Here is a 57,671-nt window from a genome sequence, read left to right on the forward strand (position 1 = left end):
AACTTCTGTCCTTTTTTCGCCATAAAAAATCACCCCTTAATTCAATATTGCCAAACTGTGGGTTTTTCAACATCTACTTTAAGGGGTGCAGTCTAAATAATGACGGCTTTTTAGTACAGACACTGTCTATCTTTATGAGATAAAAAAGTTTAAGTTAATTAAAGTATTAACGTGTTAAAGTTGGCTACAGAAGGTAGCAGGCATTCGCCTAGCTACTATCCTGAAACACAGAAAGAACAAAAAAGCAGATCAGGAAAAAAGAGTTGTTTTCCTGATCTGCTTTATTTTTAGGGACTTATCGGACAGCCCTTTATTTACAGGATAAAGTCATCCAAAAATATTTTTATATTCTCCATAACCCTCTTTTTCTAGATCATCCTTGTGAATAAATCTTAACGATGCAGAGTTAATACAATAACGCAGACCACTTGGACCAGGTCCATCATTAAAAACATGACCCAAATGGGAATCTGCGCTCTTGCTTCTTACTTCTGTCCTGGTCATTCCATGGGAAGTATCAAGTTTTTCCTTAACCTCCTCCTCCTTTAAAGGTTTGGTAAAGCTTGGCCAACCGCATGCTGAATCAAATTTTTCCTTTGAGCTAAACAAAGGTTCACCTGAGACAACGTCTACATACAATCCTTCTTCATTGTGATTCCAGTACTCATTTTGAAATGGCGGCTCAGTCGCATCATTTTGAGTAACTTCATACTGCATTTTTGTTAATTTTTTCTTAAGCTCGTCTTTGTTAACCATTTCTATCCCCCCAATGCTTTTCAATAAATCCAGCTCTCCCTGATCCAACTTTATATCGATTATAGTGAAGCGGATTTTTCTTATAGTAATCTTGATGATATTCTTCTGCTTGATAGAAGGGTTTAGCAGGTACTATACTTGTTGCGATTGGATTGTTAAACCTTCCGCTTTGCTCTAGCTCTTGTTTAGATCTTTCAGCTAATTCTTTTTGAGATTCATCGTGATAAAAAATTGCTGTGCGATAGGATTCTCCTCGATCACCAAATTGTCCCCCGCTATCTGTTGGATCAATTTGCTGCCAAAAAAGATCTAATAACTTTTTGTAAGGAAACACATCTGGGTTAAATGTGATCTGAACAGCTTCTACGTGACCAGTCTTATTAGAACAAACTTGCTCATAAGTAGGATTTTCAAGTTCTCCTCCTGTATATCCAGAGATTACTTGAATGATACCTGGCTGTTCATCAAAAGGCTTAACCATGCACCAAAAACATCCTCCGGCAAAAGTAGCAACCTCAATATTTTCATTTGTCACTTTAGAGCCCTCCTTTCAATTCCTTTTTATTATATCATTCACTCTATACACTCAAAGTAATCTGCCTCTTAGATAAATATGGTTTTTATTAGTCAAACAATATTGTTAAGTATTTTCCTAACTTACCTCCTTATTTTAATCCAGCTTGACAACTATAGCATTACAAGCTAGTTTTAATAATAGTTAACAAAGTGGAGGTTCTTGGCAGGGGGTTAGTTATAATGGATAAAAGAGAAGAGACAATGTATGAAATGGAGAGCCTTTTACGGAACGTCTTTAAACAACTTCGGAATGAAATGAACGGTATTCTCGGTAAAGAAATGTCGAGAAATGAATTCCTTGTGTTGAAAATTTTAAAAACGGAGGGCCCAAAAAAATCAAATGAACTAGCGAAAGAATTGGATGTGTCTGCAAGTCATATTACAGCTGTTACAGATTCTTTAGTTTTAAAAGAATTAATAGAACGAATACGTTCTGAAGAAGACCGTAGAATGATCGAACTTCACCTTACAAACACAGGTAAAGAAAAATTATTATTAACCGAGAAAAAGAAAACAGAATTTCTCTTTAAAAGGTTTGACAATTATTCAAACCAAGAATTAAGAGAATTATTACGTCTATTTAAGAAAATGTACTTAAATTAAACAATGATGACCGCTGGCTCAATATGTCAAGCGGTCTATTTTCATACAAAAAGAAGCATATGGGCTTATAAAAATATTTATTAAAACAAGATAGCAGTGTCCACTTCAGCGTTAAGCCATATTCCTCAGATCATTAGCCAATCTGTTAAAAATAAAAGAATTGCTTTTCTGCTGGTCGTCCTAAGCTTTTCTTACATATTGTGGATGAATAAGTGAAAGAATAATGGAAAGAAGATGAAGGAGGGAAAATTATGGCGTCCCCATACTTGTGTCCAAATTGCAAAAGTAACCGAACAAGATTCAATCTTATTGAGCAAAATCCGAAATCAGTTAAATTAGACCCTCAAACAGGGATGGTCGTTCAAGAGTATGATCAATCATCTTTAGAGCCCTTTCATATCTCTTATAAAGGCCCTCAAATAAAAGTGCAATGCGGAGCTTGCGGATTAATTGAAGATGAAGTTGTTTTCGTCAAAAGAGCGGAGCTGGGGAGATAGCAGTACAAGTAATACTAAATGCCAGACACATTGGAAACAGATGGTCTGGCATTTGAATGATTTTATGATTAACTTTATTCTTCAGGTTTAGGCGCTACCGATGTTTCAATGAAATGATACATCACATCGATAAGTCGATCAGGCTCCTCTAACATCCCCATATGTCCGGAGTTTTCTAACAGAACTTCCGTAACATGTGAACCTTCGGTTGTAAATGTTTTTTCTTTCGGAATAACTTGATCCTCTTTCCCTGCAACCAGTAAAATCGGGAGATCTAGATTTTGTAAAACTACTCGTCGATCTTTCCTGTTTTTCATTGCATTTAGTGCACTAATGGCACCAGTAGAAGGCGTTTTATTGCCAATTTGTTTGGCAAATGAGATTTCAGAAGCAATTTTTTCATCTTTCTTTTGACGAAAGAGTTTTGGGATAAGATCGTCAATAAAAGGTTCTATCCCAACTTCCTTAATTTTCTTTATACCTTTCACCCTATTCTCCTTTGCCTCTTCACTATCAGGAAAAGCTGTTGAATGAATAAGACCTAATCCGCTTATTTTATCAGGGTATTTTTCAGCAAAAGCTAATGAAACATACCCACCTAAAGAATGCCCGAAAAGAATGGCTTTTTGAACTTCTAAACTTTTTAAGATCCCTGCAATGTCATCTGCCATTTCATTTATATCATATTCATTCATTACTGTGCTCGACTCTCCATGACCTCTTAAATCTATGGCAAGTACTCTATGTCTTTTTGAAAGTTCAGGAATAAGATATTTAAAATATTCATGACTTCCACAAAATCCATGAAGCAAGACAATGCAATCACCGACACCTTTATCTATGTAAGAAATTGAAATATCCTCAGAGATGTTTTGTTTATAAAGCTCCATCTTAACGCCTCCTTTTCTTATACAAACATACCCTTAAATAGTTGTCAGCAAACATTTTTTCTTGCAATAAAAATTCCCTCTGTTTTTCCCAAGTTTATCATTGAACTTGAGTTGGGTTTGTAAAGAATTATTTGTTTTTTATTAAAATTGTTAAGAAAGTTTATAAAATCAGTAAATTCAGTATGATTATTGTAGATTTCCATTATTATGAATGTAGACTAGGTGGTCAATCCAAAGATGTATAAATGTTTCTAACAGGGGAGGAATTTTAATGCAAAAAAGCTTCTTGCTTAAAGTTGGCGCATCTCTTTTAGCTGTATTTTTATTAGGTGCTTGTAACAACGCTGAGGACCCTGAAACAGAGGACACAAACACAGAAGAAACCGAAGAAGAAACTTCTGAAGAAGAAGACGGAGAATAAGTAATAACATAAAGTGAATCTTCCATCAGTGGGGGTTTCTTTTATCCCTCACTACTGATATTAGTTGAGACCCACAGAATGTGGGTCTCACAGACGTTTCCACAGGAAGCGGCAACGTCTGTGTTCCTTTTTTTGGACCTTTTCGGGCAGTTATCCCCCATCTATCTTTTTGACTTTCTCAAAATCTTGAGATACGAGGTTTTACTGCCCGTTAAGAGTGGGATAAAGTTAAAAATAAAGAAAGGATGCTTTGTGCCCTCTCCTATATACTAGTTATTCGTTTTTTGTTCATTTAAGTGCAATGTATATATTGCTCCGCTTAAAAACAGTGCGCAATATCCAACATTTAAGTATACTTTATCCATATTCTCATCAATAAAGCTCAAATAGGCTACTCCTGCAAAATACACAGAAATTAATATTGCTATCGCAAAAAAGATTATGTATATATTTTTCATCTTTTTCACCCCTTATTCAATTTTCAGCCAATCTCAGTATTACTTATTTTCTTTAGCCTTCATTTTGATGTCATCGATCTTCGCTTGTTCATTTTCAAAGATTACTTTATAGGTTATATCATAATTTTTCTTGATTCTGTTTCCTTTCTCGACTTCTTCCGTTTGCAAAGAAGCTTTTGCTAAAATATGATCTTCTTTTTTTTCTGAAGACAGTTCTTCAATTTTCAAGCTGGCTATAGATATATAACGGTTGCGGAATGATTCATAGTCAGTATTTGATTGCAATGTACTGCTTAATAAAGAATAGGCCGTTACATAATCTTGGTGATCGATACTTTCCATAAAGTAACTTATGAGATAATCAGCTGTTTCTGACATTTTATTTTCATCTATTTTTTCAAATTCGTCAAGAGCTGATATATTGGGTAAGGATTTCATTGGAGTGTCTGACCATTTTTTTACTAATGGATATACGTTTTTAATAGAAAGACTAAAACCTATCGTTCCTTCTTCCATCCTTGCTGAATTAATTCCAATTACTTTACCAGTTTTCCGATCAAGTAAAGGGCCCCCGCTGTTCCCGGGAGCTATTGGAGCTGATATTTGGTATGCATCTTCATAATGATATGGTGCAAGATCAAATTCCCTTCCAGTCCCGCTAATAATTCCTGTGGTTACAGTATTTTGAAGCCCTAGTGGACTTCCAAGTGCCACAACTTCGTCACCCAATTCAAACGTATGGTTCAAATCTAACTTAAGTGGCTCTTGTCCTGCAAGACCGTCTACTCTTACTAAAGCAACATCGGTATTTAGACTAATTCCAATAACTTCCCCGTCAAAACCTTTAGCATCAGTCGTTCTTACTTTAACTTTTTTTGCACCTTGAACAACATGAGCATTTGTGATGATATCTCCTTTATCGTTAAACAAAAAACCAGAACCAACCGAGCCATCACTTAACTCAACCATAACAACTCTTTTTTTTGTGTCATGTAAGATATCCTTCAAGTCTTTATTAGGATTATTTTCATTTTCAATAACATTCAATACCATCGGCGCTTCATAGAGGCGCTTCTCAACATCCTTTTTCAATAAAACAAAAATAGTAATTCCAACAATCCAAATGAGAGCTGTTACTGTTATACTAATTACCCACTTTTTATTCATCAGGAGACCCTTCTTTTTCACTCAAATACCAGTTCATATTCCTTATTTCCATTTTGATATCTTTTTTTACCCCGTAAACGATATGTTTTAACTTTCCAGTTTCATTTGGATGCAATGTATTCGGAAAGATATTGGTTTTTCCTTTCTCAATTTCTTTACCTTGCTTATCCTTGATAATAAACTCAACGACAACTGAATTTATATCTCTTGTTCCATTATTAATTACTTCTCCTTCTATATATGCATCTCCAAAATCATCTAGCTTCACATTTAACTTCTTTACTTCTACTGCCTTGTTCTTATTCTTTTCTTCTTCTTTCTTTGCTGCTGAGATGGCCTTTTCGATTCTTACCCTTTCAGCTACTAAGAAAGATTCTCTTTCTTGTTCTATTTTTTCTTTTAATGAAATTAACTTTTCATTATTCACTGCATATTGCAGGGCTTCTTCGATTATGTATGAAGCTTCATTAAAATGATTTCTTGATAGCTTGTCTTCTGCTTGTTTAGTACTAAGTTCAACCATTCTAGTAACAATTTGATTTTCAACCTTTGCAGCCTCCACATTATCTAAATAGGCAATGGATTTTAATTTATCTGATAATAAATCAATTGAATTAAGGGTATTTATTTCTTTTTTTATTTCGCCAACAGTCACATTTGTAGAAGATTCTTGAAAATTGGCTTTTAAAGGGGATAATAACACTGTGTTTTCTCCTTGCAACTGTTTAGAAATGGTTTTGATTTGAGTACGGGCTTCTTCGAATTCAGTATTTTTTATATGATCGTTTACGTCGTTAATTTGCTCGGATATATCTTGTGCAAATTCAATATGATCCATCTCTTTTTTTAAAACTGAATAGTCGGTACGGTCTTTTTTTGCAGCCTCGAGCAGACTCAATGCTTCCTCATACCTGCCTGATAGAGCCAATTCTTCTGCTTTTCTTTGTTGATCGACAACCTGCGCATTCACATTTTCTTCGTGTTTATAGCCTAGTACGACTAAAAAAGTTACAATAACAAAACTTGCGACGGGAAGTGAAATGTATTTAATTAGATGCTTTCTATTAATCTCATTTTTTAGCCTCGTCCCACAAAACGGACAAAAGCGAGCACCTTCATGTATATTTGTCGAACCGCAATTGTGGCAACTCACCAGAGTGTCCTCCTTATCTCAGCCTATTCATTTTCGACCTATTATTCTATTAGTATACATGGTTCACCAAATTTCTTCCAGTTGACACTCCAAACGTCTAAAGACGCGGGATTTTCAGTGCTAAAAACCGAATGCATTTCTAGTTAGGGTAATAAGTGATACTAGCTTCATGCATGACAGCTTAAATTTCGAAATTCCATTGACTATTCAAGCCAAGGAACTAGACTAAGATTTAGAAATTGTAATAATTCATCAATCAAAAAAGGCTAAACAAGGGATTGTCTAACCTTTTAAAGATTTTCTAATGGAAAAAACAATTTGAAAGTAATATTATCATTTTCCAAATCAAAGCTTTCTGCTTTTGGCCTCAATTTATTTTTCAACTGAATTTCATCCAAATGAACATCAACATATTGTTTATTGGAATCAATATGAACAAAAGGTGGCAACTCATAATGATCTCTTATATATTTCATTACATAAGGTACCGGAAGCTGTAATCTGCCTAGTGATAATTCTTCTACAGCTAATCTCATATTGCCGTCTTCTTTCACAATTGGATTAAAAGCTAAGGTAACGTCTATATTATTTCCAAACGCTTGGATTTGACCCAGAAGATAGACTTTGTCATCTAATAGAATTTTATAGTTTAATTCGTCTGCATTTGCCTCTTTTACTAAATAATGATTGATCAGCTTATTTAAAGATTCTTTCGAAGAGCTTACTGAAAAATCAACTGTCTCCCCGCCTTTATTGTTATGGTTAATAAAGCTTTGTGGAGATGAGGAGGGAAAATAAACTAAAATCCCAGCTGCTGCTATTACTAGCACATTTACACTTAATAACAGTACAAAAGCTAGTTTCCATTTTTCAATTTTATTCATTAAAAATACCACCTATCTTGCTGCATTTCTTATTTCTGCTTGTTCAATGGACTCTAGAACTCTTCCTCCCATAAGTTTATACCCATCTGAATTAGGATGAAACTTATCTTCAGAAAGGAGATTCGTATTTGTTTCATCAGCAAACAAGTCATCAATCTTTACAAACCTAGCATTCTCATCCTCTAACAAAATGCGGTTAGATGCTTCATTCCAATTATCCACAACTGCGTCAATGGCTGAAAGCTCAGGTAAAACGAATTTAAATGGATTGTAAATTCCTAAATAAACGATAGTTGCATCATCATTTTGCTTCCGAATGTCTTGTATAATTTTCGAAAATCGCTCTGAAAAGTTTGTTCTTTCCTTCTCAAAAGGTTCATAGGTTAAATCAAATATATTATTTTTTACTACTTGCATCATATCGTTTCCGCCAATTGTTAGAAAGATTAGATCAGCGTTTTGGACTTCTTGTTTTACATCCGCTTGCTTTAACCGATTTAGTAGATTTGTAGTTTTATGCCCTGCCACAGCATAATTTCTTAGCCTAATATCTTTATAGTCTTCATTTAATTCTAATTGTTCTACAACATCGCTGACATAGCCGCCATTTTTATCGGCATCACCTACACCTGCTGTTAGAGAGTCTCCCAGAGCCACTATATTTAAGTCTCCTGGTATAAATTCTTCGGGAGGTATTGACTTTTTTGGCACTGTGACCGTTTTACTCGTCGGCTCTGATGGCTTAGGTTTAAATACTATATTTGAACAGCCTGCAATGATAAACAAAACAAGCATTAGAACAAAGCTTTTTTTGATCATTTTCATCACCCTACTCACATACTATTAAATTAACATTATAACATTGAATGAAAATTTCAAAATGCTTAAGATTCTGTTAAATTTTCCTTAAGACAAACACTAAAAAACTTTCACAGGTTAGATGTCAAAGGTGAAAATCACTGAAAAAGCCAATTTTCTTTCACACTTATAATATAAATTGAACTGAACAAAAAAAAGAAGCCTATGGATTCATGGCTTCTATTGCAGTTTTTTTATATCTTCGATAATTTCTTCATATGGAACATCTTTAAAACCATTGTAATCGCTGACAAGTTCACCATTTTGGTTCATTAAGTAAAAGCTTGTCCCGTGAATAACCTGCTCTTCTCCTTCGGGTTTTTTCACCAATACCTGAAAATTTTTTTTTGCAAAAGCTTCAATTTCTTCCTGAGTATAACCTGTAAGAAAATCCCACTTCTTAAGGTTTAAAGGGTAATTTTCAGCAAACTCAGTCAGTTTTTCAGGGGTATCTACTTCAGGATCGACGCTAAATGAAACAAAATGAACATCCGTTCCTGCCTGTTCAGCTCTCTTTTGAAGCTCGGTCATATGAGCTGTCATTGGCGGACACACTGTTTCACAGCTTGTAAAAACAAAATCCGCAACCCATATTTTCCCTTTCAATTCCTTTAAACCAACCTTTTCATTATTTTGATTGACAAAAGTGAAATCAGATATAGATTCTCCGCTTCCTGAACATGCAGTGATGATACATAGAACAAGTGTAAATACAATTAATCGTAATTTTCTTCTCATTTTTTTCACCTTTCATAGCCGATAAAGATAGCTTATCAAATTACTTGCAAGGTGAAAAGCTTCCATCCCTCATTATGGAGATTTCACGAGGTTGTCACAGAATCAAATGGAATATAAAAACTATATTAAGGTAACATCCTTTTTGCTACATAGAAGATTATTTTTCATTAATTAGTATAGTACATAAACCCTATTGCACCTTTCCCTGTATGCGTAGATATAACAGGAGTTGTAAATGAAATATCAACATCTAGTTCTGGCATCATTTCATAAAGCGATTTTTTCAAATTATCCGCCAGTTCTAAAGCATCTGCATGAGCAATCCCGACTGCCTTGACTGTCTTTCCTTTTACATCTTCTGCAAATTGTTCACATAAAAATTTTACTACTTGTGAATGGCTCCTTACTTTGGCAACAGGCGTATATACACCATCTTGTAAACTTGCAATCGGCTTTAGCTTCAACAAGGAACCTAACAATGCTTTCCCTTTCCCGATTCTTCCACCCTTAACTAAGTTTTCAAGAGTGTCAACTGCCACAAATAAAAAGGTACTATCCCGAATATCAATAATCTTTTTTATTACACTTTCTTTTGATTCTCCTGATTTCACCAGCCTAGCTGCTTCAACAACCTGGAAGCTTAAGGCTTTTGAAATGAACCGGGAATCAAAAACTGTTATATCTCCCTCTACCATTTTTGCTGCACATTCGGCAGATTGGCAAGTTCCGCTCATTCCTCCAGTCATATGAATAGATATCACTTTGTAGCCTTGCTTAATTAATTTTTCATATAACTCAACAAATTTACCAACAGGAGGTTGAGAACTTTTTGGCAAATCGTTTGTTTTTTCCATTTTCTCAATAAACTCATCTGGTTCGATTTCAACACGATCTAAATATGTTTCACCTTCGATTACAATTGATAAAGGAACCACTTCAATATCATATTTTTCTATAATCTCAATTGGCAGATCAGCTGTTGAATCGGTTACAATTTTAATTTTGTCCATCAATACACATCCTGACGTTACTACCTATTTTGTACTATTCCTTGTCCTTCTCATGATTCAGCAAAAAAAGAGACCACGTTAAGTGGTCCACATTAAGCATTGTGCTTTAAAATTGTTGATTGAAAAATCGCCTCATAATCAGGCCATTTTAGAAGCTTTTTTAAGTATTCTCGAAACGAATAAACTTGTTGCGGTGTTTTTAAAGAATGAAGCTTTGTTAAAAAAGATTGCAGACGAATCTGAATCAAAAAATAATAGTGATTATCTTCCTCCAATACAGGAATCTCTACAATTTTTACCTTCTGTCCATCCAACCGTTTGAACTCTAGGCTTTTCAATAACAAAATATCAATCCTCTTTTTTTACCCGTTTGCTTTATTATACATCAACTTATTCTCGAAGTCTGTCTAAATATGTACTGGTCTTATTTTATTTTTCATTTGGTGAATAAATCCTTCAATTTTTCACAAAAGTTACCTGAATTCTTTTTTAAATTAATAATTTCATTTTTATCTCTCCATACTTCTGAGCATCATTTGGATGCTCAATTAAGTACTATTTAAAATCTAAGTGGGTTTTAATATTCTCATTAATTTACTTGAAAAATATGAATGTTGGAAGTCTATTTTCCAATCCCTTCGGAAAGTATCTTAATAATCCCATTCGCGCCTTTCTTCAGTGACAGTATTGAAGAATTGCTTAAGCAAGTATGATTAGATGGTAAATTTCTTAAAGAGATAGGGGGCTCAATTAAAGTGAAAACGTTGATGTATCAACGATGTAAAAAACATGCATAAACGATAAAAATAAGAATGCTATTACTGGAAAAGCGAATCCCATTAGTACCAAGGGATTCGCTTTTTTACTCCTTTAAATAGACTTAAATTCTAAACAAGCTGTATTTTTTATCAAACTTTATTTAGTTGAAAGTTCGCTTTCTGTTACCCATTTATGATTTAGAGTATTACCTTTTTTACATATTTTAATGTAAGGATAATATTTGAATAATTGTTTTCATTACAGCATCTTCTTCATTCGAACGGGTAATAAAATTTGCAGCATCTTTTATTTCTTGAACTGCGTTTCGGACAGCAAAGCTATATGTCGCACTGGCCATTAATTCTAAATCGTTATAACCATCTCCAAACGACATTGTTTCTTCAGGAGTCACATTCAACAAACGTTGTAAGTGTTCAACAGTAGTACCCTTGTGAACATTAGCATTAGCTATATCTATCCATGCATGTTCCGAAGCAACGATATAAGCCGACTCAAAAAAAGAAGATAGTTTTTCTCTGGTTTCCATACATCCTAATAATGGGTCGTGAATAGTAATTTTAACAAAATCATCTTTAATTTCATTAAAGTCAGAGACTTGTCTTACTTGCGCATAGGACCTTCTGACAATGGCCGCCTCTTCAAGAGATAAGTTATCCTTTATTACTGCACCGTTTCTTGTACACGCAATAATTGTATGTTCTAGACTTATTTCCTCCAGTAAACGGATAATTTTAATTCCTAATTCATTTGGTAGTAGTGATTCATAAACAAATTTCCCGTTATGCTTTATTCGAGTTGCGCTATCACCTAAAATCCATAAATCATCTGAGTCATCACCAAATAGCTCTTCTACACGTTCACATTGCTTGCCAGTAACAGGAGCAAAAACCACTCCCTTTTCTCTCATTATCTTTTTTACATCCTTATACAGTTCCCTGTTAAAGTCACCGTTATTATTTAAGAACGTTCCATCCATATCAGATAACACTAATTTAATCATAAGATTTCCCCTTAAACCTCTACTTTTTGAAAAAACTTTGGTAAATGATCTTTATGTGCTTCTAGCATTTCATCCAAGATGGCCTTACCAATTTTATCTGAAGGAACAAGTGGATTAATTGTCATAGCAAGCAAAGCTGTATCATAGTTGCCTGTTACAGCCGCATCAGCACCCACCCGTTCAAATGATTTGATTTGTTGCACGAGTCCTCGAACTGCAACTGGAAGATCTCCATTAATAATTGGCTTTGGACCTTCTTTTGTAATCACACAACTTACTTCAACAGCAGAGTCATACGGAATACTTGCAATAGCTCCGTTATTAATGGTATTAACCGGCTGAATATCACGCTCATCGTTATAGATAGATGAAATGAGACGAACTGCTGCATCACTGTAGTATGCTCCGCCCCGTTGCTCTAATTGAGGTGGCTTAATTGCTAGATTAGGATCTTTGTATAGTTCAAATAGTTCCTCTTCAAGCTTCTTAACCACTTCGGCTCTTGTTGTGCCCTCTTCAAAGTTTTTCAATTCTTTTTGTAACATTTCATCACTCTTATAATAGTACAAGTGATATGGACAAGTTAAAGCATTTAGTGCTCGAATAAATTCTGGCTCCCACCCTTGTCCTTCTATGTTTTTAACAAAGCTGCTGTTCTCTGGATTTGATAACAAATCAATCACTTTATCTTTTACACTAACTCCGTCTACATACACATCTAGTCCATATACCATATGGTTTAGACCAGCAAAATCAATACGGATACGAGAATGGTCGATATCTAAGAGCTTTGCAATCCCCATCTCAATTCCAATAGGAACATTACATAAGCCAACGATATTCTTATGGTCAGTGTAACGAAGAACAGCCTCCGTCACCATGCCAGCAGGATTTGTAAAATTAACCAGCCAAGCATTTGGACATAGTTCTTTAATATCTTTTACAATATCCAAAATAACTGGAATGGTACGCAAACCCTTAAATAATCCACCTGGACCATTTGTTTCTTGCCCTAATACCCCATGGCTTAAAGGAATTTTTTCATCTTTTGCACGAGCATCTAGTAACCCTACACGAAATTGAGTAGTAACAAAATCAGCGTCCTTTAAAGCTGCTCTTCTATCCAGTGTGAGGTGAACCTCGATTGGAAGATCTGCTTTTTCAATCATTCTTTTTGCAAGGTTTCCAACTATCTCTAATTTTTCTTTTCCTTCTTCAATATCTACTAACCATAATTCCCTTACTGGTAATTTATCATATCGTTTAATAAAGCCTTCTAATAATTCAGGTGTATAGCTGGATCCTCCACCAATCGTTACAATTTTAATACCTTTTGTCATAATCCTTAGCACCTCCATGTAATATAACCATATCCTTTTGGTCTTACCTCTGAATAAAAAGATGAAAAATGTTAAAAAAGGTATTCGCTTAATCTGATGTCTTTTACTTTTCTCTGTTTATAAAGGGGTAGAAAAAGATTGAACTTTATAAGCTGATTCTATCTACATTGAGTAAAGTGGTAAATACGTGAAAGCCATTTAGGTTTTTATAACACAAGAAGGAATTTGTTACATCAATGTAACGTCTTGTTTCGTTAATTAGACATAGTAACATATCTAAAAAGGAGTAAAATAAAAGAAGGCAATATCTTTTTTAATATAGAAGGAGAGTTATACATGTTTACAGCCGAAATGATTGCTTCATTAAATGAATTAGAAACATCTTTATATAATTATATTTGTAAAAATGAAGATAAAGTAGCTTATATGAGAATTCGTGAACTTGCGGATGAAACCCATGTATCTACTTCTACAATTTTGCGTTTTTGTCGGAAGCTGAATTGTGAGGGGTTTTCAGAATTTAAAACGAAGATTAAATTACATTTGGAAGAAACTAAAAAGACAAATATCAAAAATATTGAACATTCTGTGTTGGAATTTTTCGAAAGAATATCACAAGGAAACATAGAAGAAAATATTAAGAAGGCTGCCCGCTTAGTATCAGAATCAAATAATGTCATTTTTATTGGAATAGGAAGCTCAGGTATTATGGCTGAATATGGAGCACGGTATTTTTCAAGCGTAGGTAAATTTTCAATGTACATAAAGGATCCTTACTTTCCTATTCACGCCAAATTTCTTTCCAACAGTGTAGCTATAGCTTTATCCGTATCTGGAGAAACTCCACCTATCATTACTCATATTAATCAATTGAAAGAGCAGGAGATTAAAGTCATTAGTATTACAAATAGTAAATATTCAACCATATCTAAAATATCTGATACAAATATTCCATATTATGTAACAGAGGAGAGATTTGAAACTTCAATCGGCAATAATCTAAATCATGTAAATGAAAATGAACTTAAATATTCCGATATAACTACACAAGTACCGGTTGTCTATATTTTGGAATCGATAGCTCGCGAAATATATAAGTTAAACATATGAAAACCGGAGTACAGCTGTTTGAAAACTACGCTAAATTAGAATGTAAAGTTTTGATAGATGCCTCATATTGGAGATGGAGAACCTTTGGCTATAACTCCATCCCAAAATAAATTCAAAAAGCCACTCAATCGAATCTGAGCGGCTTTTGAATAGATTATTTTAGTGTCCTTTTTTTGAAAAAGGATTAAATTAATAAATGAAAGAGATTGCTGTCCTTATTGACTTCTCTATAATGAAATCCTTTCTTATTCATTCTGTCAATTAATGGTTCATAGTCTTCCCTTTTTTTAAGTTCAATGCCTACAAGGGCAGGACCATTGTCTTTATTATTTTTTTTCGTGTATTCAAATCTTGTAATATCATCCGTCTTTCCTAATACCTCATCAAGAAACTCTCTTAAAGCACCTGCTCTTTGCGGAAAGCTGACAATAAAATAATGCTGAAGTCCCTCATAGATCATAGATCTTTCTTTAATTTCTTGCATTCTTCCAATATCATTGTTCCCTCCACTAATTACACATACAACATTTTTACCTTTAATTTGATCTTTATATAAATCTAAAGCAGCGATTGGCAAAGCACCTGCAGGCTCGGCAACAATAGCATTTTCATTGTAAAGTTCCAGAATTGTCGTACACACTTTTCCTTCAGGTACTAAAACGGTATCTGATACCAGCTCTGTTAATATGTTGAACGTTTTATCGCCAATTTTCCTAACGGCTGCACCGTCAACAAATTTATCAATCTTATCTAACGTAATTACCTTTTGAGCAGATTTAGATTTCGCAAATGCCGGTGCACCTTCAGGTTCAACAGCTATCAGCTTTGTTAATGGGGACACTGTTTGAAAGTAAGTACCGAGACCAGATAATAATCCCCCTCCACCTACACTTGCAAACAAAAAGTCAAAGTCAATCTCTGCATCATTTAAAATTTCAACCGCGACGGTTCCTTGACCTGCAATTACTTTCTCATCATTAAAGGGATGAATGAATGCACGATTTTCTTTATTACAGCATTCCATTGCTTGTGAAAAAGCGTCATCAAAAGTATCCCCGACCAGAATAATATCTACAAAATCTTTTCCAAACAACTCCACTTGTGAAACCTTCTGCCGGGGAGTTGTTGAAGGCATAAAAATTTTACCGTGAATTTTTAGTTGCTTGCAAGCGTACGCTACTCCCTGTGCATGGTTGCCTGCACTTGCACAGACAATTCCGTTTTCTGTTTGCTTAGTATCTAAGCTTTTAATTTTATAGTAAGCACCTCTCAGCTTAAATGAACGGACAATTTGCTGATCTTCTCTTTTTAAATAGACATTGCAATGATATCTTTCGGACAATCTTTCATTTTTTTGTAATGGAGTGTGGATCACAATATCTTTTAAAGAATGGTGCGCTTTTAAAATATCTTCTACATAAACTGTCTCTTCAAGCTCTTGCTCTTCTTTCACTAGTGGGTTCATAGTAAAATCCTTTCCTTTATTCTCTCTTTATAATTGGTCATTATATCATGAATATTCTAAATATAAAGTGAATATTTCAAGGTTTTACACAAAATTTAAGAATTATTAATAGTAAAACGCTTTCATTCAACATTTACAGTTGTCTTAGTAAATAATGTCATTTTATTTATAAACAAAAAAGTGAAAATTAATTAGACTTTTTTTAAAATTTTTTCAAAGATTTTCGGCATTATTGGTTCCAATTAGTTTTAATTGGGTGTTATAATAAACCCAAATCACTCTTGGAGGAAATCTTTTGATCATACATAATCTTGACTTTTTACCAAAATATAATTTTGAGGATATTATTGGCGACCATCCCCTTATTATTGAAGCCAAGCATATCGCTAAAAAACTGGCAGCATCTGATTTCCCTGTCTTGATTGAAGGAGAAACAGGTGCAGGAAAAGAACTTTTCGCCCATGCAATGCATTATAGCTCGCAAAGAAGTAACGGCCCTTTTCTTCCTGTCAATTGCTGTGCAATGTCTGAATCCATGCTCGAAAAGGAACTTTTTGGATTTGAAGGAGAAGCAGGATTATTTGAAGCAGCTGATGGCGGAACCATTTTTTTAGATGAAATCGGAGATATCAATGAACAATTGCAAGCTCGTTTCAATCGATTACTTCAAGAGAAAATGTTCCGAAGAATTGGTGGCTCTGAATGTATTCCACTCAATGTCCGTATCATTTCAGCTACAAACAGTAACCTGTTAGAAAAAGTACAGAACGGAGCTTTTCGGGCTGATTTATTTTATCGATTGAATGTTCTTTCAATCCAAATCCCGTTACTTAAAGAGAGAAAATCTGATATACCACTGCTTACTTCCTACTTTATCAAACAAAGCGGTAAAAAGATCAGAATCGATCAAGCAGTTATTGATTTTCTAATGGAATATGATTGGCATGGTAATGTGCGAGAGTTAAAAAATACGATTGATTACATGCTAACAGTATGTGATGGGCGATCCATTCAAATACATGACATTCCCAAGCAAAGTGTTTTGAGTAAAAATAAACCGAAAAAAGAGCCTGAGAAAACTGATTTACAACTGACATTGATGGATAAAAGAGAATATTTATTTATTTTAAACACGATTAAAGATTTCAATGACCAAGGAGAACCTGCCAGCAGAAGGATGATTGCCGATTTGAGTAAAACAGCTGAGCAAACATTAACAACACAACAAGTTCGTCACCGCCTGGATTTTCTCGAAAAACACCGTTATATTACCAAAGGCCGTGGAAGAGCCGGAACAAAAATTACATTAGAGGGTACAGATTTTTTAAATTCTTTAAATGAAAACCTGGTGAAAGATTAGAAAGGAGCTTCTTTATGGAATTCACGATTAAAGAAGAAATAGCAAATGCAATTACACATGGAATAGGAGTATTACTTAGTATACCAGCCCTTGTGATGCTGATCATCTTCGCTGTAAAATACGGAGATGCTTGGGATATTGTTAGTTTTTCCATTTTTGGGTCTTCAATGATATTATTATATCTTTGTTCGACTCTTCTTCACAGCATCCAGCATGAAAAAACGAAGGATATATTCGAAATATTAGACCATTCTGCGATTTATGTATTGATTGCAGGAACCTATACACCATTTTTACTTGGTCCGTTAAGAGGAAGTTTTGGCTGGACACTATTAGGAATCATTTGGGGACTCGCAATAATTGGGATAATCTTCAAAATTTTTTATGTGAAAAAATTCATCATCTTATCGACTGTTTTATATGTTTTAATGGGCTGGTTAGTGCTTGTTGCTGTTAAACCGCTTTATGAGCACTTAAGCTTTGATGGATTTTTCCTACTATTTATCGGAGGATTATTTTATACGATTGGCTCCATCTTTTATGTTTGGCGGAAAATCCCTTACCATCATGCGATTTGGCATGGTTTCGTTCTAGCAGGCAGTGCTTTTATGTTCTTCTGTATACTGTTTTATGTAGTAGAAGTTCCATTTATCTAATTAATCCCCCACACGGTATAGGTGTGGGGGATTTATATAGAAAAGTTATTGGGTGTTTCACAAATTTTTTATTACTTTTCACAAGCAAAGTGTATCATATCAAGGGTTGTAACTCCACAAAGTGAGACAAGGAGCAATCGGCGGTTCACTGGCTACCATTATTTAAATGTTCCTTAATAATTGCTGAACAGTCTATCAGTAGAGCTAAATTATGTTTGTGTGTGTCTTTCATAAACAACAAATTCATGCTCGTAAGGATTATTCTCATCTTTTTTACCAGCATGTTGAGATACTATTCTCCAATCTTGATTGATTTCTGGAAAATATGTGTCTCCATCAAAGGTTTCGTGTATGAGTGTTATATATAGCCTATCAGCATAAGGAAGGGTCCCTTCAAATAGCTTGGCTCCCCCAATAATAAAGGTTTCCTCCTGTTTTAATCTAGATATATAATCCATCAGTTCTTGGATAGAGTGGACAACTTTACAACCAGGCTGATTATAGCTTTGATTGGTAGTAACAATAATGTTCTCTCTTCCAGGAAGGGGCTTACCAATTGATTCAAACGTCTTTCTCCCCATTACAATAGGATGTCCCATAGTTGTTTTTTTAAAATAGGCTAAATCAGCAGGCAGATGCCATGGCAGATCATTGTCTTTGCCAATTACACGATTTTCATCCATTGCTAACATAAAAGAGATCATACACTTACCACTCCTTTGATGTGGGGATGAGGATCATAGCCTTCTAAGACAAAATCCTCGTATTTAAAATCAAAGATTGACTCAACCTTACGATTTATTTTCAAAACAGGTAAAGCTCTAGGCTCTCTTGCCAGCTGCAAATTAACTTGTTCTAGATGGTTTTTATATATATGAACATCCCCAAAGGTATGTACAAATTCTCCTGGTTCTAACCCTGTTACATGCGCCATCATAGTCGTTAACAAGGCATAAGATGAAATATTAAAGGGCACCCCTAAGAAAACATCTGCAGAACGTTGGTAAAGCTGACAAGATAACTTTCCATCTGCTACATAAAACTGAAAGAAACAATGACACGGCGGAAGGGCCATTTTATCCACTTCTGCAACATTCCAAGCACTTACAATTAATCTTCTAGAATTCGGATTTTCTTTAATCTGCTTAACAATCTGCTCAATTTGATCAACTGTCTCACCATCCGCTCCACGCCAGGAACGCCATTGAGAGCCATAAACCGGGCCCAATTCTCCGTTTTCATCTGCCCATTCATTCCAAATTCGCACCCCATTATCTTGAAGGTACTTCACATTAGTGTCTCCCTTTAAAAACCAGAGGAGCTCATGAATGATTGATTTTAAATGAAGCTTTTTAGTTGTTATTAGTGGAAAGCCTTCTTGTAAATCGAATCTCATTTGATAGCCAAACGTACTAATCGTTCCCGTTCCAGTCCGGTCACCTTTATCTGATCCATTTTTCAAGACATGATCACATAATTGTAAATATTGCTTCACCAAGCTCACATCCTTCCCTATAGTCTCATCTATTTTATCTGATTGATTCCCCTTAAGAAAGAGGAATTTCATATTTGTTTGTTTGGGCAGCGTGTTGTTCAAGCTGGATAATATAATTATATGTTAAGGGGGCAGTCACTTCCAGCTTAGTTCTGCTTTCTTTATTAAAGTAATACATTGCAAATGCTTCAGCAAAATATTCCTCAGGAAACCGGACATAGTAATTTTTCCCTTCAAATAGAATAGCTGCTTCCTTTTTCCATATATTCAAAAAGACAGGATCCTTTCTTACCCCTTTAAAAAGATATCGATCAATAGCATGACCAAATTCATGAAGTTCAAGAGCGATTGAACCATGGCCAGATCCATATTCACTATGGCCTATTTTGGCAAAGACCTTATTACCCTCAGCTATTCCGGGCACCGCGTCCCAGCTCGGCCCACTTTCTGGATATCCCCTTGGTATAACTCCTTTTAGATCTTGGAATTGATTTTGATCAGTAAGTAATCCAGTAAACAAGATCACTTTTATATTTTGTTTGACTGCTAGCTGAAGAATATTAGCATCGACTTGATCCAAATGACGAATCATCTCAATTGCATCCTTTTCTGAAAACTTCACTTCCGGTAAAAAAACGAGTTGTTTTATGGCTGGATTCGTTACTTTAAGTTTCTCTTTTTGAAATTGATAATTTCCTAGAGAAATTGAAGTTGGGGATGCTTTAACTAATTGATAAACACTTACAAGTAAGGATGTAAAAATAAATGATATGATTATTGCTTTTTTCATCAGGCAATTTCTCCTTGATGGTAGTTAAATAAAACTTCCTTAAGATAGGTTTTTTGTTTTACCGTACTAAAAATAAGCTGCTATTAAAAAAACATACTATTCTACTACTATCGTAACATATGAATCTCATTTTCTGTGATAAAAGATAGAAAAAGTAAATGGGAAATAGAAACGAGGTTTGCGAAGAGGAAAGAGGTAATAAAAATTTAGCAACATGAGTATTTAAAACAGTTTAGTTTGCTTTGAAGAATTGAAGAGACTGACTTCCAGCTCCTTGTTCCTATACTTAACAAAGCATACACTACAATTTCGGAAAGGTTGCAGGGTATATTGCTTGAGTCTGTGTCAGTCTCTTTAAACAACTTTCAGCTAGTCACTACGCTTTCTTCTTGATCTTCCAAGTCTTTTGCTCTATGAGCCATTCTGCTGGCTGCTGCGGCAGCTAGTGCTGCTACAATATCATCCATGAAGGTATGAACATGATTTCCTTGGTGTTCATCCAATTCTTTAATGATTCCGTATTTTTCTTTATCCAAAAAGCCAAAATTCGTCAGCCCTATTGAACCATACACATTTACGATAGATAATGGAATAATTTCATCGATTCCAAATAACGGCTCATCTGTTTCGACTAAGGACTGCAGTGGTTCAGGAAGTAATTTTTGTTCAGCTAATTGATCCAATGCCAAGCCTGTTAATACTGCGTGGACAATTTCTCGTTTATTTAGCACTTTTTCAACATTTATTTCGCACTCTTCTATTGTTAGATTAGGAATATATTTGTTTTGCAATTGATATACAATTTCAGCAATATCTTTTATTTGGACTCCTCTTGAAACAAGAAGATCTTTTGTTGTTTCTGTCATTTCTTTCATCGTATATTTGCTCATTTGTCTCTCCTTTACTGTATCCAGTTCGGCGGTGTATTTTTATCCCAGTATATACTTCCTAAATCATGATGCTTTTGAAAGGAGTCATGATAGGTATGATAATGAAAATTAAACCAATAGCCTTGTTGAGGGGGATGATCTCTGCGCACATGAAATCTTATAACATCTTCCCCAGTATTTTTATTGTATATATGAAAAATTTTCTCTGATTTTCCTCCTGAAGGAGTTTTGGAAATGACCAGGTGCTGAAAGGACTTATCATTTCCGTTGACATATTCTCTAATAACCAATTCCATTTTAGGAAAGATAATATCTCTAAATTCATCTTCAATTACTGGCCCAATTTTCTGACCAAATTTTGTTAATGACCTTTCCTCGGCCTTACTAATAAAACTGGTTATGTATTGATCATAAGGGTCAGGCACTTGCTCCTGCAAATCATGCTCTTGATAGGTGACCTTCGTTTGGTCTGCTTCTGTCGAAGATTCACTTGAAGGCTCGTCTATCATTAGAGCAGACGGCGGTGCAACTAAACCAAATGTTGCAAGTGTAAAAAGAATAACGAGTGACTTACGCAGCCATTTATTCATATGATCTAGTCCTTTCCAAGTTCATACTATTATTCTAGCACATTATGAAAAAATTATTATTAAATTTACTTAAAAAAATAAGGGTTATAAATAAAAGAGAATACGTTTACAATAAAGAGGATAGGGAAAGTTTACTTAAATAGAAAATTGTTAGTGGAGGAAGATAAAATGTATGAAACATTATTTGTTGTACTTGGATTTTTCACACTGGCTTACATGATTTTTATGGAAGTAACAGATTAACTAAAAGGGGATGCGCATTGTACATAATAGTACAGAGCATCTGCCAGGCCATCCAAATAAAGACCCTACGGGAAAAATCAGCTTGTGTCCTACCAATATGTATCTGGAATTATGGTAATGCAAAAAAATGGCTGCCTTAAATACTCTTGGTTATAAAGAAAGGTATTTGATGGCAGCACTTCTTGTTTATATGTCTTTATTTTTTCTTCTTTTTTCGGGCTGAGCTCCTCGAGATCCCTGTTTCCTGACTGGTTGTTCCCTGACCTTGTACATCTGGAGAACCTAAAGATGCAGTTGAAGGATCCTTTTTTCTCTTACTCATAATCACACCTCCATTTTGTTACTTTTTCCTTGTTTGCTAAGTTCTATAACGCCAAAGTGAAATTTAGCAGTTTTTCTTTTTAATACATCAAAACCAAATTTGCTGAATTTTTTGCTTTGCCAATGATCTTTAAGGACAATTCTTTTTCTGGCTACTCTGAGTGCTTCTGTAATCGCTTCTTCTGTTAGCTCATCAAATACGGCTAAATTTCTGAGTGGTGCGATTCCATTTGAAGTTAAGATCCCTTTTTCAAACATCGGATCAAAATAAACAATGTCAGCCGTGTTCGTCCCCATTCCTTTTAATACGCTTAGATGATTATTCGTTACAACCTTTATTCTTTTCATTGCGTAATTAAAATGATCATCTTCGGTTTTCCATGTGCAAAGTCCTTTCTTCACTATGTATGCCAGCAAACTGTTTCCTTCCACACCAATAACTTGGCCATCCTTACCTGCTATGAAGCTTGCAATGATAGCATCTGATCCTAACCCAAGCGTACAATCAACTAGTGTGTCTCCTTTCATTAATTTACAGGCGTTTAAAAATGGATCAGACTCCCCTTTTATTAGTCGCTTATATCTAAAAGATGCGGAGTTCGGATGAAAGAATAAAGGGTGTTCACTATTTTGCAAATGTAATTCCATTCTATTTTTTCCCACCACTAAAATATCTTGATTTAATTCTTTAATTAGTTCGCAAACTGTTCGCTTTTTCCGATCTATGTAAATACTTTGAAGGTCTTTTGATATCTTATAGGCTTCTTCAATCAACAATTGGTTGGTTCTTCCTGCAGTGGTCACAATCATAGAAAACTCCTCTTGTAAATATTTTGAACTGAATTTCTCGTTTGCGTACCAGGTTTCATTTTGGTTTCCAGTTTTCCAATTATATTGTTCGGTTTCCATGAAAAATGAGTCAGAGCTGAATGGTTGAAACCGAGTTTTGTTATGAGAGGTTCTATATGTTTCAAATAAACGTTTTACAAGCGAAGTTAAGCTTTTGTGGCAGTCATTATCCATTGAAATTTTCAAGATCTACGCCCTAGAAAAAAGGATGCCTCAAAGGGACATCCTTAACAATGTTTTTCAAATGCTGATGTTAGATTTTGCATGATTTCTTCGATTGTGCTGCCTTCTATATGTTCTCTTGGTATAAAATGGACAACTTCTTTTCCCTTTAGTAAGGCCATAGAAGGAGAGGAAGGTTCCAATCCAGAAAAATATCTTCTCATTTGTCCAGTTGCTTCTTTATCTTGTCCTGCGAAAACAGTTATTAAGTGATCAGGAGCTTTTTCACTTTGCAAAACGGCTTGAGTAGCAGCAGGTCTAGCAAGACCAGCAGCACAGCCGCAAACTGAATTGACAACCACAAGAGTTGACCCTTTTACATTATAAAAAAACTCCTCAACTTCTTCCGCTGTCGTTAACTCTTCAAACCCAGCAGCTGTTAATTCTTTTCTCATCGGTATGACCATTTGACGCATATATTCTTCATAAGCCATAGACATGGACAATTCCTCCTTCACGCTTTACATGTAGTTCAAGAATACTACAGAAGAAATTTTCACGCAATTTTTATGGATAAACTACAAGGTGTCACTAGGATTTCATTTGATAAATAAAAATTGCATTCATTAAAAAAGTCCCCACAAAATTAGTATGGGGACTAACAAAGTTATTTATGAAAGTCGCGGATCATTTAATAAATGATCCATTTCTTCCATATGATGCGTCTCATCGGCAATAAGATCTTCCAATTTAACGACAAGCTCAGTCATATTTAAATCTTCGGCTTGTTTTTTTCGTTTTTCATATCTCTCAATTGTTTCTTTTTCTGCATTACGGGCTTGTTCAAGCATTTCTCTAACATTGGTTAATTGTTTCACTTCAGCAGGCTGTGTAGTCGGTGTGCCTCCTAATGTACTAATCTTTTCGGATAAGTATAGAGCATGTCCTTGTTCATCGCCAATTTCACTTTGAAAAAAAGGCTTTAACACTTGGCGATACATGCCTGAAACAACAGCAGCATTGTATGTGTACATGATTACAGCTGCATACTCGTTTGCTAAATCCTCATTTAGTCCATCAATTAATTCTTTCAACTGTTGATCCATTCTTCATCACCCTTTTTAAAATTTGATTCCAAAGATATATTACCCGTTTCATGCAAAGTTAAACCTTTATAAATAATTTTCTACCATCTCTAGTCTCAACATTCAGATTCCTTTAAACAGATAATGAATTTTACATACTACTTTTAATGCTTTTCTAAAAAATGGTTGCCTGTAAATCGTTTATTTATCAATTGTATTATTAGGGATTTCCCCCACACTCATGGGCTAACTCTATATGAAGATGAACTTTTCTAGATCCATGAAAAAAAGTACCAGAATTATCTTCAGGTTCAGTTTTTTCAAAAGGACTGAACGCAGGAAAAGTTAATTCTGGCACTAAACAGTTTTAATAAGAATTATTTTGTTTTTGCTGGCTCTCGTTTTTCTTCAAATAAATCAGTTACTGCTCCGATGGATGAACAGGAAACAAGTCGGGCGTATTTTCCTAAGACTCCTTTTTTCATTAATTCTGGAGCTTTCCACTCTTTTCTTCTTTCCTCTAATACTTCATCAGAAACATGTACAGATAATTCTCTTTTATCACTATCGACTGTGATAAGATCGCCGTTTTTAACAAGAGCGATTGGTCCGCCTTCTTGAGCTTCTGGGGCTATATGTCCAACTACCAGCCCATGTGTTCCTCCTGAAAAGCGGCCGTCTGTTAATAATGCAACACTTTCACCTAGGCCTTTTCCTACAAGAATCGCTGAAATTGAAAGCATCTCAGGCATTCCCGGCCCTCCTTTTGGACCCTCGTACCGAATAATCAAAACGTCTCCCGGCTGAATTTGACCATTCAATACAGCTTCAGTTGCCGCTTCCTCTGTATCAAAAACTTTTGCTGGACCAGTTAAGTTAGTTACTTTTAAGCCAGATACCTTGGCAACTGCTCCGCTTGGTGCTAAATTTCCTTTTAAAACAACTAAAGGTCCGTCCTGTCTTAGTGGTTGTTTCGTATTAACAATGACTTTTTGACCTTCTTTTAATGGTTCACACTCTGCAAGATTCTCAGCTACCGTTTTACCAGTAACAGTTAAACAATCGCCATGCAGGTAACCTTGTTCCAATAAGAGCTTCATCACAGCAGAAACTCCGCCAGCCTCATGCAAATCCTGCATTACATATTTTCCGCTTGGCTTAAGGTCTGCGATATGCGGTACTTGCTTTTGGAGCCTTTCAAAGTCTTCTAACTTCAAATCCACATCAATTGCATGGGCGATAGCAAGCAAATGAAGGATTGCGTTAGTAGAACCACCTAAAGCCATGACTACCGTTATCGCATTTTCAAACGCTTCCTTCGTCATAATGTCTTTAGGATAAATTCCTGCTTCTAACAATTTATAGACAGCAAGACCTGCATCATAGCAATCTTTTTTCTTCAACTCGGTTTCTGCAGGGTTTGAAGAACTTCCCGGCAGACTCATTCCCATTGCTTCAATAGCAGATGCCATCGTATTTGCTGTATACATTCCACCGCAAGAACCTGCACCAGGACAAGCATGACATTCAATTTGATTCAATTCCTTATTGTCAATATCTCCATTGTTAAATTTCCCGACTCCTTCAAAGGCAGAAACAATATCGATATCTTCACCATTTAATTTGCCCGGCTTTATTGTTCCCCCATAAACAAATAAAGCAGGAACCTCGGATCTGGCAATTGCAATCATACATCCCGGCATATTTTTGTCACATCCGCCAATAGCAACAAACCCATCAAGATTTTCTCCACCAACAACAGTCTCAATAGAATCTGCAATCACTTCTCTGCTCGGCAGGGAATAGCGCATGCCAGCCGTACCCATAGAAATCCCGTCAGAAACGGTAATTGTATTAAAAATTAGCGGAGCTCCGCCTGCGTCCTTTGCACCTTGTTTAGCATTTCGAGCTAATTCGTCTATATGTATGTTACAAGGGGTTACCTCGCTCCATGTACTTGCTACACCAATCATCGGCTTTTTAAAGTCTTCATCCTTAAAGCCTACTGCACGAAGCATTGCTCTGTTTGGTGTTCTTACTGGATCTTCACTAAGTTGTTTGCTTCGAATTCTTAAATCTTTATTCATTTTGTTTAGCCTCCCAAACTAATTATATTGTTTTCTACTATAGTTTGAAAATTAACTTTTTTCAACAAAATTCTAATAATTTCACTAATTAATTTTTGGTATCAACGCGTTAATTGACAAAATTTTTTCCTGTGAGTTAATATTTTTTAAATACTACTCGTAATTCTTATCCATTAAAGCTTACTTAATATTTGGCCTATTCTTTAATTGGAAAGTGCAGGATGTAAAAAGAGCCAGCTTTTCCTCATAATAGTCTTTCACATTTGCTTATAAAAAATTCTAGATTTCTGGTTCCTATTATGGGAAGTTTTTATGCTTTTGAAAATTGCATAAATTTAAAAAGTTGACCCATAAACAGATCAACTTGTTGAACAATTAATTATTCCTATTTTCAGTCATCTGCTTCCAAACTGAACCTTTTGCTTCCTCTCCGCCTTCAATGCGTTCAACAGCCATTTTTATTTGCAGGCTAACTTCAAATTCAGGATCATTTTCTGCATCTTTTAATGCAGGTAAAGCCGTATCATCCCCTACTTCATATAAAAACATAGCTGCCCGCCAGCGAACCAGCTTGTTTGGATCCTTCAAAGACTCTTTCATTACAGGTATTGCTTTCGGGTTACCTAAATCTGAGAGGCAGTCACCCGCAGTTCGCCTTACGGTAACCGATTTATCTTCAAGGGCTTTGTACAAATATGGGAGCACAGAATCTGTTTCAATCATACCCAAATAAACAGTTGCAAGACGTCTGATAGAAGCCTTTGAATCCTCTAAAGCCTTTTCCAGAACAGGAATATCCTTTTCAGAAGGGTTCATTTGCTCCAAATGAGCATACCGATTTTTCCATTCGGGGTCCTGCATCATATCTAATGTAACTTCATAAGGAGAACGAGGAGTGACTTTTTCCCCTTTTTCTTTTGTTGAAGCATTCTTAACTAATTTAGTTAATCGGTCTTCATGATAAGCTGCTTCTATTTCTTCAACAACTTCTCGTCCAACATCATCATAGTCACCATAACGGACACCTTGCTCCTTCCAATGCCTGTCCAGTACTACATTTTCAGCATTCTTTTGGAGCTCCATAATCGACTTTTGAAACCGTTCCGATAATCCGTATCTTTTTTCTGTCTCTTGATCTGTAAGTTTTACCTGCATTGGAATTCCATTGAACATTTGTATAAAAACTTTAATTTCCCCAAATCCCTCTCTAGGATGGTCAGACCTATCACCTTCACCTGTTTCTTCACCAAAAACAGCTCTGACCTTAGGTAAAATTTCCTTCCAATCAAATTTAGCATTTCGTTCAACTGCAAGAAAATCCGCTACATGATAGACTCCCTTTACACCTTCAATCAAAAGGACATTCTTGATGAGCTCAGGCGCTTGATCTGAATCAGATTTTTTATAGTTATTGCTTTTTCCTGCAGGTAATTCCTGATTTAAAATAACTTTCATTGTATTCGGACTTGGAGTTGGTTCAATTGAATTTATTTTCACGAATTTTCACCTCTGAATTTAAACTGCTTTTATCATTTTAACATAGAGGTTTTTTCCTTGCTAATCCTATAGTTCAAGCAGCCCAATTTTCAGGAAAGATGTCGTACTCAACAGGAGAAATAGGTGTCGAATACCCTATTTGGAGTCAAATATTCCATTCATTATGAAATTGTTGTAAAAACCTTTTCATGTACTCATCCCTTTGTTCTGCCATTTTTTTGGCAGTTTCAGTATTCATCCATTTTTTTAATTTAAGTAATTTCTCATAAAAATGATTTATTGCCGTAGAAGGTCCATTCCGATATTCGTTATAGGTCATTTCTTCACGTATTTTTATGTTAGGGTCATAAATTAAGTGCCCCCTAGAGCCGGCATATGTGAAGGTTCTAGCTATTCCAATCGCTCCAATCGCATCTAATCTGTCTGCATCTTGGACGACTTGCCCTTCTGTTGAGAGAGGCAAGGAAGATCTAGTACTAAATGAGATCGATGTAATAATGGAGACTACTTCTTGAATTGTTCGTACATCCACATCCAGATTATTGAGAAATGATTTTAATTGACTTAATTCTATTCTTGTTTTTTCTTCAATTTTCTCATCGATTACATCATGGAGCAGTGCAGAAAGCTCGACTAGAAAAAGGTTACACTGCTCTTTTTCTCCGATTTCAATTGCCAGCTTTCTTACTCTTGCAATATGCCACCAGTCATGCCCTGATCTCTCCTGTTCAAGCTTTTCCTTAACAAATTTCTCCACATTCGAAATGACCTTATTTTCCACTTACCTTCACCCCTCTATAAATCGGTATTATAAGAAGATCTGTTCAATTATTTTGAACGAAAAGTGCAATTCGCTAGTCCTTCGGCAACAAGCATTCGGGCGATCCGGCTGGAAGGTTGTTTTATAACCTTCTCCGGCGGATTCGCTTATGACCTAAGAGCCGAGGGCGCCTGGACAATAACCTTCTTTAGCATGTTAATGCTTTAATTAACTTAAATTTACTTAACTGAACAAAAAAAGAAGAAGCCAAAATCAGGCTTCATTTAGCAAATTTTCAATATCTGCTTCTAATTCTAATGGATTTGTATTTGGTGAGAATCTTTCTTTCACTAGGCCATTTTTATCGATTAAAAATTTTGTAAAATTCCATTTAACTGCTTTTGTTCCAAGAACTCCAGATGCCTCGTTTGTTAAATATTTAAAAAGTGGGTGAGCATTTTCTCCATTCACGTCAACCTTTGCAAACATCGGAAAAGAAACACCGTAATTCACAGAACAAAATGACTCGATTTCTTCATCAGTTCCAGGTTCTTGGTTCATAAATTGATTACAAGGAAACCCTAATATTTCAAATCCTTGATCTTTAAATGTTTCATAAAGCTCCTGTAATTGTTTGTATTGAGGTGTAAACCCGCATTTACTTGCTGTATTGACGATGAGAAGAACTTTGTCCTTAAACTCTCTGATGCTAATTTCCTCACCATTTATCTTATTAACGCGGTATTCATATACACTCATTTTTTAAATCCTCCTAATGATTAGTAATTTTTAATCGTTAATAGGCAGTTTTTGTAATGTTAAAACGACATGTTCAACAAGGTTCTCGATATCGAAGCTATTTGATTCAGTTATCTTTCTCTGAAAATCAATTTGATAATGATGGTCATGCAAATGACTATTTGACACAACTGTCACAGAATGCCTGACATCTGCAGCATCCACCCACATATTTCTTAATGTCTCAATTATTTTAGTGTTTGAGTCAATACTTTTTTCTTTTACAAAAAAAGTTATAAGTATTATACATCCTGGTGTTTGGTTACTCCTTAATAATTCACCTGCTAATTGTTCCAATTCCATGCGTAAATCCAATTGGACAACTATCTTTTTATCAAATGGTAAGCAAAAATTAATTTGATAATGCCGGGACATTGAAGCCAAGTCTACTAAGTCTCTCCTGTTGATAACTTGAATCACCTTATGAAGATCCAGGTCATATACGGCCCCTTCCAGGATTACCTTTAGATTATCATAAGCAGTAGGATCAAACATTTACAAATACCCCCTCTGCAGGCCTTTTAAAACAATAGGTTTCTAGAAGTACATACATTAACATTGTTCCGAGAAAAAAGCTGAAAAGGTTTCTGTTACGAAATATTTATAGCAAGGGATACAGCCACGCCAGTTCTACTCTCAATTCATCAATCAAATATCATTTTACCATAAGAAAAATTGAAAAATTTTTTAATTGTTCCTATAATAAAGAATAATTTGCAACTATTTTATGGAGGTGCTCATGTGCCAATTAATATACCAGTGAATTTGCCTGCCAAGGAAATTCTAGAAAATGAAAATATTTTTGTGATGGATGAAAAGCGTGCTTATAGTCAGGACATTAGACCGTTAAAGATAATGATATTAAATTTAATGCCTGAAAAAGAAAAAACAGAAACGCAGCTTCTGCGTTTACTTGGCAATTCTCCGTTACAGGTTAATATATCATTTCTAAGAATGAAAACTCATGAGTCAAAGACAACTAAGAAAGAACATTTAGAAGAATTTTATACAACCTTTGATTTAATTAAAGACAAAAAATATGATGGAATGATTATTACAGGAGCTCCATTGGAACATCTAGAGTTTGAAGAAGTTACCTATTGGAAAGAATTGCAGCAAATTTTTGAATGGACAAAAGAGAATGTGACCTCCACCTTGCATATTTGCTGGGGTGCACAAGCAGGACTTTTCCATCATTACGGCGTAAATAAATATCAATTGCCAAAAAAATGTTTCGGTATTTTCCCCCATATTGTTCAACATCCAACAGATAAATTAGTTCAAGGTTTCGATGAACTATACTATGTCCCTCATTCTCGGCATAGTGATGTAAAGGGGGAAGAAATAAGCGAGATCAAAGAACTTCAATTATTGTCCTTTTCGGAAGAGGCAGGGGTCTGTTTAGTTTCATCTAAAGACAGAAAACATGTGTTTTTAACAGGTCACCCTGAATATGACACCACATCATTGAAGGAAGAATATGAAAGGGATATTAATAAAGGGCTGCAATTAGATTTGCCTATCGGCTACTTTCCAAAAAATAATCCTGCTAATCGTCCGATCAATTATTGGAAATCTCATGCAAACTTATTATTTGTTAATTGGCTGAACTATTATGTTTACCAAGAAACACCATATGAATGGACATAATAAGCAGCTGTTTTCGAAAAATTTTCACTCTTTCGGTCGTAAGGGGTGGAATGAGAGAATTGAAGAAATTTGCGATAGACCAATTGCCTTAATTCGACTATATTTTTCGCTTCAAAAACATAGCTTTATGGAAAGGTTTCAAAAAGAAAAAGAAGATAAATAGAAATTTTTCACAAAAAGGGTTGTGTATTTTTACACTTTTTTTTACAATGTACATGATGATTGTGGTAAGTTGCTTAACAATTGTAAAAAAATACAACAACATTTAATACTGTCTTCATAATTAGAAAATATTTGTATGGTATGTTTATACAAACTAAACATCTAAAGGGTTCATAGATTTGTTGTTGATAAAACTGAGGTGAAAATTTTGAAGGTTTTAATTTTGACTGCTAAATATGGTAATGGACACATTCAAGTGGCAAAAACTCTGCAACAACAATGTTTCAAGCTAGGTGCAAGTGAAGTCGTTGTATCTGATCTATATTATGAGTCCCATCCAATATTTTCTGAAATTACACAATACCTTTATTTAAAAAGCTTTTCATTCGGAAAACAGTTCTATCGTTTGTTTTACTATGGTGTTGATAAAATCTATAACAAAAGAATGATGAACTTATATTTTAAGATGGGGAATAAACGATTAGATGAGCTAATAAAAAGCATACAGCCTGATATTATTATCAATACTTTTCCAATGATTGTTGTGCCTGAATATAGAAGGAGAACTGGGAAAATTATTCCTACTTTTAATGTTTTAACTGATTTTTGTCTCCACAAAATATGGATCCATGAAAATATTGACAGATACTACGTGGCTAATTCAATAGTAAAGAAAAAGATTATGAAACTAGGCATCCATCCAGACCGTGTTGTTGTTACAGGCATTCCGATTCGCGAACAATTTGAGGAGCAGCATGAACATTCCTCTTTGTTCAAAAAATACGGCATTGATTCTACAAAAAAAGTTTTATTAATAATGGCAGGGGCACATGGTGTTCTTAAAGGTGTGAAAGAGCTTTGCCAATCTTTTATTTCAAATAAAAATATTCAGGTTGTTGTTGTTTGTGGAAATAATAAACAGCTTAAAGAGGTTTTACGTCCGCTTGAACAACAATACCCATCCCAATTAAAAGCACTTGGATATGTCGAGAAGGTTGATGAATTATTCAGGATATCAGATTGCATGATTACTAAGCCTGGAGGCATCACTCTTACTGAAGCAACGGCATTAGGTGTTCCAGTAGTTCTCTTCAAACCAGTACCAGGCCAAGAAAAAGAGAATGCTATATTCTTTGAGCAAAACGGTGCTGCTGTGATTGTCAACCGGCCTGAAGAAATTCAAGGTGCAGTTACTCAATTAATGAGCGATGAAAATAGATTGGAAAAAATGAAGAAAAACATTCATTCACTCTATCACCCAAGTTCGGCAAGAGTGATTTTAGAAGACATGTTTAAAGAAGCACAGTTAATCAAAGAGAGAAAACAGCAAAAGGCTTTATAGACAGAAACTAGGATGAGTGGTTTTACACTGTTTTTTCTGGAGGATTTTTATGGATACAAGTACTCATGTCATGATGGGGATTGGTTTAGCAGGTCTAGCCCATCTGGATCCATCTATTGCAGCCAGTAAAGAGGCTTCTCAAGTAATTCTAGCTGCCACTATACTTGGTTCAAATGCACCTGACTTTGATTACTTTATAAAGATCTTAAAGGGTAATGGGGCTTATATAGAACATCACAGAGGGTTATCTCATTCCGTTCCGATGTTATTCGTATGGTGTTTATTATTTTCATGGCCAATTTATTTCATTAATCAAGAAATTCCTTTCATGAATCTATTTTTGTGGACACTCTTGGCAATCGTTATTCATGTTGTAATGGATCTTTTTAATGCTTATGGGACCCAAGCTGGACGTCCATTAACAAAAAGGTGGCTGTCATTAAATACCATCCCTCTTTTTGATCCATTTATATTTGGATTGCACCTGATTGGAATTGGTTATTGGCTGTTCAGCGAAAATCCCGGCATAGGCTTTTTATTCATTTATTTAGGAATTATTTTCTATTTATTGATACGTTTTTATTATTCTACAAGAATAATAAATCAAGTAAAAAAATATCTCCATGAAAATGGTAAATTAACTGTAATCCCTACTCTTTCTTTTAATAAATGGAATTTTGTGTGGGAATCAAAGTCTCTTTTTAAAGTTGGGCATGTTAATTCAAAAAAAATTACTTTGGTTCATGAATTTGAAAAACGTTCAGCCGGAGAACCTATCATTGCTAAATCTTTAATTGACCAGAATGTCAAACATTTTTTCAACAATTCTGCCCATCAGCATGTGTTTGTTCTTCCCACATTAAATGGCTATGAAGTAAGGTGGATCGATTTAAGATTTCGAACGAAGAATCATTACCCATACATGGCAATAGTAAAAATGAATGAATCCTACGAAATTCAATCATCCTACACAGGCTGGATCCATCAATCCACTTTGATTGATCAAAAGCTGCAACAAGTAAAATCGGTTTCACCACCAGAGAAAAATAGTACTCATCTTTCTGAAAGTTAAAGGTCGAAGAGGAATTAGTTTCGAAAAAAGCACAATACTATTTTATATCAAACCTAAATCCTTTAAGGTACTTGAATAACAAAAAAAGGAAGCAATAACTTTAAGAATAAAAAGTTATTGCTTCCTTTTTTGTCAGGCAAGAAAGTTTAAGTTAAATAAAGTATTAACGTAATAAAGAAGGTTATCGTAGTCCAGCTGCAGCGCCCGGCTCGCCTGAGGTCACAAGTCAATCTTCAAAAAAAGGAAAAAACACCTTTCTTTGAAGATCGCCAGAGTGCTTTTCGGGGCTGAGCAAGGCGCTTTCGCTTTTCCTTGTTGTCCAGAGCAGGCGGACAGGACGTCCTAGTGCCATCGGCCATTAGGTCTCAGGGTCAATCGCCTAAGAAGGTTATGCCGGCTCGCCTTGTGCTTGTCGCCGAAAGACTCGCGCTCTGCGCTTTTCGTTCTTTAAGCAGGAAAAACCACCCAAGCAGGAATTTTAAAATTTAAAATTCACGATTGACTGCTTTGTGAATAGTAAACCTCTTCGTATGGCTGAACGACAACAAATCCATTCCCAGAAAATTTCATTTGGACAGACTCTCCGCTGCCTCTTCCTAAAAAAGTTTTAAGCGAAACATCAGTAACGAACTCGGGCTCCAGGTTTCCAGACCATGCGACTGTAGCATTCGGATCAGTGTATACAGGATTGCTTTCTGATACAAGCAAGGTCAAAGGCTCGTAATGAGAAGTAATCGCCACCATCCCACTTCCCTCCAGCTTTATATTAAAAAGACCTCCTGAAAGCATTCCAGCTACCCTTCTCATCAACTTAATATCCCACGAAATCGAAGGTTCAAATGCAAGAAGATCATTTCCATTTACAAAAATAGAGTCACCGGTTAATTGGAGAATAGAAATTTTCTTTCCTTGATCTGCAAGGTACAGCTTTCCATCTCCCACTGCCTTCATAAGTGAAGTTCCTTCTCCTGATAACGCTTTTTTAAATAGCTTACCGAGTCCATGATCGAGAATTCCTTCTCTTTCAAATTTAATTTGCCCGCGGTAGGATACCATTGCTCCTGCTTTAGCCCATACCTGTGATTGTAAATTCACTTCTAACATGCGGGGAGTTTCAAGTTCGAATAATCCTTCCCCTTTGTCTTCTTGTTTTGTTTTTTCAATAAATTCATTAATTGAGTACCGATTCATATGTATGGTTCCTCCTTTTCGTTCTCAAGCATAAACAACCATAAAAATGATATAGCTTGCTTCAATTCAGGCTGAGATCTGGCTTGAAATAGTTGGTCAACTCTACTATTATAAACACCTTGGCCTTCGAGGATGCACCAACCATTTTCCGTGGCTAATCTTTCAAATTCCCAAGGCAGTATCGAATTGCAATTTACCGGCTTCTGATAAAGCCGATCAAAACTATAGGCTCTTGGCCCGGCAGTTGGCAAAATACAGCGATACATAGCTTTCCGCCTGGTTTTAATATACTTTTAAGTTCTAAAAGAACTTCAAAAGGATTTTCTGTCAGTATAACTACCCTTTAAATTATTTCGATAAAGATTAAGGAAAACCTGCTGTGATGAATAAAATTATGTTTTCTGACAACATTATGAAAGACTGTATGTAACAATATCTTCAGGAGGCAGAACAATGACAAAAAAATACAATAAAGGCAGCGAAAATAATAACCGCCCTCAAAAGGAGGATCACCAGCTCGAGTTTGCGAAGGAAATGATAGCTGGTGATAATAGTAAGGGGAATAAACGGAATAAAGACCAGAAAGATAAATCAGCGAAGAAATAATATTTCTATAAGAGAGGCTACGCGCACAGGCGAAGTCTTAAGTTTGATGCTTTAAAGATAAAAGCACGCTAATCAGATTAATTTGCACGATTACCTAAATAAATACTAATAATCTGAATCAATGCCTGCAATAGAACAAAAAGTAAGACGCCAGTCTATCAGCCTCAAGGATAAGATAACCCGGAAAGAAAAGAAGATTTTTTCTTTATCCGGATTGGCATATAACCTTGAGGCAAACGGCGCCTATGCTAGAATCGATCACTTTTTTTAATTTAAATTAATTTAAATTTCTGAAAACTACAAATAAAAAAAGTTCGCTCTTCCTCTATTACTTTATTAACTATTCCGCTAATCCTTCTGTTTTCATAACACGCTCTACTGCTTGGATAGCTTCATCGGCATCACTGCCTTCTGCGGAAATTTTGACTGTTGTTCCCTTTGATACTCCAAGTGACATTACACCCATAATTGATTTTAAATTTACTGTGCGGCCGTTTGCTTCTAGATTCACTTCAGCAATAAAAGAATTAACCGTATTCACTAATGCTGTAGCTGGTCTTGCATGTAAACCAGAATCATTTGTAATAATAAACGTTTGATCTGCCATGAATAAAACCCCTTTCTTAAAACAAAAAATGGTTAGTGATAACGCTTTTTTCCAAGAGACCTATACGTATATTAGTGACATATAAATAAAACCAGTAATTGATTCTGGTCTCTTCTCAGGTGATTACTTTAACACCATAAAATGAGAACCTTTTTAGCAGTTTGCAGCAATGTTTGTGAAAACAACCCGATAATTTAAATATAACGATTTTTTTCTTGTTCTTCTAGTGAAAGTTTCATAAAAGGATAATAAATTCCAAGCACTTGATATGTAGTTGTCTGTGAAATGACTTTCTCAAGTGTAATACTAAAATTTTCACACTCTAAAAGGAATTGATTTCCTCTTGATTTAGTAAACAAGGGATCTCCAAATTTTAAAATGAGATGACACGCTTTTTCAAAGTCCTCTTCCGTTATCTTTTTACTTGGTACAATAATGATCTCTCTTCCACAGAAGTTTGTCCTTATCATTTTGCTTGCCCTTTCATATTAATTTTGTACAGTATATGCGACCTGGACTGTTCTCTATGTATTAATATCTGAAAGTTCACAAATAACTCATTGCAAACCTTGACTCACTAATGACAATAGTGTATATTATAACCATCATTTAGCAGCATTTTATTGAATTAGAATGATGCATGTGATTAAAATTTTTTTTAGCACTTGCTTGTGCTACAGTTATTAGGAGGATTAAGTTATATGCAAAACGGCAAAGTAAAATGGTTCAACAACGAAAAGGGCTTTGGGTTTATTGAAGTTGAAGGCGGCGAAGATGTATTCGTACATTTCACAGCTATTCAAGGCGAAGGTTTCAAATCATTAGAAGAAGGCCAAGAAGTTTCTTTTGAAATTGTTGAAGGAAACCGCGGACCTCAAGCTTCTAACGTAGTTAAAATTTAATTTCTAAAATAAACACTATTCATATACAACAAAGAGGCTGCCTTTAGCCTCTTTTCTTTATGGTCATATTTTTTGGCGCCATTTGCAATCCAAGCTTGCTCGCAGGCGAACGACCAGTGTCTGACGCTATTTACTCAATCTCTTTTGGATATCATCATATACTCAAGGGCTTTTACATTTTGTTTTATTTTTTTTTCGATGCGCTTTATTTCAACATGATTAAAAACACTTGCATTGTTTGCTATGTAGATTAATTTATCAAGGTCTTGATAAATTTCAGAAAAAGCCAATTTTATATTTGAGTCTAACTTCTCTCTGCTCATCTAACTCCTTCTCCTTTCCTCAACAACATAAATAGTCATAAAGTTACATAAACAATCTAATATCTTACAATATTTCTGTCTTACTATGCCTATTCCCTTTTTTTATAGGAAAAATGTATTGCTTTTTAATTCAAAATATTCAGTTTCCTATTTTTTGAATAATATTTAGCTTGGAATCAAAGGATAAATGAAGGAGGTGACCTGATTTGGATCAAATTAAGCATTCGGGTTTAGTTAGTGGGTTTAATGGTTTACAGCAATATGAACTAGCGGTTAAAGCTGCTCAAAAAATGACTGGTTATGCAACAATGAGTATGGATCCAGAGTCCATTGAGCATGCTTATCAGGCCATTAAGGATGCAAATACTCTTTATCAACAAATGGGGTTGGATCAAACAGGTGTGGATCAAGAATTTTTATCAGCGCAGCATCAATTATTAAATCAATGTTCTCATCAATTAGAAGAGGCAGAAAAATAGAAATAAAAAAGCTCATACTTCGTTTAAAGATTGGATTGTGTCTTTAATAATCAGGTAGGAGCTTGGTAACAATTACTTATATAATATGTTTAAAATACGATTAAACTTTCTTATCCAGTAAAAAATCCGCCTAATTAAGCGGATTTTTTTAGTTCGGTAATCGATTAACATATTACCCCTCGAGGTCACAAGGCTTTCCGTCAAAAAGGTTAAAGAACACCTTGCTGCCTACTTGTCTTTTGCTTGTTGCCTTGGACCTTGCGCTCTGCGCTTCTCATTTAGAATTAAAAGGGAACGAAGTAGTGCTTCGTTAAGCTACGCTCCCCTTATCTTTAAGTTAATTTTTCCCCAACCTTTTTTATCTTCTGTCCGACAGTACATTTTTTGATACAAAAAGAATGGGCATAATTTTTTCCATATTCTTTCCGAAAATGTTGTTTTAATAAACAATCTACACAGTATGTGTCTAATAATTCCCCAACTTCGTGGAAAGCATTTCTTTTGCTCACAATCCTTCACCTCAGGTTGTCTACTCTATCTTTATTTGACTTTTTATTTCAATATTTTGGATGGCTTGTTTAGAAAGCTTGTCAGCTTCACTATTATCATTTCGAAGGATTGGATGATAAATTGGATAGATGTTTAGAGCTTTTATCCTTGCTTCAATTTTATCCAGCCATTTGATAAACACTTCTTCGTAACATGGCCATTCCCCTTCAAGTTGTTTTAAAACGACTTGCGAATCTCCCTTGAAAGTGACCGTTTGAGATTGTACCTTCATTTCAGCAAGCTGTTCCATTACCAACGAGAAGGCTGCATATTCTGCTTCATTATTAGATGTTAATTCATGCACTTTTACATTTGCTCTAATTCTGTATTCATCCTTGTTTAATTGATAATAAATCACAATCCCTAAACCCGCTTCTCCAGTATCTTTATTGTAGCTTCCGTCAAAATAAGCAATGATATTTGACGGTTCTTTTTCAATATGTTTTGTTAACTTTTTCAGCTCTTTTGTATTCCAGGCTCTGTCTTGCTCATCAATAAAAGTAATTTGCTGCAATCTTCCAGTCCTTTCAAGGTCTTCTGCCAATAGAAGAGCTTGATCTAATGAGAGATATTCAGCAGAACGAAATGTGACGGCTTTGGATTTTTTTTGAGAATACACCCATTCAATCTGTACGTTCAAAGGGTTCACTCCAACTATAAAAATTAACTATATTTCCTATGTTATGCTACTCTTCCTCTGCAAGCATTATTCCTCAAAATTGGCCACACTCAGAACAGGGTTTATTATAAAACAGGTTAGTTTTTACCTTCACTTGGGATGATTCCTTATACCTTCTAATGTAAACAATATGCTATAATCATATTCGGTTTATCATTATTCAGAATGAAAGGAAGCAACTTAAATGTTTAATGAACTTTTATGGTTTGGTTTTGCGTTTATTAATTTTATCATGGTTCTTTTATTTTATAAACTTTTTGGAAAAAACGGATTGATTGTTTGGATTGGATTCTCTACTGTCATAGCAAACCTGCAAGTAATTAAAACAATTGAACTGTTTGGTTTGACCGCGACAATGGGCAATATTATGTACGGAACTGCTTTTTTCGTAACAGATGTTATAAATGAAAAATACGGGGAAAAGGAAGCAAAAAAAGCAGTATGGTTAGGGTTTGCAACTCTTTTGTCGATGACTTTCATTATGCAGGCAGTTCTTCTGTTTGAGCCTCATGAAATTGATTTTGCCCAAGAGTCACTGGCGACTATATTTGGTCTATTACCGAGAATCGCACTTGGAAGTTTACTCGCCTATATTATAAGTCAATATATTGATGTTAAAATTTACTCAAGCCTAAGAGATAAATTTCCAAATCAACTTTGGATTAGAAATAACGGAAGTACAATGCTAAGTCAATTTCTTGATACATTGGTTTTTACTTCAATTGCATTTCTTGGTGTTTATCCCTTCTCAGAGTGGATCCAGATCTTCATAACGACATATCTCATTAAGTTCCTTGTTGCTTTACTTGATACTCCTTTTGCTTATATGGTAAAAAGAATGAATGTGAAAGAAACTCTGGTAAGTAAGAATAACCTGTTTTAAATGACTATCATGATATGGTTTATAATAACAGCCAAATAAAATAATAAAGGGAGAGGTTAAAGCATTGGTTGAAGTATATATTGATGGTGCAAGCAGAGGTGACCCCGGCCAGTCAGGGGCAGGAATCTTTATAAAAACAAATGGAAGCGCGGAATCATTTCTCTTTCCTCTTGGGAATATGAATAACCACGAAGCTGAATATCATGCCCTTATTCACGGATTAAAGCTTTGTTTAGAAAGAAATATAAAAACAGCCTCTTTTCGTACAGATTCTCAGCTAGTTGAAAGAGCTGTCGAAAAACGCTTTGTAAAAAACGAAAAATTTCGTCCTTTACTTGATGAAATTTTACTATTAATTGATCAATTTGATCTTTTTTTTATTAAATGGATCCCAAGCAAGCAAAATCAAACAGCTGATCAATTGGCACGACAAGCAATTCACTTAAATGGATAAAAGGTGAAAAGGTTATGTGAATCTTCCATCTGTGGGAGGTTCTTAATTGTTTCTTCATCCCCAACCACTGACGAGCAGCCCGATACCAGAAGGATGTGGGCTGCTGTTTCTTTTTTTCTCGGACACTTTCGAACATTTATCCCCACCCTTCCCTTATTGCCCCCGCTAAGGCCTGAGCCATAAGGTTTTAATGTCCCGTTAAGGAGAGGGATAAACTTTAAAAAATCACATCTTAGCTAAGCTGGAGAATTTTTATTGTTTAGTTATTTAACGCTTGAAGCTCATAATCTCGGTCCTCAAGTTTTCTGTTTATTGTTTCTAGCATTGCTTTAATATCGTCAGGTTGACTTTCTTCTACACGAAGTACCGTTTCTTCAATTCGAGTTAGATGTTCTTTGTTTTCTTTCTTGAAATCATCAAAATTGTTTTTGAATTCACTCAAAGCTTTTAAAATCATTTCTAATTGTTGATCACTCATTCTTTCGCCTTCTCTTATATACATTTAATTTATGTATAAACTAATCCTCAAGCTTAAACGTTGACTAATAACTTGTTCTAAAGGTTGTTTTGTGCCTTCCCATAATCACATCAAGCCCTCTGAGTTCTACGGGGTTCTATGTTTAAATTAATTGCAGCTGAATCGCTTTGTTTAAAGCTTTTTTCCTTGTGGTATTTTCTTCCTCCATAAGCGTTTCTAATAATGCAAGATAAAATGATCCATCAAATTCTTTTTGAGCTTTAAGTGTAATTTCAATCGACGCATTGACTACTTCATCATTAGCACCAGTGTAATGTTTTCCAAATTCAATGAAAGATACTACATCTTCTCCTAGTATAAACCCTTTTCCTTTTAACTGAGTGATGTATTCTTGGACAGAAGCTTGCAATCAGACATCATCCTTATTGTTAGTATCAGTTCAAATATTAAGTGAATTATCCTATTTATTACCACTCTCATTTTCTTAAAAGCAGCTAACACTATAGTTGGAGGTGGAAATCCATGAGTAAAAATAAAGGTAATAATCGCAGCCAGGCAGCCCCTAGTGTAAATCCACAAGGGTATGCTCCGAACTCTGAATATAAAGCAGATCCTAAAAGCTCGTTAGAAAACGCAGCAAAGAAGAAGAATACAAAATAGTCGGAGAGGTCTAAATGGCCTCTCCTCTTCTTACAATGTGATTTATAATTCCTTTTATGTCTAATTCTGTAATCTTCATTAATACTTTTTCATGCTCATAGGTAAATATAGCTTTTTCAATTTCACATTCAACAGGGGCTTCACAGTGAATAGCTGCCAGTTTTTTTGAAAGATGCAGCATTTCCAGTTCAGCTTCAATTTTTGCTCTTTGGCCTTTTGTCAGTTCTTCAAGTTTTTCTAGCATCCGTTCTATTGATTGATATTTAGCAATAAGCTTGTAGGCAGTTTTCTCTCCAATCCCTTTCACTCCTGGATAATTATCACTTGTATCCCCCATCAACCCTTTTACATCTATAAGTCCTATTGGAGATATTCCATATTCTTCAGTAAAGGTTTGATCATTATAAACTTTATAATTTCCAATTCCTTTTTGAAGAAGAACAACCTCAATATTCGGCTTTAAGAGCTGAAGCAGGTCACGATCACCTGTAAGGATAGATACTTTCATGTCCCGATGAAATTTTTCAGCTAATGTTCCTATGCAGTCATCTGCTTCATAGCCTTCAATGCCTATGTTTCGGATATTTAAAGTGGATACTGCTTGTTTTGCAAGTTCAAATTGAGGAATTAGCTCGAGCGGCGGCTCGTTCCGATTAGATTTATAAGAGGCGAACATTTCATTTCTAAACGTCTTGCTGCCCATATCCCAGCAACAAATAACATGTGATGGGGAAAAAGTATCAATTGCTGACAGTAAATGCTTTAACATGCCGCTTACCCCATTAGTCGGAATGCCTTTACTATTCACCATATAATTTCTATGGACCGCTGTCGCAAAAAACGCCCTAAATAAGAGAGCCATCCCATCCACTAATAATAAATGCTTCGGTTCACGCATAAAAATCTCCTTTTCAACAAATATGCTAAAATTATAACATATTTTACCGACAATTGGTGTTTTGTTGGGTAGTTCGCTGAAGTTTATTGACCAAGCAAACCTTTAAAAATAGAACGTTAAGTTGTTTATAAGCTAAAAAGCGGATTTTCTTTAAAGCGAAAAGAAATCAGCTTTTTTTGTCTAAAGAATACCTATAGGAGATTAACTTGCTTAGAAATCTCCATTTTTCTTCGTGTTCACCATCCGTTCATTACCTCTTTTAAAATTTCCCGTTGCCTTTGCCAATAACAATTGGACTGCTTTTTCATCTTCAGCCATTTTAATTTTCTCTAAAAATTTTTCAGCCTCATTGCCTTTTAATATTTTCACTTGTTTCCCATTAAAATCAAGAAAAACTGTATTATATTTAGAGACTCGGTAACTAAAAGGAGCTTCGTCTAATCGATTTCTTTTATCAATATTGTCCACTTAAAAACCTCCATATTAGATCACTTTTTCTATTGAGGTAATTATCCCTTTTTGTTGTCAACGTTATGATCAACATGTGCTAAAACAATTGAGAATCGTTTGACACAGAAATTTACTTTGAACAGCGAAGGGCCGCATTTTCTCTATGAAAAATGCGGCTCTTTAAAAAATAATTACTTACCTGTGACATAATTCCAACAATCAAACCCAAATCTTTTTATTATATGGTATTTAATTTGAAGGATATACCTTTTATTTTGCATTATCGGTAGTTGTTATGATTCGGATTAAACAGGTCTTCTTGAGCAATTCTAACATCAGAAAAATGATCGACATTGTAATGACCATCAAGTAGTTCATTATGATGATTAATTATCTGTTCGGCAGATAAGGTTGAGGAATCAGTCGTTGAATGCCCATCACCAACTAGAGTTACATCAAAATAATTAATTGTTGCGGTTCTAACTGCTGTGTCAATACAATGTTCTGTTTTACACCCCATGATGACGAGATGTTCGACCTGGTTATCCTGTAAAAATCCCAATAATGGTGTTCCATAAAACGAATTTGTAGCTTCTTTGTCAAAGATTTTTGAAGCTGGTGGTATTTTAATATCCTGGTGTATTTGAAATCCTTTTCCTTCACCATCAGCCACATCTTTATCTCTCATAAAAACTACTAAAGCATTTGATTCTAATGCTTTTTTTACAACTGAATTTATATTATCCAACAATTTTTCTTTATTAAATACACTTTTCTCATTTTTATTCCCATCAATTAATTCTTGCTGGGCATCAATGACTAGCAAAGCTTGTTTCAAAATTTAGACTCCTTTTCATATCATTTATAAATCTGTACCTGCCTCATGCCGTTCTTCTATTTTTATGTTCATAAAAACCTCCTTCTTTTTGATTTGATCTTAGAACAATATCATTTACATTTTGTTCAATTCCTAGTTCGTCATCAATTCGGTAAAATCCTCTTTTTACCTTTCTACAGGTAATTAATAAAGAGTTAAAATACCTCCAAAAACAAAAAGCTTATGAAGAAGAAATATCCTCATAAGCTTTAATCGAGTATTATTTTTTTTTCTTGCTGCTGTTTAATTTACTTGCTTCATGTTCTGCGTAAGAAGCAAATTCAGTATTAAAGTCATTTTTTCTCTTTTTATTGTTATTACGCTGTGCATTTGCATTACCTAGTTTAGTTCTGCCCATCATAATCCCCCTTTAAAAGATGAAATGACATGATTAGTTTATGTCTTCTCAGACTTCCTAAGCATGGAGGTTGATTCCTAAATAGGAATGTATTACCTATTGGGGCAGCTTATTTTTTTGATACATATTCCTTAACCATTTCCTCTGTAACAAATTTTCGTTGGGGAATAATTCCCTTCTTTGCTAAATCATTAATTTCTTTTGTGACTTGATTTATTTTCAACACCGAAAATTTTTGTCCTGTTCGGCAATGCGTAACAACTTCATCAATGGCTGCTTCTCTTATTGCATCAAGTTTCAGGAAATCATTCACAATTCTGTTTTGGTTTTTTGAGTGCTCTGATAGTTGTTTGTGTAGACTAGTCAAGATGTATTCCCCTTTTTTTCATTAATTTTAGCACTTGCTCCTTTGGAGTCCAGCACTTGAAAGAATAGTTTGGCTTCGTTTCGTACCCAAGCCTGCTGCAAAAGTAACTCCGCTTTTTTTCAACCATAAAATAGATACAAGTTGCACATACTTGGTACGTTTTTTTATTCAAAGAATCTCCCCCGTTCATGAAATCCATTCCGACAAGGAATTCTTAGCATGTAAGAGTCCGGCAATATCCTGTTCTTTCTCCAAAGAAAATAACATGCTTTCGTACATTTGATTGATCTCATGTTCAAATTTAGCAACAAGCTCATCCATTTTTTTTGTCAGTAAGCTTGTATAAGAAATAATGAAATTTTCTTCATTAAGTGCTAATTGTTTTTCAATCAGCTCTTCGATTTTCTGCCATACCGCCTCACTCATCATTTGTTTTTGATTTTGTTCAAAAAAGGATTTAGTGCCTTTAAATAACTTCAATTCATCTTTGAAGAAGCTTGATTTTAATTCATTTATTGTTACATGAAGCGTCGGTATACTAAAATCAGTTAATGAAGGCTGAGATAAGATCATCTCACTGTTCAATATTATTACATCTTCTTTCTTCTCTTTTATCCAATTCGTTAATAATGACTTTAGATATTGTTCACTTCGAATGATCAAAGCAGAAAGCTCTTGGTCTATTTCAAAATGAATGGATTGAATTAATTCTGTTACAGACTTATCAAGTGCAATGGTGGGTTTTTGATCTCTAAATACGCCAGGGTGAAATGCTTCTTTAAAAAAATTAGGATACTGAAAGCCGATACGTTGCTTAATATAGTGAACCTGTTCTGCCAATTCACTTTTAATTTGTTTTTCTAAAATTTCCGGGCTGTTTTTGTGTATCGTTTGTAATAAAAGCTGCTGCTCGTTCCTTAAATGGAAAATCTCGTTTTCTTTTTCAGACTGTTTTTTTTGGCTCGATTCAATAATTTTGTTTAGATAATTAGAAACTTTTGCAATTTCATTTTCAGCAGACAGCAATGTTGCTTCCATTAAATCATGCTTGATAAATCGAGTAAAATCCTTGCGAAAAACTTTGAAATCATCCTCGTTTTTGTTTTTTTGATTGAATAATTCGTTTAAGCTTGACACACCGTAGATTCTTGCCTGGCGAATATCCTGGCGGGTTAATTGACCGTCAATATAATTTTTCACATCGAGAATCTCTTCCTCATTCGATGCAAGGTCAATTGCATTTATAATAAAAAACATTTTGTCTAAAGAGAAGGCATCTTTTACCCGGCCCAGCTGTTTTAAAAACCTTTGGTCACCCTTTGAAAAAGGATGATTGTAGTAGGTTAGAAATAAAATGGCATCAGCATTTTTAATATAGCTGAATGCTACTTCAGTATGTCTTTTATGAAGAGAATCCGCACCTGGAGTATCAACAAGTGTAATGCCCTGTCTGGTTAGCTTGCAATCATAATAAATGATGACTTCTTTTACATAGCAAGCTTTATCTTCTTCAGCTACAAATGTAGAAAATTCTGAAAGAGTAGAGCTGACAAATTTACTAGGATAGCTTTTATATTCAGTGATTGCTTGAAGATATACTTTATACCGTTCTTCAAGTTGGTTTTTATTAACCAGCTTTTCGATTTTTTTAAAAGCTTCCTCTAAGGATTTTGCTTCCGTACTTACATCCAGTATCATCCCATTTAAATCCGCTAAAAATTCCTCTTCATTTTTCAAATAAATAGAAACTGTCCCATGAGGATAATCAGATGAAACAGGGGCAATTTTATTGATTGTTGCAGTAGTCGGTGTAGGCGATGATGGCAAAACTTTCTCTCCTATCAATGCGTTAGCGAAAGAAGATTTACCTGCACTAAAAGCTCCAAACAAAGCAACAGTAAAAGTTTTTTGCTCGATCGAAGATAACCTATCCATTAAGGAGTCAGATAAAAATTGAAAGTCTTCCAACGGCTGAATAGTCTTGAAAGTATTTTTCAAAGCCTTTAGAATTTTATCTGAATCGACTACCCTGTCTTTTTTTATTGAAATAGAAGGTCTATCCTCTTTTTCAACCTTCTTGCTTTCTCTTAAAGACCATTGTTCATGTACTTCTATATTTTTTTTGCTCACACTATCCAGCCAATCCTTTACTTCAAAAGGTTCTTCAATCTGTTTTTCAAGAACGGAAAATAATTGCCCTTGATAAAGCAGTAAACGATTTATTTTGATCATTTCCCCTTCATATTTCTGAATAGATTCTTTATAGGAATGTTGCTTTTCTTCAAGCTCTTCAATGGCTAAAGAGTTTGACTCTCTTAGCTGTTTTATAAAAGTATGGATTAAATTATTCGTTTGTTCCCTAGCACGCTGTTTAATCGCTTCACTTATATCAGTTGAATAAGTCATGACATATTGATCAGTAAATGAAGCCCCTTTTTTAATGGTCGTTTGAAGAAGCTTTTGATCGATCTCAGTTTTAAAAGATTGTATGATATTGATTATTTCTTCATCTTTAACACCAGAGCTCTGATATTTATTCATAAAAAGGTTTGTCATATGCCAATCAATATTGGCTTTTGTATGCGCTGCTAAATCTTCCAGAAGGCGATCTGCACGGTGATTTTTTTCCTGTTCCGTTTTCTTCTGGCTGAAAAATAGTCCTACTTTAAATTGAGGTGCCTGTGATTCAATAAAACGTTTTGCTTTTTCTCTTGTTTCGAAAGGTATTATATTAGCGTTTTTCAAAATTTGCTGAACTTGATTTTTTAACTCTTTCTCTAATCGCTCAGCTTGTTCATTTAGGTTGGTTACTTGATTCGTTGTTTGATCAAGCAAGGCTTTTTCTTCTTTCAATTTTTCCTCAATAGCAACTTTTTCATTTCGTTGGAATTGCTCTTGATCCTCTATAAATTGTAAATGCTCTTCCACTAATCCATTTATATGTTGTTGAGCAAGTGAGAAAATTTGTTCCTGTCCCTCTTTTATTATGGCATTAAACAATTGTTTAACCTGCGATAATTCATTATATGGATAATCCTTATTTCTTAACGAGGTATAATATATATGGTTTTCTTTTAAACCTAGCTGAGTGAGAGCTGAGTTGATCTTTGTTCGGTAGGTAAGAAAATCGCCTTCCTCTTCACGGTGTTTGTCGATTTGATTAATAATAAAGTAAAGGTTTTTACCTTTTTCAAGCATTTCACTAACAAATGCAAAGTTCTCCTCTGATTGAACATGGTTATAATCCACAATGTAAAATAAATAGTCTGACGTATGTAAAGTTGATTCCGTTGCCAACTTATGGGCTTGATCGGTGGAATCAATCCCCGGAGTATCAATAATAGTCAAATGATTTGAAATTTGAAAATTGTTATCAAAAATGCTCAGCTTTTGAATTTCTTCTCCCTGTTTGCAATACCCTTTAATCTTTTCAATATCATATTCGCCATCAATTTGAGTCGTTTTACCATTGTGAAGAGTAATTTTAACCTTTTTCTCCCCCCTTTGCAGCAAAACAATGTTTGCACTAGTAGGGATCGGGCTTGTCGGTAAAACATGTTCGCCAACGACCTCATTAATCATTGAGGATTTACCTGCAGAAAAATGGCCTGTAAATGCAATATAAAGCTGCTTTTGATACACTTTTTCGATTATATCTAGCAGTTTATTCGCTCTGATCGTGTCGTGTCTGTTCATAAATTCATCATACAATTTAATGGAATTCGGTAAAATTGAAGATGTCAGTATCAGATTGTTCATGATGTTTCCCCTTTGCTAAGAAATCACTATTATTATTTTACAAGAAACCAGCAAAACTTTCATTTATTGTACGACAGAAATATGGATAAAGTGAAGCTTTTCCAAAAGTTTGATGGTAATGCAGCGCATATCAACTTGTCCAAGATAAAGTGTTAGGGGTCGTATTTGAACAACGAAAAAATATAGATGGTAATCCATATTTAAAAATTTTTATTATAAACAAAAAACCCGGCCAATGCCGAGTTTACCGTCTGACTATTCCTATACCTGAGTGTCTACTTTTTTCAATACATAGCCGATTAGAACCGAGTATGTTACGACAGTTCCAGCTAGAAAAATCATTGTCATCGTATACACCAGCCTTTTCCTACTTGAGAATAGTTTTCATTATATAGTAAGCTTATCATTAATGAAAATCATTTTCAATAATAAATTTATCTTACACTTTACGGTCAGTAAACTATCTTTTCAAGCTTTTACAGAAACAAGAAGATAGGCAGGGATAAACTTCCCGCAGGTGTCCGAAAAAGGAACACGCCGCGTCCTTATGTCCTCGTCTGTGTGATATCCTCACTGCCTCATCTAACCATCAGTAGGCTGATGAATAAAAACCCCGCTGATAGAAGTTTCACTTTATTTTCTTTTCGGAATAAACCGGCTTTTTGTTGCAAATATAGATCTATAATCAGTAACCGTTTCTAAGACTTTTTCCTCGGCAGGTATCCTAATTTTCATCAGAATAACATTCAACACGGTAAACATGACAGCGGTTAGATAGGCGTTAAAAAGCAGCGGAAAAAGGATGATTTCCAGAGCCACAACTGTATAATTTGGATGCTTTAAAAATTTATAAGGCCCTTTTAAAATGACGTTTGTGCCTGGCATGACGATAATTTTTGTATTCCAGTATGGACCCAGGGAATAAATCGCCCAATAACGAATCAATTGTGTAAAAATAATTAGGGGCAATAATAGAAACCATAAGGGGGATAATGTTTTATGAAATACTGTGACTTCAATAAAAAATGAAAGCAAAAACAGCACATGTAAACCGACAATAAAAGGATAATGCTCTTTTGCATACTCTCTGGCTCCCTGTGCCTTCATCCATTTTTCATTCCTATTAGCGATGAACAACTCTGACACCCTTTGAGCAAGCAGGAAAGCGAACACAACATACATCATCATCTTATCTCCTTCCACTTTACTAATAACAGTTCGCTTGAAAAACCAGGTCCCAAGGCACCGATCATTCCAAAATCGCCTGCGATTCCTTTATTTTTTTCCATATAAGATTTGATCACATACATTACAGTAACAGAAGACATATTTCCGTGCCTCTCCAAAATTTCTTTTGATGTGGAAAGAAGATCCTCAGATAATTGAAGGCTATCTTGATAAGCCTGCAATACCTTTTTTCCTCCTGGATGAGCGAGGAATACTTTCAAGTCACTTAAGGAAATGGAGTTTTCCTGTAAAAACTCCTGAACGCTTGGACGAAGCCATTTTTTTATAATAAAAGGGATATCTCTTGAAAAAACAACGTAAAGTCCATTGTTTTTTATATTCCATCCCATAACATCTTCTGAATCTCTCATAAAAACAGATTTTGTTGCGATAATGTTTGGCAAAGCAGGGCAAGCAGACTGCTTTAATAAGGTGGAATTCTTCCCGGAAATGAGTATGGCAGCAGTACCATCCGAAAATAATGAACTCCCAATTAAATTGCTTTTTGACAAGTCATCCCTCTGAAATGTCAGACTGCAAAGCTCAACAGCTAAAACAAGTACATTTGCTTTTGGGTATGCTTTAACATAATCATAAGCTCTTGATAACCCAGATGCTCCGCCAGCACAGCCTAATCCCCAAATAGGGATTCGCTTCGTCGTTTCTTTAAACGGCAGCTGGTTCATAATCTTTGCATCAATACTTGGAGTTGAAATCCCCGTGCTTGAAATAAAGAAAATTGCTTCAACCTCTTTTTCACTAACCGGCTGTTTTAAAAAAAAGGAGTGACTCAAACAATTGGATATGGCCCTAACCCCATGTAAAACAGCTTGCTGAATATATGTATTATTTTTATCTTCAAAGGTATGGTTTTCTTTGTACCAATCCAGCTTTTGTGAAAACTGCCTGGATTTAATTTCACCATTATGAAAAACCTTTAACAACCGATCAATGTCTTTATATGTATCTTGAAACAGCTCTCTGGCAAATTCAACAACTGAATCCTGTTTCATTTCATAAGCAGGATAACTTGTACCAGCCGATAAAATATACCCCATTCATATCCCTCACTCATAAGACTACTTATGGTTACTATTTCCAATAACAAGGTAGATATACAAAGAAAACTTAAGGTGTTTGTCTATGGGTACATTGCATAGACGAGCTAGTAAAAAGAAAAGGTTGACCCTTATGTGATGAAGGCTCCAGGATAAAAAGAACGAAAAGCGCAGAGCGCCCGTCTATCAGCGACAAGCACTCGGGATAGCCGTCAAGTCAAGAAGGTTGTTCTTTAACCTTCTTGACAGGATTGCCCCTAAGAACTAAGAGCCGATGACACTCGGCCGTTAAAGGCGTCACGGCCTTATGCCTGCCGGCACTAGGACTTCCTGTCCGTCTGCGCTGGACAACGATTACTCTTTTTGCACCTTACTACTTTAATTAACTTGATCTTTCCGACAATAAAAAAAACCTTCCCCTATGCTTTAGGAAAAGGCTTAAGACGTTTTAAAGGTTTTGTTGCTGTGCCCTTTTATTATAACTTGAATCTAATTAAAAATGACTGGTAATTATTGTGTTTCCCTTATTCTTATCATTCAAAGAAATAAGCCATAAACATTTCATCATCGTATTCACCGTTTAGGTATACTTGCTCCTTTTGAACTCCTTCAATAATAAATCCAACTCGTTCATATAATTTCGTCGCAATGTCGTTTGAGGTGAAAACAGTTAAGCATAGTTTATGTAATTGATGAATTTTACACCACTCTAGTGTATAATTCATTAATTCCTTTCCTATACCTAATCCTTGTACTGTTTCATGAAGCCATGTTCGAAACAGTCCTGTATGCCGCTTCATTTCCAATTCACCTCGCATGACTCTTGCAATTCCCACTACCTTACCATCTAATTCAGCCGCTGTGTACATATGATCATTCTTTTTTATTTTATCAATAAATGCGCGTTCTTCTTCAATCGTTCTGGGAGCTTCCTTTTGAATATATAATCCAGAATCTAAAATGGATTTAACAGCTTCGATAATATCCTCGGCATCACTTTTCCGAACGGGTCTTAGGATCACTTCTTGTCCGTTTTTAGCGTTGAATGATTTGATTAATTCTTGTTGTAATAACATACCTTCAACTCCTTGTTCATATTATGTCTCAACAACCTAAGAGAAAATCATTATTCTAGTCACATGATTTCTTCCAAAAAAAAAGCCTCCTCAATGGAGACTTTGAATACTAGGAATGCTTTTCTTTTAGAACAGGAATAGTTTGTGACTTTCGTGACGGAATAATGTAAAAAACGATATTTAATATAATGGCCGTTAAACTTCCAATTACAATCCCGCTATTCGTTAAAATTTTTACTGATTCAGGAAGATTGACAAACACATCCGGAACGGCTGTTACTCCCAACCCTATTCCAACTGAGCAAGCAATAATTAACAGATTTCCTTGTGAATTGAAGTCGACCTGGCTCAGCATCTTTATTCCATATGCCATAACCATTCCAAACATAGCAACCATCGCTCCACCTAACACTGGTTCAGGGATGACAGTTGTAAATGCAGCAATTTTTGGGACAATTCCAAGAACGACTAAAATTCCTCCAGCAGTGAAAATAACATTGTTTTTCTTTATGCCTGACAGCTGGACCAAGCCCACATTTTGGGAAAAAGCGGTGTATGGGAAAGCGTTAAAGATTCCTCCTAATAGGTACGCAATTCCTTCTGCGCGATACCCTTTTGCAAGGTCCTCTTTTTCCAAATCACGCTTTGTTATATCTCCCAAGGCAAGATAAACTCCTGTTGATTCCACCATACTTACGATTGCCACTAGGATCATCGTTAAAATTGGAGTAAGCTCAAATGTTGGAATACCAAAGTAAAAAGGCTGTCCGATTTGAAACCACGATGCTTCATTTACTGCCTGCATATTAACCTTGCCCATTGCTGCTGCAGTTAACGTACCTGCTACTATTCCGATTAAAATAGAAATTGCCCGAATAAACCCTTTTGTAAAGCGGTTTAGTAGGATAATAAATGTTAATACTCCAAATGCAAGGATCAAATTGGGAACTGAACCAAAGTCCTCACTCCCTTGTCCGCCTGCCATATTGTTCATTGCTACAGGAATAAGAGTGATCCCGATGATAGTGACAACTGAGCCAGTCACAACAGGAGGGAAAAACCTAACAAGCCTGCCAAATATACCAGCTACTAAAATAACGAAAAGACCTGAAGCAATAATTGAACCGTAAATAGTTGTAATCCCATATTCAGCTCCTATGGCAATCATTGGGCCTACTGCTGTAAACGTACAACCTAAAACAACCGGAAGTCCAATCCCGAAAAATTTGTTTCTCCAAACTTGAAGCAGTGTCGCAATTCCACACATGAAAATATCAATCGAGACAAGATAGGTTAATTGGGCAGGGTTTAATCCTAATGAGCTTCCAACAATTAAAGGAACAATAATAGCTCCTGCATACATCGCCAGGACATGCTGAATACCTAACGAAAAAGTTTTTATGGAAGATGTTTTCATACGTTTGCCTCCTTAACAAATTCTATCTTACCGTCTTTTAAGGATTTAATTCGCACTAAGGATTCTACTTTAATTCCTTTTTCCCTTAGAGGTGAAGCTCCTTCTTGGAATGATTTCTCAATTACAATTCCAATTCCCGCTAGTTTAGCACCTGCTTGTTCTACAATATGAATTAACCCTCTAGCCGCTTGACCATTAGCTAAAAAATCATCAATTACAAGGACAACATCAGAGGCGGATAGATGTTCACTTGAAACAGCTATTTTGCTTTCTTCTTGCTTTGTAAAAGAATATACACTTGCTGTTAACAGCTTATTTTGCAATGTTAATGACTTTCTTTTTCTTGCAAAAACAACCGGAACATCAAGGCAAAGTCCTGTCATGACCGAAGGGGCAATACCTGAAGATTCTAGAGTTAGAATCTTTGTCACCCCTCCATGTTTAAACCTCTCCGCAAATTCCTCACCTATCTGTTTCATTAGCAAGGGATCGATCTGGTGATTCAAAAATGAATCGACCTTTAATATTTGATCAGATAAAACTACTCCGTCTGTGATAACTTTTTCTTTTAATACTTTCATTTTTTTAAACCTCCTGAATATATGAGTCCTGCTTTTGAAATGTTTAAGAACGAAAAGTGGGAGCGCCTTGCTCAGCCTAGGGCGAGCACACTTTTATACTGAAATCCCTTATTGAAGGTAAAAATTATATAAAAAAAGCATTGCATGCCCGGATTAAGAGCAAGCAATGCTTAAATAAGAGTCGTAAAAAACTTGTCTCATTTAACCGTTAGCTTACTCATAGTCGAATTATTTACGGTAATTCGGTAGAAACTTTACAAGCCATATTCCTGTCTTTATATGAGTACAATTATTTAATTAATTGAATTATAGCAGGATATTATCACCTTGAAAAGACTAATCCAAACAAAAGGCGAACTTAATTTTTGCATTTAAATTAAAATGTTCGTATTTTTATCAATAAAACATGATGATCATCGAAAATTTTATACAAAAAAGGACCAAAGCTAGCCACCTCAGTCCTCTATAATCAATTTAAAGTTTGTAAAGTGCACGATATTTTTCATCAAGATAGTTAATTAAATATTGGACATTCAATCCCTCACCTGTTACATCCTGCAAAATCTCTAAAGGCTGTTTCATTTTCCCATATTGATGAATATTCTTTGTCAGCCATTCTTTGATAACAGAAAAATGGCCATTTTCGATTAGCTCATCATAATTCGGCAAATCTTTTAAGATTGTTTGCTTAAGCTGTGCCGCGTACATATAGCCCAGTGCATAGGAGGGAAAATAGCCAAAGCTGCCTCCGGACCAGTGAACATCTTGAAGCACACCTTTTGCGTCATTTGGAGGTGTAATTCCTAAGTACTCTTCATATTTCTGATTCCACACCTCCGGAAGCTCTTCAACTGTTAATTCATCATTGAACAAAGCTTTCTCGATCTCGTAACGAATCATTATGTGGAGCGGATAAGTCAGTTCATCTGCTTCTATTCTTATTAATGATGGCTTTGACTCATTAATGGCTTCAAAAAATTCGTCAAGTGAGACTTCTTCGAATTGTTCTGGAGAGTAATCTATTAATTTGCTGTAGTACCGTTTCCAAAATCCATAATTTCGACCAATAAAGTTTTCATGGAACAGCGATTGTGATTCATGGATTCCCATGGAAGCTCCACCTGATAAATTGGTTCCCGCCAAATCCTCTGAAATATTTTGCTCGTATACCGCGTGTCCACATTCGTGAATCGTACCAAAGATCGCTGTTCTAAAATCAGTTTCATCGTATTTTGTTGTTACACGAACATCGCCTTGATTTAATGTTGTAGCAAAAGGATGGACCGTTTCATCTAATCTTCCTGCCTCAAAATCATAGCCAATTTCTTTTAAGAAAAACTCACTAAGCAGCTTTTGGTTTTCCTTTGGAAATGGTTTAAATAAAAAGTCAGTTTTCGGTTGATACGGAGATTCGGAAATTTCCTTCACTAAAGGAACAATGTATTCTCTGAGCTGGCCAAAAACACGATCGAGCACATCAACCGTTATTCCTGGTTCATATTGGTCCAAAAGAGTATTATATTTGTTCCCATTGTAGCCCCAGTAACCAATAAACTTTTTCGTGTATTCAACAATATTCTTTAAATATGGGGCAAACAATTGATAGTCTGACTTATCTTTAGCTTCTTCCCAAACAGATTCTGCTTTTGACTGCAGGATCACATATTCCTTATACTCATCAGCAGGTATTTTACTAAATAAATCGTATTCCTTTTTACTTTCAGCAAGCGATCTTAACGTTTTTTCTGATAATTGACCTTTTACCTCATCATTTAGTAATTCACATATGTATGTATTCATTTCCTCGGAAGTTTTCAATTGAAAGATTTCTGTAGAAAGTACTCCGATTGCCTGCGATCTTTGATCTACTGCTTTTTTCGGTGCGCCTGTACGCAAATCCCAATACATTAATCCCACTGCTTCTTCATAACTGCTTATTTTTTGTAATAAATCATAATAATTTTTTTCTATATTTATCATTTTCAGTCCCCCAAAAAATAAAGATTTCCTTACAATTTTTAGAATAATCTACCTATTAGAAAAGGTCAATGAATAAGAAATAAAGAAAAGAATATCTAGAGGGATAGAATGAAAAATAAGAGCCCCGCCTATCGGAGACAAGCACAAACGCAAGCCTTCCTGACAGATTGACCTTGTGACGTAAGGGCCGATGGCGTTCAGAGCTGAACCACGAAAGCACTCTCTAATACGTTAAGACTTTAAATTTCATAATTTTCCAATTACAAAAAAAAGCTAACTCCTTTTAAAGAGTCAGCGTATTTGTAAAGATGTCTTATTCATGTTTGTATGTTTTGAAACAAACTGATTATTTGATTATAGGTTGTACAGGCAGAACAGCTAATACTTTACTTAAAACATCCTCATTTATCTCAGAATCAATAAATAATGTGATTTTTCCTTTATCATCTGAAGATCTGATCAAGCGGCCAATTCCCTGTCTTAGCCTTAATAACATGTATGGAAGATCAACTTGTTCAAATGCGTCATTCTTTGATTTTCTTTTTGCTTCAAAAACCGGATCATTCGGAGGAAATGGAAGCGCCGATATGATTACCTGAGACAGGGACTGCCCTGGGACATCTAACCCTTCCCACATATGAACCGCACATAATACAGAAGTTTCATCCTGTTGGAATTTAGAAACAAGTGTTGAAATTTCTTCTGTTCCTTCATAATAAAAATTATAGGGAAGCTCTGTATTCATCGCCTTTTCTTTAAAAAACTCTAGTTCTTCAAAACTTGTAAACAAAACGAGAGTTCGTCCACCAGTTTTTTCAATTTGCATCAATGTATAGGAAGCTTTTTCAATTGAGTCATCCACGGAAATGGATTCAATTGTCATTTGTTTTTTATAATCAAAAGGTGATTCAACTGACATGGATTGGAATTCCTCTATTCCAAGACTATCTGCCAAATAATCAAACGAATTATTTTCAGATAAAGTTGCTGAAGAAAAGATAAATGGTTTCTGTTGAGAAAACACCTTCTCTTTTAATACCTCCTCAACGGTTCTTGGCATAATTACAAGGGAATAATCCTTGCCTTGCCATTCCAGCCAGCAAATTGCAGAGTCATCACGATTGAATAAGGACATGGAATATTCTATTTGATCCAAGGACTCTTCTACAATTGTTAGTTCATATTGTTCAATTGTATACAGTTCACTTTCAAAGACCAGCGCCTCTCCAATTTCCCCTAAAACGATTTGCAGGTTTTCTCCTGCAGCCCTTAGCTTTGGATTCAGAAAAATATTCATTCGGTGAGAGCCTTCTATTTTACTTGACGATTTTTCTAGCTGATAAAAGAATTCATCATAGATCAACAATGCGGACTCAACTAGATTAGCAAACTCTTCTCGAATTTCATTTTGCAAAAGTCTCTCTAATAAGTTTTGCAATGTACTTTGTTTAATCCGGAAGGTAAGCGCTTTTTGAGCAGCATATTCCAAGAGGTGTCCTTCATCAAAAACTACACAGCTGTATTCAGGCAATAACGGTAGTTGGCCTTCTCTTTTCCTAGAATCATATGTCCAAACATGTTCCATGTAAAAGTCATGTGAACAGATAATCAAATCAGTAGATTTTCGATAATGGTCTCTTGAAAGTGTTAAACCACAGCGATGACGAAGATCACATGCCAGGCAATCTTGAAAAGAATCCCAGGAAATACTTGCCCAATCCTTATCATTTAAAAATGGATACTGCTTTCGATCTCCATAGGGATAAAAAGTCTGCATCCCGGTCTGTTCGTGAACAAAAGCTGGGAGCTCTTCGTATATATCCAAAAATTTAGGGTTATCTGTGCTTTCGAGAGTCTTGTTTAATTTTTTTAAACAGAGGTATTGTTCTTGTGATTTGCTTAGACGAACATCAATCGATAAATCCAGCATCTTCGAAATTTTCCCGATATCTCCTTCTTCTTTAATAAGCTGTTCAATAAGCGTTTCATCAGCACATGCAATAATTGCTGGTTTTCCAGTATAACGAGCATAGCTTAACGCATAAAGGAGATACACAATTGTTTTCCCAGTTCCAACTCCTGCTTCAGCAAATACGACCTTTTTTTCTCGAAATGCCCGTTCCATTTGAAAAGCCATAAAAATTTGTTCATCCCTAAGGTCAAACCCTTTCTCGGGTAAAATATCGTAAAAAACATCTCCGACCCAATTATTTAACCCCTGATAAAAGGTTTCATCCTTAGATAAAGCAAAAGGTAAACGTGACGTAGACAAGTAAACCAGCCCCCCAATTCCACAA

Annotated in this window: 65 protein-coding genes and 1 riboswitch; of the genes, 15 read left to right on the forward strand and 50 right to left on the reverse strand. The window is 35.2% G+C overall.

Annotation, left to right across the window (positions count from 1 at the left end; translation table 11 throughout):
- Positions 1–327: 327 nt before the first annotated feature.
- On the reverse strand, positions 328–756 hold the full coding sequence (gene msrB / locus IC621_RS15210) for a peptide-methionine (R)-S-oxide reductase MsrB (RefSeq protein WP_191159183.1): 429 nt from the start codon (positions 754–756) through the stop codon (positions 328–330).
- Positions 749–1,237, reverse strand: a complete 489-nt coding sequence (gene msrA / locus IC621_RS15215) for a peptide-methionine (S)-S-oxide reductase MsrA (RefSeq protein WP_224752572.1) — start codon at positions 1,235–1,237, stop codon at positions 749–751. Before msrA ends, msrB begins: the two co-directional genes overlap by 8 nt.
- Positions 1,238–1,512: 275 nt before the next feature.
- Between msrA and IC621_RS15220 the strand changes: the two genes are divergently transcribed.
- Positions 1,513–1,935, forward strand: a complete 423-nt coding sequence (locus IC621_RS15220; RefSeq protein ID WP_191159184.1) for a MarR family winged helix-turn-helix transcriptional regulator — start codon at positions 1,513–1,515, stop codon at positions 1,933–1,935.
- Positions 1,936–2,186: 251 nt separating this feature from the next.
- Complete coding sequence (locus IC621_RS15225; protein WP_191159185.1) at positions 2,187–2,432, forward strand: DNA alkylation repair protein; 246 nt, start codon at positions 2,187–2,189, stop codon at positions 2,430–2,432.
- Between the two features lie 74 nt (positions 2,433–2,506).
- Here the strand turns inward: IC621_RS15225 and IC621_RS15230 are convergent, their stop codons facing one another.
- A complete protein-coding gene (locus IC621_RS15230) occupies positions 2,507–3,322 on the reverse strand; it encodes an alpha/beta fold hydrolase (RefSeq protein ID WP_191159186.1) in 816 nt (271 codons plus the stop codon).
- A 271-nt stretch (positions 3,323–3,593) separates the two neighbouring features.
- Between IC621_RS15230 and IC621_RS15235 the strand changes: the two genes are divergently transcribed.
- Positions 3,594–3,743, forward strand: coding sequence for a hypothetical protein (locus IC621_RS15235; protein WP_191159187.1), 150 nt, complete (start codon positions 3,594–3,596; stop codon positions 3,741–3,743).
- A gap of 269 nt (positions 3,744–4,012) precedes the next feature.
- Here the strand turns inward: IC621_RS15235 and ypmT are convergent, their stop codons facing one another.
- The 10 genes from ypmT to IC621_RS15285 form a co-directional block, all read right to left on the reverse strand.
- Positions 4,013–4,201, reverse strand: a complete 189-nt coding sequence (gene ypmT, locus IC621_RS15240; RefSeq protein WP_191159188.1) for a protein YpmT — start codon at positions 4,199–4,201, stop codon at positions 4,013–4,015.
- A 39-nt stretch (positions 4,202–4,240) separates the two neighbouring features.
- Complete coding sequence (locus IC621_RS15245; protein WP_191159189.1) at positions 4,241–5,368, reverse strand: trypsin-like peptidase domain-containing protein; 1,128 nt, start codon at positions 5,366–5,368, stop codon at positions 4,241–4,243.
- Entirely contained in the window at positions 5,361–6,521 is a 1,161-nt protein-coding gene (locus tag IC621_RS27040) for an FxLYD domain-containing protein (protein ID WP_191159190.1), read from the reverse strand. Before IC621_RS27040 ends, IC621_RS15245 begins: the two co-directional genes overlap by 8 nt.
- 290 nt (positions 6,522–6,811) lie before the next feature.
- The gene (locus IC621_RS15255; RefSeq protein WP_191159191.1) at positions 6,812–7,405 is read right to left on the reverse strand and encodes a YpmS family protein; all 594 of its coding nucleotides are present in this window, start codon (positions 7,403–7,405) and stop codon (positions 6,812–6,814) included.
- A 12-nt stretch (positions 7,406–7,417) separates the two neighbouring features.
- The gene (locus IC621_RS15260; RefSeq protein ID WP_191159192.1) at positions 7,418–8,224 is read right to left on the reverse strand and encodes an SGNH/GDSL hydrolase family protein; all 807 of its coding nucleotides are present in this window, start codon (positions 8,222–8,224) and stop codon (positions 7,418–7,420) included.
- A 219-nt stretch (positions 8,225–8,443) separates the two neighbouring features.
- Positions 8,444–9,001: an SCO family protein gene (locus IC621_RS15265; RefSeq protein WP_191159193.1), complete on the reverse strand. Its 558-nt coding sequence runs from the start codon at positions 8,999–9,001 to the stop codon at positions 8,444–8,446.
- Positions 9,002–9,168: 167 nt separating this feature from the next.
- Positions 9,169–10,011, reverse strand: a complete 843-nt coding sequence (locus tag IC621_RS15270) for a DegV family protein (RefSeq protein ID WP_191159194.1) — start codon at positions 10,009–10,011, stop codon at positions 9,169–9,171.
- Between the two features lie 92 nt (positions 10,012–10,103).
- Positions 10,104–10,355 carry a DUF2535 family protein gene (locus IC621_RS15275; protein ID WP_191159195.1) on the reverse strand — a complete coding sequence of 84 codons (252 nt, stop codon included), beginning with the start codon at positions 10,353–10,355 and terminating at the stop codon, positions 10,104–10,106.
- A 638-nt stretch (positions 10,356–10,993) separates the two neighbouring features.
- Positions 10,994–11,791 carry an HAD family hydrolase gene (locus tag IC621_RS15280; protein WP_191159196.1) on the reverse strand — a complete coding sequence of 266 codons (798 nt, stop codon included), beginning with the start codon at positions 11,789–11,791 and terminating at the stop codon, positions 10,994–10,996.
- A gap of 11 nt (positions 11,792–11,802) precedes the next feature.
- Entirely contained in the window at positions 11,803–13,131 is a 1,329-nt protein-coding gene (locus IC621_RS15285; protein ID WP_191159197.1) for a 6-phospho-beta-glucosidase, read from the reverse strand.
- Positions 13,132–13,467: 336 nt separating this feature from the next.
- Here IC621_RS15285 and IC621_RS15290 point away from each other — a divergent pair, with 336 nt between their 5' ends.
- Positions 13,468–14,241 (forward strand): MurR/RpiR family transcriptional regulator, encoded by a 774-nt coding sequence (locus tag IC621_RS15290; protein ID WP_191159198.1) that lies wholly within the window; start codon positions 13,468–13,470, stop codon positions 14,239–14,241.
- 184 nt (positions 14,242–14,425) lie between these two features.
- On the opposite strand, the gene ilvA is transcribed toward IC621_RS15290, so the two are convergent.
- Positions 14,426–15,706: a threonine ammonia-lyase IlvA gene (gene ilvA / locus IC621_RS15295; RefSeq protein WP_191159199.1), complete on the reverse strand. Its 1,281-nt coding sequence runs from the start codon at positions 15,704–15,706 to the stop codon at positions 14,426–14,428.
- Positions 15,707–16,001: 295 nt separating this feature from the next.
- Here ilvA and IC621_RS15300 point away from each other — a divergent pair, with 295 nt between their 5' ends.
- Together IC621_RS15300 and trhA are read left to right on the forward strand one after the other, a co-directional pair.
- The gene (locus tag IC621_RS15300; protein ID WP_191159200.1) at positions 16,002–17,066 is read left to right on the forward strand and encodes a sigma 54-interacting transcriptional regulator; all 1,065 of its coding nucleotides are present in this window, start codon (positions 16,002–16,004) and stop codon (positions 17,064–17,066) included.
- A gap of 14 nt (positions 17,067–17,080) precedes the next feature.
- The gene (gene trhA / locus IC621_RS15305; protein ID WP_191159201.1) at positions 17,081–17,722 is read left to right on the forward strand and encodes a PAQR family membrane homeostasis protein TrhA; all 642 of its coding nucleotides are present in this window, start codon (positions 17,081–17,083) and stop codon (positions 17,720–17,722) included.
- A 209-nt stretch (positions 17,723–17,931) separates the two neighbouring features.
- On the opposite strand, the gene IC621_RS15310 is transcribed toward trhA, so the two are convergent.
- The 14 genes from IC621_RS15310 to IC621_RS15375 all read right to left on the reverse strand — a co-directional run bounded on the left by IC621_RS15310 (position 17,932) and on the right by IC621_RS15375 (position 29,784).
- Positions 17,932–18,426, reverse strand: coding sequence for a dihydrofolate reductase (locus IC621_RS15310; RefSeq protein WP_191159202.1), 495 nt, complete (start codon positions 18,424–18,426; stop codon positions 17,932–17,934).
- A complete protein-coding gene (locus tag IC621_RS15315) occupies positions 18,423–19,217 on the reverse strand; it encodes a thymidylate synthase (RefSeq protein ID WP_191159203.1) in 795 nt (264 codons plus the stop codon). Before IC621_RS15315 ends, IC621_RS15310 begins: the two co-directional genes overlap by 4 nt.
- Positions 19,218–19,269: 52 nt before the next feature.
- Positions 19,270–20,007: an anthrax toxin lethal factor-related metalloendopeptidase gene (locus IC621_RS15320; protein WP_191159204.1), complete on the reverse strand. Its 738-nt coding sequence runs from the start codon at positions 20,005–20,007 to the stop codon at positions 19,270–19,272.
- Between the two features lie 365 nt (positions 20,008–20,372).
- The gene (locus IC621_RS15325) at positions 20,373–20,897 is read right to left on the reverse strand and encodes a phosphatidylglycerophosphatase A family protein (protein ID WP_191159205.1); all 525 of its coding nucleotides are present in this window, start codon (positions 20,895–20,897) and stop codon (positions 20,373–20,375) included.
- 11 nt (positions 20,898–20,908) lie between these two features.
- On the reverse strand, positions 20,909–21,487 hold the full coding sequence (locus IC621_RS15330) for a YpjP family protein (RefSeq protein WP_191159206.1): 579 nt from the start codon (positions 21,485–21,487) through the stop codon (positions 20,909–20,911).
- Between the two features lie 439 nt (positions 21,488–21,926).
- Entirely contained in the window at positions 21,927–22,052 is a 126-nt protein-coding gene (locus IC621_RS15335) for a YuzL family protein (protein WP_191159207.1), read from the reverse strand.
- 2 nt (positions 22,053–22,054) lie between these two features.
- A complete protein-coding gene (locus tag IC621_RS15340; protein ID WP_318153060.1) occupies positions 22,055–23,086 on the reverse strand; it encodes a class I SAM-dependent methyltransferase in 1,032 nt (343 codons plus the stop codon).
- Positions 23,087–23,127: 41 nt separating this feature from the next.
- Positions 23,128–23,562: a BrxA/BrxB family bacilliredoxin gene (locus IC621_RS15345; protein ID WP_191159208.1), complete on the reverse strand. Its 435-nt coding sequence runs from the start codon at positions 23,560–23,562 to the stop codon at positions 23,128–23,130.
- Between the two features lie 171 nt (positions 23,563–23,733).
- Entirely contained in the window at positions 23,734–24,168 is a 435-nt protein-coding gene (locus IC621_RS15350) for a ferritin-like domain-containing protein (protein ID WP_191159209.1), read from the reverse strand.
- A 356-nt stretch (positions 24,169–24,524) separates the two neighbouring features.
- Complete coding sequence (gene ilvD, locus IC621_RS15355) at positions 24,525–26,234, reverse strand: dihydroxy-acid dehydratase (RefSeq protein WP_191159210.1); 1,710 nt, start codon at positions 26,232–26,234, stop codon at positions 24,525–24,527.
- A 375-nt stretch (positions 26,235–26,609) separates the two neighbouring features.
- On the reverse strand, positions 26,610–27,731 hold the full coding sequence (locus IC621_RS15360) for a conserved virulence factor C family protein (RefSeq protein WP_191159211.1): 1,122 nt from the start codon (positions 27,729–27,731) through the stop codon (positions 26,610–26,612).
- A 145-nt stretch (positions 27,732–27,876) separates the two neighbouring features.
- Positions 27,877–28,512, reverse strand: coding sequence for an HD domain-containing protein (locus IC621_RS15365; protein ID WP_191159212.1), 636 nt, complete (start codon positions 28,510–28,512; stop codon positions 27,877–27,879).
- Positions 28,513–28,764: 252 nt separating this feature from the next.
- Positions 28,765–29,250: a glutathione peroxidase gene (locus IC621_RS15370; protein ID WP_191159213.1), complete on the reverse strand. Its 486-nt coding sequence runs from the start codon at positions 29,248–29,250 to the stop codon at positions 28,765–28,767.
- 30 nt (positions 29,251–29,280) lie between these two features.
- Entirely contained in the window at positions 29,281–29,784 is a 504-nt protein-coding gene (locus tag IC621_RS15375; RefSeq protein WP_191159214.1) for a hypothetical protein, read from the reverse strand.
- A 246-nt stretch (positions 29,785–30,030) separates the two neighbouring features.
- On the opposite strand from IC621_RS15375, the gene metA reads away from it, so the two are divergent.
- The 3 genes from metA to IC621_RS15390 all read left to right on the forward strand — a co-directional run bounded on the left by metA (position 30,031) and on the right by IC621_RS15390 (position 33,515).
- Positions 30,031–30,939 carry a homoserine O-acetyltransferase MetA gene (gene metA, locus IC621_RS15380; protein ID WP_191159288.1) on the forward strand — a complete coding sequence of 303 codons (909 nt, stop codon included), beginning with the start codon at positions 30,031–30,033 and terminating at the stop codon, positions 30,937–30,939.
- A 370-nt stretch (positions 30,940–31,309) separates the two neighbouring features.
- On the forward strand, positions 31,310–32,443 hold the full coding sequence (locus tag IC621_RS15385; protein WP_224752568.1) for a diglucosyl diacylglycerol synthase: 1,134 nt from the start codon (positions 31,310–31,312) through the stop codon (positions 32,441–32,443).
- Between the two features lie 49 nt (positions 32,444–32,492).
- On the forward strand, positions 32,493–33,515 hold the full coding sequence (locus IC621_RS15390; protein ID WP_191159216.1) for a metal-dependent hydrolase: 1,023 nt from the start codon (positions 32,493–32,495) through the stop codon (positions 33,513–33,515).
- Between the two features lie 492 nt (positions 33,516–34,007).
- Here the strand turns inward: IC621_RS15390 and IC621_RS15395 are convergent, their stop codons facing one another.
- Both IC621_RS15395 and IC621_RS15400 read right to left on the reverse strand, forming a co-directional pair.
- On the reverse strand, positions 34,008–34,706 hold the full coding sequence (locus tag IC621_RS15395) for an AIM24 family protein (RefSeq protein WP_191159217.1): 699 nt from the start codon (positions 34,704–34,706) through the stop codon (positions 34,008–34,010).
- Complete coding sequence (locus IC621_RS15400; protein WP_191159218.1) at positions 34,703–34,972, reverse strand: hypothetical protein; 270 nt, start codon at positions 34,970–34,972, stop codon at positions 34,703–34,705. The genes IC621_RS15395 and IC621_RS15400 overlap by 4 nt, the downstream gene beginning before the upstream one ends.
- Positions 34,973–35,159: 187 nt before the next feature.
- On the opposite strand from IC621_RS15400, the gene IC621_RS15405 reads away from it, so the two are divergent.
- A complete protein-coding gene (locus IC621_RS15405) occupies positions 35,160–35,312 on the forward strand; it encodes a hypothetical protein (protein ID WP_191159219.1) in 153 nt (50 codons plus the stop codon).
- 340 nt (positions 35,313–35,652) lie between these two features.
- Here IC621_RS15405 and IC621_RS15410 read toward each other — a convergent pair whose 3' ends face one another.
- Together IC621_RS15410 and IC621_RS15415 are read right to left on the reverse strand one after the other, a co-directional pair.
- Entirely contained in the window at positions 35,653–35,919 is a 267-nt protein-coding gene (locus tag IC621_RS15410) for a phosphocarrier protein HPr (protein WP_191159220.1), read from the reverse strand.
- 194 nt (positions 35,920–36,113) lie between these two features.
- A complete protein-coding gene (locus IC621_RS15415; RefSeq protein ID WP_191159221.1) occupies positions 36,114–36,389 on the reverse strand; it encodes a hypothetical protein in 276 nt (91 codons plus the stop codon).
- 231 nt (positions 36,390–36,620) lie between these two features.
- Between IC621_RS15415 and cspD the strand changes: the two genes are divergently transcribed.
- Positions 36,621–36,821 carry a cold-shock protein CspD gene (gene cspD / locus IC621_RS15420; protein WP_191159222.1) on the forward strand — a complete coding sequence of 67 codons (201 nt, stop codon included), beginning with the start codon at positions 36,621–36,623 and terminating at the stop codon, positions 36,819–36,821.
- Between the two features lie 134 nt (positions 36,822–36,955).
- Here the strand turns inward: cspD and IC621_RS15425 are convergent, their stop codons facing one another.
- Positions 36,956–37,144, reverse strand: coding sequence for a hypothetical protein (locus IC621_RS15425; protein WP_191159223.1), 189 nt, complete (start codon positions 37,142–37,144; stop codon positions 36,956–36,958).
- A 206-nt stretch (positions 37,145–37,350) separates the two neighbouring features.
- Between IC621_RS15425 and IC621_RS15430 the strand changes: the two genes are divergently transcribed.
- Entirely contained in the window at positions 37,351–37,623 is a 273-nt protein-coding gene (locus tag IC621_RS15430) for a DUF2564 family protein (protein ID WP_224752569.1), read from the forward strand.
- Positions 37,624–37,955: 332 nt separating this feature from the next.
- Here the strand turns inward: IC621_RS15430 and IC621_RS15435 are convergent, their stop codons facing one another.
- Both IC621_RS15435 and IC621_RS15440 read right to left on the reverse strand, forming a co-directional pair.
- Positions 37,956–38,132 (reverse strand): zinc-finger domain-containing protein, encoded by a 177-nt coding sequence (locus IC621_RS15435; protein ID WP_191159224.1) that lies wholly within the window; start codon positions 38,130–38,132, stop codon positions 37,956–37,958.
- Positions 38,133–38,152: 20 nt separating this feature from the next.
- Complete coding sequence (locus IC621_RS15440; RefSeq protein WP_318153061.1) at positions 38,153–38,821, reverse strand: reverse transcriptase-like protein; 669 nt, start codon at positions 38,819–38,821, stop codon at positions 38,153–38,155.
- Positions 38,822–39,035: 214 nt separating this feature from the next.
- Between IC621_RS15440 and IC621_RS15445 the strand changes: the two genes are divergently transcribed.
- The gene (locus IC621_RS15445; protein WP_191159226.1) at positions 39,036–39,734 is read left to right on the forward strand and encodes a queuosine precursor transporter; all 699 of its coding nucleotides are present in this window, start codon (positions 39,036–39,038) and stop codon (positions 39,732–39,734) included.
- Between the two features lie 64 nt (positions 39,735–39,798).
- On the forward strand, positions 39,799–40,188 hold the full coding sequence (locus IC621_RS15450; RefSeq protein ID WP_191159227.1) for a reverse transcriptase-like protein: 390 nt from the start codon (positions 39,799–39,801) through the stop codon (positions 40,186–40,188).
- 259 nt (positions 40,189–40,447) lie between these two features.
- Here IC621_RS15450 and IC621_RS15455 read toward each other — a convergent pair whose 3' ends face one another.
- The gene (locus IC621_RS15455) at positions 40,448–40,666 is read right to left on the reverse strand and encodes a hypothetical protein (protein WP_191159228.1); all 219 of its coding nucleotides are present in this window, start codon (positions 40,664–40,666) and stop codon (positions 40,448–40,450) included.
- Positions 40,667–40,808: 142 nt separating this feature from the next.
- Positions 40,809–41,075 (reverse strand): DUF6123 family protein, encoded by a 267-nt coding sequence (locus tag IC621_RS15460; protein ID WP_191159229.1) that lies wholly within the window; start codon positions 41,073–41,075, stop codon positions 40,809–40,811.
- 113 nt (positions 41,076–41,188) lie between these two features.
- Here IC621_RS15460 and sspL point away from each other — a divergent pair, with 113 nt between their 5' ends.
- The gene (gene sspL / locus IC621_RS15465) at positions 41,189–41,326 is read left to right on the forward strand and encodes a small, acid-soluble spore protein L (RefSeq protein WP_191159230.1); all 138 of its coding nucleotides are present in this window, start codon (positions 41,189–41,191) and stop codon (positions 41,324–41,326) included.
- 10 nt (positions 41,327–41,336) lie between these two features.
- Here sspL and IC621_RS15470 read toward each other — a convergent pair whose 3' ends face one another.
- The 13 genes from IC621_RS15470 to IC621_RS15530 all read right to left on the reverse strand — a co-directional run bounded on the left by IC621_RS15470 (position 41,337) and on the right by IC621_RS15530 (position 57,646).
- Entirely contained in the window at positions 41,337–42,224 is an 888-nt protein-coding gene (locus IC621_RS15470) for a 5'-3' exonuclease (RefSeq protein WP_191159231.1), read from the reverse strand.
- Positions 42,225–42,434: 210 nt separating this feature from the next.
- On the reverse strand, positions 42,435–42,692 hold the full coding sequence (locus IC621_RS15475) for a hypothetical protein (protein ID WP_191159232.1): 258 nt from the start codon (positions 42,690–42,692) through the stop codon (positions 42,435–42,437).
- A gap of 262 nt (positions 42,693–42,954) precedes the next feature.
- Complete coding sequence (locus tag IC621_RS15480) at positions 42,955–43,512, reverse strand: cysteine hydrolase family protein (RefSeq protein ID WP_191159233.1); 558 nt, start codon at positions 43,510–43,512, stop codon at positions 42,955–42,957.
- A 259-nt stretch (positions 43,513–43,771) separates the two neighbouring features.
- Entirely contained in the window at positions 43,772–43,909 is a 138-nt protein-coding gene (locus tag IC621_RS15485; protein ID WP_191159234.1) for a hypothetical protein, read from the reverse strand.
- A gap of 109 nt (positions 43,910–44,018) precedes the next feature.
- Complete coding sequence (locus tag IC621_RS15490; RefSeq protein WP_191159235.1) at positions 44,019–44,276, reverse strand: YpbS family protein; 258 nt, start codon at positions 44,274–44,276, stop codon at positions 44,019–44,021.
- A 186-nt stretch (positions 44,277–44,462) separates the two neighbouring features.
- The gene (locus tag IC621_RS15495; protein ID WP_191159236.1) at positions 44,463–48,035 is read right to left on the reverse strand and encodes a dynamin family protein; all 3,573 of its coding nucleotides are present in this window, start codon (positions 48,033–48,035) and stop codon (positions 44,463–44,465) included.
- A 633-nt stretch (positions 48,036–48,668) separates the two neighbouring features.
- Positions 48,669–49,220: an isoprenylcysteine carboxyl methyltransferase family protein gene (locus IC621_RS15500; RefSeq protein WP_318153062.1), complete on the reverse strand. Its 552-nt coding sequence runs from the start codon at positions 49,218–49,220 to the stop codon at positions 48,669–48,671.
- Entirely contained in the window at positions 49,220–50,320 is a 1,101-nt protein-coding gene (locus IC621_RS15505; RefSeq protein ID WP_191159238.1) for a type III polyketide synthase, read from the reverse strand. Before IC621_RS15505 ends, IC621_RS15500 begins: the two co-directional genes overlap by 1 nt.
- Positions 50,321–50,853: 533 nt before the next feature.
- Entirely contained in the window at positions 50,854–51,396 is a 543-nt protein-coding gene (locus tag IC621_RS15510) for a GNAT family N-acetyltransferase (RefSeq protein WP_191159239.1), read from the reverse strand.
- 109 nt (positions 51,397–51,505) lie between these two features.
- Complete coding sequence (locus IC621_RS15515; protein ID WP_191159240.1) at positions 51,506–52,813, reverse strand: nucleobase:cation symporter-2 family protein; 1,308 nt, start codon at positions 52,811–52,813, stop codon at positions 51,506–51,508.
- Positions 52,810–53,394, reverse strand: a complete 585-nt coding sequence (locus IC621_RS15520) for a xanthine phosphoribosyltransferase (protein WP_191159241.1) — start codon at positions 53,392–53,394, stop codon at positions 52,810–52,812. Before IC621_RS15520 ends, IC621_RS15515 begins: the two co-directional genes overlap by 4 nt.
- A 200-nt stretch (positions 53,395–53,594) precedes the next feature.
- Positions 53,595–53,697: riboswitch (purine riboswitch) on the reverse strand.
- 171 nt (positions 53,698–53,868) lie between these two features.
- Positions 53,869–55,374 carry a carboxypeptidase M32 gene (locus tag IC621_RS15525; protein WP_191159242.1) on the reverse strand — a complete coding sequence of 502 codons (1,506 nt, stop codon included), beginning with the start codon at positions 55,372–55,374 and terminating at the stop codon, positions 53,869–53,871.
- Positions 55,375–55,720: 346 nt separating this feature from the next.
- Positions 55,721–57,646 (reverse strand): ATP-dependent DNA helicase, encoded by a 1,926-nt coding sequence (locus IC621_RS15530; RefSeq protein WP_191159290.1) that lies wholly within the window; start codon positions 57,644–57,646, stop codon positions 55,721–55,723.
- Positions 57,647–57,671: the final 25 nt, after the last annotated feature.

Source organism: Metabacillus arenae, assembly GCF_014773385.1.
Classification (GTDB): Bacteria; Bacillota; Bacilli; order Bacillales; family Bacillaceae; genus Metabacillus_D; species Metabacillus_D arenae.

What these genes read in the sequence shown, in the direction of transcription:
- trhA (WP_191159201.1), top strand. Translation starts at nt 17,081, where the DNA reads ATGGAATTCACGATTAAAGAAGAAATAGCAAATGCAATTACACATGGA.
- ilvA (WP_191159199.1), bottom strand. Translation starts at nt 15,706, where the DNA reads ATGAACCCACTAGTGAAAGAAGAGCAAGAGCTTGAAGAGACAGTTTAT.
- IC621_RS15400 (WP_191159218.1), bottom strand. Translation starts at nt 34,972, where the DNA reads ATGTATCGCTGTATTTTGCCAACTGCCGGGCCAAGAGCCTATAGTTTT.
- msrB (WP_191159183.1), bottom strand. Translation starts at nt 756, where the DNA reads ATGGTTAACAAAGACGAGCTTAAGAAAAAATTAACAAAAATGCAGTAT.
- IC621_RS15375 (WP_191159214.1), bottom strand. Translation starts at nt 29,784, where the DNA reads ATGTTTGATCCTACTGCTTATGATAATCTAAAGGTAATCCTGGAAGGG.
- IC621_RS15525 (WP_191159242.1), bottom strand. Translation starts at nt 55,374, where the DNA reads ATGATAAATATAGAAAAAAATTATTATGATTTATTACAAAAAATAAGC.
- IC621_RS15265 (WP_191159193.1), bottom strand. Translation starts at nt 9,001, where the DNA reads ATGAGAAGAAAATTACGATTAATTGTATTTACACTTGTTCTATGTATC.
- IC621_RS15370 (WP_191159213.1), bottom strand. Translation starts at nt 29,250, where the DNA reads ATGAGTGTATATGAATACCGCGTTAATAAGATAAATGGTGAGGAAATT.
- IC621_RS15470 (WP_191159231.1), bottom strand. Translation starts at nt 42,224, where the DNA reads ATGCGTGAACCGAAGCATTTATTATTAGTGGATGGGATGGCTCTCTTA.
- IC621_RS15390 (WP_191159216.1), top strand. Translation starts at nt 32,493, where the DNA reads ATGGATACAAGTACTCATGTCATGATGGGGATTGGTTTAGCAGGTCTA.
- IC621_RS15255 (WP_191159191.1), bottom strand. Translation starts at nt 7,405, where the DNA reads ATGAATAAAATTGAAAAATGGAAACTAGCTTTTGTACTGTTATTAAGT.
- IC621_RS15405 (WP_191159219.1), top strand. Translation starts at nt 35,160, where the DNA reads ATGACAAAAAAATACAATAAAGGCAGCGAAAATAATAACCGCCCTCAA.
- IC621_RS15415 (WP_191159221.1), bottom strand. Translation starts at nt 36,389, where the DNA reads ATGATAAGGACAAACTTCTGTGGAAGAGAGATCATTATTGTACCAAGT.
- IC621_RS15235 (WP_191159187.1), top strand. Translation starts at nt 3,594, where the DNA reads ATGCAAAAAAGCTTCTTGCTTAAAGTTGGCGCATCTCTTTTAGCTGTA.
- IC621_RS15520 (WP_191159241.1), bottom strand. Translation starts at nt 53,394, where the DNA reads ATGAAAGTATTAAAAGAAAAAGTTATCACAGACGGAGTAGTTTTATCT.
- IC621_RS15285 (WP_191159197.1), bottom strand. Translation starts at nt 13,131, where the DNA reads ATGACAAAAGGTATTAAAATTGTAACGATTGGTGGAGGATCCAGCTAT.
- IC621_RS15310 (WP_191159202.1), bottom strand. Translation starts at nt 18,426, where the DNA reads ATGATCTCTTTTATGTTAGCAATGGATGAAAATCGTGTAATTGGCAAA.
- IC621_RS15330 (WP_191159206.1), bottom strand. Translation starts at nt 21,487, where the DNA reads ATGAATAAATGGCTGCGTAAGTCACTCGTTATTCTTTTTACACTTGCA.
- IC621_RS15325 (WP_191159205.1), bottom strand. Translation starts at nt 20,897, where the DNA reads ATGAGCAAATATACGATGAAAGAAATGACAGAAACAACAAAAGATCTT.
- IC621_RS15345 (WP_191159208.1), bottom strand. Translation starts at nt 23,562, where the DNA reads ATGTCTATGGCTTATGAAGAATATATGCGTCAAATGGTCATACCGATG.
- IC621_RS15350 (WP_191159209.1), bottom strand. Translation starts at nt 24,168, where the DNA reads ATGGATCAACAGTTGAAAGAATTAATTGATGGACTAAATGAGGATTTA.
- IC621_RS15280 (WP_191159196.1), bottom strand. Translation starts at nt 11,791, where the DNA reads ATGATTAAATTAGTGTTATCTGATATGGATGGAACGTTCTTAAATAAT.
- IC621_RS15425 (WP_191159223.1), bottom strand. Translation starts at nt 37,144, where the DNA reads ATGAGCAGAGAGAAGTTAGACTCAAATATAAAATTGGCTTTTTCTGAA.
- cspD (WP_191159222.1), top strand. Translation starts at nt 36,621, where the DNA reads ATGCAAAACGGCAAAGTAAAATGGTTCAACAACGAAAAGGGCTTTGGG.
- IC621_RS15505 (WP_191159238.1), bottom strand. Translation starts at nt 50,320, where the DNA reads ATGGGGTATATTTTATCGGCTGGTACAAGTTATCCTGCTTATGAAATG.
- ilvD (WP_191159210.1), bottom strand. Translation starts at nt 26,234, where the DNA reads ATGAATAAAGATTTAAGAATTCGAAGCAAACAACTTAGTGAAGATCCA.
- IC621_RS15225 (WP_191159185.1), top strand. Translation starts at nt 2,187, where the DNA reads ATGGCGTCCCCATACTTGTGTCCAAATTGCAAAAGTAACCGAACAAGA.
- IC621_RS15260 (WP_191159192.1), bottom strand. Translation starts at nt 8,224, where the DNA reads ATGATCAAAAAAAGCTTTGTTCTAATGCTTGTTTTGTTTATCATTGCA.
- IC621_RS15335 (WP_191159207.1), bottom strand. Translation starts at nt 22,052, where the DNA reads ATGAGTAAGAGAAAAAAGGATCCTTCAACTGCATCTTTAGGTTCTCCA.
- IC621_RS15495 (WP_191159236.1), bottom strand. Translation starts at nt 48,035, where the DNA reads ATGAACAATCTGATACTGACATCTTCAATTTTACCGAATTCCATTAAA.
- ypmT (WP_191159188.1), bottom strand. Translation starts at nt 4,201, where the DNA reads ATGAAAAATATATACATAATCTTTTTTGCGATAGCAATATTAATTTCT.
- IC621_RS15500 (WP_318153062.1), bottom strand. Translation starts at nt 49,220, where the DNA reads ATGATGTATGTTGTGTTCGCTTTCCTGCTTGCTCAAAGGGTGTCAGAG.
- IC621_RS15455 (WP_191159228.1), bottom strand. Translation starts at nt 40,666, where the DNA reads ATGAGTGATCAACAATTAGAAATGATTTTAAAAGCTTTGAGTGAATTC.
- IC621_RS15410 (WP_191159220.1), bottom strand. Translation starts at nt 35,919, where the DNA reads ATGGCAGATCAAACGTTTATTATTACAAATGATTCTGGTTTACATGCA.
- sspL (WP_191159230.1), top strand. Translation starts at nt 41,189, where the DNA reads ATGAGTAAAAATAAAGGTAATAATCGCAGCCAGGCAGCCCCTAGTGTA.
- IC621_RS15245 (WP_191159189.1), bottom strand. Translation starts at nt 5,368, where the DNA reads ATGAATAAAAAGTGGGTAATTAGTATAACAGTAACAGCTCTCATTTGG.
- IC621_RS15270 (WP_191159194.1), bottom strand. Translation starts at nt 10,011, where the DNA reads ATGGACAAAATTAAAATTGTAACCGATTCAACAGCTGATCTGCCAATT.
- IC621_RS15290 (WP_191159198.1), top strand. Translation starts at nt 13,468, where the DNA reads ATGTTTACAGCCGAAATGATTGCTTCATTAAATGAATTAGAAACATCT.
- IC621_RS15445 (WP_191159226.1), top strand. Translation starts at nt 39,036, where the DNA reads ATGTTTAATGAACTTTTATGGTTTGGTTTTGCGTTTATTAATTTTATC.
- IC621_RS15320 (WP_191159204.1), bottom strand. Translation starts at nt 20,007, where the DNA reads ATGAAAAAAGCAATAATCATATCATTTATTTTTACATCCTTACTTGTA.
- msrA (WP_224752572.1), bottom strand. Translation starts at nt 1,237, where the DNA reads ATGGTTAAGCCTTTTGATGAACAGCCAGGTATCATTCAAGTAATCTCT.
- IC621_RS15220 (WP_191159184.1), top strand. Translation starts at nt 1,513, where the DNA reads ATGGATAAAAGAGAAGAGACAATGTATGAAATGGAGAGCCTTTTACGG.
- IC621_RS15510 (WP_191159239.1), bottom strand. Translation starts at nt 51,396, where the DNA reads ATGTTATTACAACAAGAATTAATCAAATCATTCAACGCTAAAAACGGA.
- IC621_RS15230 (WP_191159186.1), bottom strand. Translation starts at nt 3,322, where the DNA reads ATGGAGCTTTATAAACAAAACATCTCTGAGGATATTTCAATTTCTTAC.
- IC621_RS15485 (WP_191159234.1), bottom strand. Translation starts at nt 43,909, where the DNA reads ATGGGCAGAACTAAACTAGGTAATGCAAATGCACAGCGTAATAACAAT.
- IC621_RS15515 (WP_191159240.1), bottom strand. Translation starts at nt 52,813, where the DNA reads ATGAAAACATCTTCCATAAAAACTTTTTCGTTAGGTATTCAGCATGTC.
- IC621_RS15395 (WP_191159217.1), bottom strand. Translation starts at nt 34,706, where the DNA reads ATGAATCGGTACTCAATTAATGAATTTATTGAAAAAACAAAACAAGAA.